Genomic DNA, 57,671 nt, shown 5'->3' on the forward strand with positions numbered 1-57,671 from the left:
CCTGAAGCGGAATGCAGTTGAGGCCCTACCTCAGTTGCCCGCCTCGGGCGACCCCTTTGACATGGACTGGGGGAGCGGCCAAGAGCTGGACGCGGTGACCTACCAGGTCACCTCCGTTCTGCTCCGCTACCCCAGCGAAGAAACCCGGGCGCTGCTACCAGAACTCCTAGAACTGGCAGCAGAGACCGGCAACGAGCAGTTCCTGACCGGCGTCCGCGCTGTACAAGATTGGTACGCTACCTCATCCCTAGAAGAGATGCAGGCGCACTACGTGCAGGAGTACGACCTTTCCCGCCGCCATTCTTTCCATCTGTCCTACTGGACTGAGGGCGATACCCGCCGTCGCGGTGAAGCCCTGACCCGTTTCAAGCAGATGTACCGTGACTCAGGTATGGTTACCAATCTGCAGGGGGAGCTGCCCGACTACCTGCCCATGGTGCTGGAATTCACCGCACTGGTGGATGCCCGAGCTGGCCGAGCAGCCCTGCAAGCCTACCGCCCATCCCTAGAGCTACTGCGTCTGGCGCTACGCGATGATGAGCTGCCCTACTATGGGCTAGTTGAGGCAGTATGCCAGAGCTTGCCCGGGGTTTCACCCGAAACCCAGGCTGAGGTTCAAAATATGGTCAACGTTGGACCTCCCAAAGAGGATGTCGGGCTAGCTCAGCTTCCTGCTAGCGACCCGCGCCTCCTACCCCTTCTTCTGCCACATGAGCAGAGACCCGGTGCCCGGGTGGGCGCCGATAAAACAGCCCCCTTCGCCGCACAGCGATCACAGAACGGAGCCCACCAGTGAACCTAACACCCCTTGATTACTTCCTCTGGGGTATCTTCCCCTACATCACCCTAGCAATCGTCATTGGTGGCACCATCTGGCGCTACAAGACAGACCAGTTTGGTTGGACCACCCGTTCATCGCAGATGTACGAATCCAAGTTGCTGCGTATCGCCTCGCCCATGTTCCACTACGGCATCCTGGTCGTCCTGGTAGGGCACATCGTTGGTCTAGTGATTCCTAAATCCTGGACCGACGCTGTGGGTATCTCCGAGTACTTCTACCACCTGAACGCACTGTGGCTTGGCTCTGTCGCAGCGGTAGCTACCCTCGTTGGCCTCTTCGCCATGATTTACCGCCGCCGCACCTCAGCTACCGTTTTCCGGGCTACCACCTGGAACGATAAGTTGATGTACGTGGCACTGGCGAGCGCCATTGTGCTGGGTTCAGTAGCAACCCTCTTCAACGCTCTGGAGATCGAGGGTGAGCATAACTACCGTGAGACCGTGTCGGTCTGGTTCCGTTCCATCTTCTACTTCAACCCCAATGTTGAGGCGATGGCTAACGCGACCACCTCCTTCCACATTCACGTGATTGTTGCCCTACTACTCTTCTGCCTCTGGCCCTTTACCCGCCTGGTGCATGCCTTCACAGCGCCGCTCCACTACATCTTCCGCCCCTACATCGTTTACCGTTCCCGCGGCAAGCGCAACCACCAGCGCGGCTGGTCACCGGTAGGCACCGCGGATTCGGTGAACAAAGACGCCAAGCGTGTTGAGCGTCAGCATCACCACTCCTAAAAAATTTCATACACACCATTTGTTCCTAAGGATCTATACACTATGAGCACTCCCGCAGTCGCAGAACGCGACCCGCAGCTCAAAGGTCAGCTGAAGTACGTCATCATGGCAGCCTGTGCTTCTATGATTGGTTTCTGGGGGTGGACCATGATTGGCCCCCTGGCTAAGTACTACACCGAAACCTACGGCCTGACCGAAGGGCAGCGTTCCCTACTCATCGCTATGCCCGTTATCGTAGGCTCTATCGCCCGTATCCCGGTAGGTGCCCTGACTGACCGCTACGGCGGACGCATCATGTTCACCATCATGCTGATCTTCACAGGCTCCATGGTGCTGGTGACCGGTCTGGTAGGTCAGATGGGTAACTTTAACCTGCTGCTAATTGCTGCTTTCTTTCTTGGTATCGGCGGCTCAATCTTCGCTGTGGGTATTCCCTTCTCTGCCGCATGGTTTGAGCCCCATCGCAAGGGCCTTGCAACCGGTATCTTCGGTATGGGTATGGTGGGTACTGCTTGTGCTGCATTCTTCAACCCCCGCATGCTCAACGCTTTTGGCTACTTCCCAACCCACCTCATCATGGCTTGTGTCGCTCTGACCTACGCCGTCATCGTCTGGATTTTTATCCGCGACTCACCGGTCATGAAAGCTCGCACCCCTGAGCCCGTAGTGCCCAAGATTATCAACGTTTCTCAGAAGCTCATCACCTGGCAGCTTTGCTTTATCTACGCCGTCGGCTTCGGTGCTTTCGTTGCTTTCTCTAACTTCCTCTCCACCTACACCCAGAAAATCTACGATTTTGACCCGGTAGCTGGTGGCACCTTTGCGGCTATGTTCGCTGTCTGCGCTGTGATTGCGCGCCCCTTCGGCGGTGTGGCAGCAGATAAGTTTGGCGGCAAGAACACCACCATCCTGGTCTTCATCGCTATGGCTGTCCTTGGTTTCTTCGTGGCTCAGGCTCCCGCTTCGACCACCGTGAACACCGTGCTTTTCATTGCGCTGGCACTCTGCGTAGGCTTCTCTACCGGTACCCTGTACGGCTGGTTGGGTAAGGCCTGCCGCCCGCAGGACACCGGTACCATCTCCGGTTTGGTCTCGGCCGCTGGTGGCCTGGGTGGTTACTTCCCGCCGCTCATCATGGGCGCAGTCTTTACTGATTACGGCGACTACTTCTGGGGCATTATGTTCTTCGTTGGAGCCTGTGTAGTTTCTGTACTGGTATCCCTCTGGATGGAAAACGATCGCCAGAAGGCAGCACTTGCCGCCTAATCTGATGCTTCCCGGCTCGTTCTGAAAAGGACGGCGGGGTGTCACCTCCCTTTTACAGTAGGGGAGCGGCACCCCGTTGTCTTTTCTGTTTTCCTTTTTGTTGCGGTTTTGAGGTGGCTTAGCCAAAAGGGGATAAGCCTGCCTGGAGCAAAATCCTTGGAAGGCGCCCCGTATGGTGCGGGCCTGTAACATGTGGCACAATAAGGAGGGAAACAAATAGAGCCGTTATGCTAATGCGGGAGAGACCGGAAGAGTCGTGGTTGAGGGACTGCGCCCCGGCGCCGAAGGAGCAAACCCTCCCCGGGAAACTCTCAGGCAAATGTACCGCTTAGATATGGCAACTCTGGAGACGGCGCTAGTTTGGCGCCAACCGAAGGGGCAAAATCTGCTTGCACACCCGCGCGTGATGGGTGGTGCGCAGACTAAAACTCTCAGGTTTTAACAGAGCGGGGAGGACACCCACCTACCCAAGCAGGGTAGGCAGGCTTACCGAGAACGCTTTGGAGTGTCCCATGTCATTCATCGACCGTCACCTTGGCCCCCGTGGGCGCGAGACCGAAACCATGCTCAGCACCCTGGGCTACGATTCATTGGCTCACCTCATTGACGAGGTGATTCCCTCCAACATTCGCTTGGACGGCGACCTAGATTTACCAGCTCCTCTGAGCGAGCTGGAAGCTCAGAAGAAAATTGCTAGCTATGCCGCTCAGAACCAGGTGAAGCACCAGATGATTGGTGCCGGCTACTATGACACCATCACCCCTGCGGTCATTCGCCGCAACATTCTGGAGAACCCCGGTTGGTATACCTCCTACACTCCCTACCAGCCAGAAATTTCTCAGGGTCGCTTGGAGGCTCTGCTGAACTTCCAGAACACCGTCATGGAACTGACCGGTCTGCCAGTAGCCAATGCCTCTTTGCTCGATGAAGCTACTGCCACTGCTGAGGCTGCTGTGCTCATGCACCGGGCTAACCGCAAGGTCAAGAACGGTTTCTTCGCCATTGACTCCCGCGCTCTGCCCCAGACACTCTCAGTAGTTCGAGGCCGTGCTGAAGCTCTTGATATTCCTTTTGAAGTCACTGACTTCAGCCAGGGGCTTCCCGAAGGCGACCTCTACGGCGTCATCCTCGCAGCCCCCGGTCACGATGGTGAAGTGCGAGATATTGAACCTCTGATTAAGGAAGCCAAGGAGCGCGGCGCACTGGTTACTGTTGCCGCTGATTTGCTTTCTCTCACCCTGCTGACCAGCCCCGGTTCCCTGGGTGCCGATATTGCTGTGGGCTCCACCCAGCGTTTCGGCCTGCCTTTCTGGTACGGCGGCCCCCACGCTGCTTACATGGCGGTCACCAAGGGCATGGAACGCAACCTGCCTGGCCGTCTGGTCGGCGTCTCTAAGGACTCTGCAGGTAAGCCCGCCTACCGTCTGGCGCTGCAGACCCGCGAACAGCACATCCGCCGTGAGAAGGCGACCTCCAACATCTGTACCGCCCAGGCACTGCTAGCCATCGCAGCGGGCGCCTACGCGGTCTACCACGGCCCCGAAGGTCTGCGCGCTATCGCTAACCGCCTGCACGATAATGCAGCCCGCGTGGCGACTGCCCTGGTCGCCACTGGTCTCACCCTGGTCCACGAGAACTTCTTTGACACCGTTGCATTCGAGGCTCCCGGCCGCGCTGACGAACTGGTCGCCAAAGCACTAGAAGCTGGCGTGAACATCCGCAAGCTTTCCGCCGACCGCATCTGCCTATCCATCGGTGAATCCCACTCCGAAGAGGTTCTGGATGCCCTGGTCAATGCCCTGGGTGGAACCCTGGACGAGGCTGAAGGCTACGAGCTGCCCAGCGAACTGTTGCGCACCGATGACTACATGAGTCACCCGGTCTTCCACCTCTACCGTTCAGAGACCTCCATGATGCGCTACCTGCGTGCACTCTCTGACAAAGACCTAGCGCTGGACCGCACCATGATTCCGCTAGGTTCCTGCACCATGAAACTCAACGCCGCAGCTGAGATGGAACCCATTTCCTGGCCCGAACTCGCCGGTATCCACCCCAACGTACCCGCTGATCAGGCTCAGGGCTGGAAGGCACTCATTGATGAGCTGTCTAACTGGCTGGTTGAAATCACCGGCTACGATGCTATCTCCCTGCAGCCTAACTCAGGTGCCTCTGGCGAATACGCCGGTCTGCGCGCTATTCGCGCCTACCACGAGGCCAATGGGGACACCCAACGCACCGTCGTATTGATTCCCAACTCGGCTCACGGCACCAATGCTGCCTCCGCTGCACTAGCAGGACTGGGAGTTGCCGGCGTTGCTACTGCCCCCGACGGTTCCATTGACGTTGAGGATCTTAAGGCAAAGATCGAAAAGTACGGCGACACCATCGCCGGCATCATGATCACCTACCCCTCCACTCACGGTGTTTTCGAAGAGCAGGTCGTAGAGGTTTGCCAGCTGGTTCACGACGCCGGTGGACAGGTCTACGTTGACGGCGCTAACCTCAACGCCCAGATGGGTCTGGCGCAGCCCGGTAAGTTCGGTGGCGACGTATCCCATCTGAACCTGCACAAGACCTTCGCTATTCCCCACGGTGGCGGCGGCCCCGGCGTCGGCCCCGTAGCTGTCGGTGCCCATCTGGAGAAGTACCTGCCCGGTAACGGCTTCGAAGCCGATGCAGAGGGCAACCTGGCAGCACCCCTGCCCATCTCCCAGGCAATGTTCGGCTCAGCCGGTGTACTTCCCATCTCCTGGATGTACATCGCTATGACCGGTGCAGAAGGTCTGCGCGAATCATCCGAAATCGCCATCCTCTCTGCCAACTACATCGCCAAGAAACTAAGAGGCCTCTACCCCGTACTCTACGCAGGTGAAACCGGCCTGGTAGCCCACGAATGCATCCTTGACCTGCGCCAGCTTACCGCGGACTCAGGCATCACCGCAGAGGACGTCTGCAAGCGCCTCATGGACTACGGCTTCCACGCCCCCACCCTATCCTTCCCCGTACCCGGCACCCTCATGGTCGAGCCCACCGAGTCAGAATCCCTGGCAGAGCTAGACCGCTTCATTGAAGCAATGGAACACATCCACGCGGAAATCCAGGAAGTCATCGATGGGACTGTTACCGCTGAAGAATCAGTTCTTCGCCAGGCGCCCCACACCGCCGAGGTTGTCACCGCAGACGAATGGGACCGCCCCTACCCCCGCTCCCAGGCAGCCTACCCCGTGCCCGCCCTACGCCTGAACAAGTACTTCACCAGCGTAGGCCGCATCGACGGCGCCGGCGGCGACCGCAACTTCGTCTGCGAATGCCCGCCCATGGAAGCCTTCGACCTCGAAGCTAACTAGGTATCCAACACTTGGATATGGCTTTTCACAGGTACTAATACTTCGCTGAAAGAGAGAGCGGCGGCAAGCCAGGCCCTCTCGCCCGGTTCGCTAACGCTCATGAGGCGATTGGCGCCAGACCCGACCAGCTTGCCGCCGCCCTCTCTGTCAGCTCCCACACCTGTGAACCGTCTCAATTATTCTTCAGTCCCGAAAGGTTCAATCATGACTCCCAAAAAAACAGCTCTCTACACCGTCCACGAACAGCTTGGTGCTTCCTTCACCGACTTCGGCGGCTGGGATATGCCCCTGAAATACACCAACGACGTTGAAGAGCACAAAACCGTACGCAACGCAGCCGGTCTTTTCGACCTTTCCCACATGGGTGAATTCCGCGTCAAAGGTGCCGACGCCGGCGCCTACCTGGACTACGTCCTACTCTCCAACATGTCCATCCTCAAAGTTGGCAAGGCGAAGTACTCCCTGCTGCTCAACGAAGATGGCGGGGTCATCGATGACCTCATCACCTACCGCCTGGCAGACGACGAATTCCTCGTCGTCCCCAATGCCGCCAACGTCGATGTAGACTTTGAGGCTTTCCAAGAACGTCTGGGCGATTTTGATGTCACTCTCACCAACGAAACAGCTGATACCTCTCTGGTCGCAGTACAGGGTCCGGCAGCAGAAGCCATCCTGCTGGACATGGCACCGGACTCTCCCGAAACCATCACCTCCATGGGCTACTACGCGGCAGCCCCCGTACTCTTCGGGAACATTCAGACCCTGGTCGCCCGCACCGGCTACACCGGCGAAGACGGCTTCGAAATCTACGTACCCAACCAGGATGCCGAGGCCCTCTGGAACCTGGCAGCCACTCGCGGCGAAGCCCACGGCGCCCTTCCCGCCGGCCTGGCAGCCCGCGACTCCCTGCGCCTTGAAGCCGGCATGCCCCTGTACGGCCACGAACTTGGCCTAGACATCGCACCCGCAGAAGCAGGCATGGGCAAACTGGTAGAAATCGCCCTCACCAAGAAAACCGCCGACTTCGTAGGTAAAGAAGCAGTAGCAGCACAGGCAGAGAATGCCCCCGCCCGCACCCTCATTGGTCTCAAAGCCCAGGGTAAGCGCCCCGCCCGTGCCGGTTCGAAGATTGTTGACGAAGCAGGCAACTCCATCGGAGAAATTACCTCTGGCATTCCCTCACCCACCCTGGGCTACCCCATCGCGCTCGCTCTGATGAACACCGAGCACGCGCACCAGGGCACCACGGTAAATGTTGACATTCGTGGCAAGGCAGCCCCCTTCGATATCGTGCCGACCCCCTTCTACCAGCGCGAAAAATAAGCCCTAGACCCCCATCCAAAGCGCGCCTATCAGCCCACCGATAGGCGCACTTTTGGCTACCCTTTCCCGTATCACACCAAAGGTTTCACCGTGGACATCGACTTCGTACCGGACTTCTCACCGACCGCCCGCCAGGAGGCTGACAACGCCCAAAGCCAGGCTGAAGCACTGAACTATGACATCAGCGTCTTTGACCTCTTCTCAGTCGGTATCGGCCCCTCCAGCTCCCATACCGTGGGCCCTATGCGAGCCACCAACCGCTTCATCGCCGAACTCATCGACACCGGCTCCCTGAACCAAGTCACCGGCATGCACATCGACCTTTACGGTTCCCTGGCCGCCACCGGCGCCGGGCACGGCACCATGAGCGCTGCCATCAAAGGGCTAGCTGGTTTCGTGCCAGAAACCATCAACATCGCTGATTCCGAGCTGTTCCTCGACCGCAACTCGGTCGACGGCACCCTGCCCCTGGCAGGCTACCCCTCTGAAGCTTTTGCTAACGGCGCCCCCGCCACCGACCTTCCTCAGACCACCGGGCCCAACATCAGCTACCGTGAAGCTGACATCACCCTACGTCCACTCACCGTGCTACCCCGGCACACCAACGGCATCAAGGTCACTGCCTACGCGGGGGAGCGCACCCTGCTAGAGCGCACCTATTTCTCCATCGGCGGCGGCTTTATCATCGAAGAACACGAGGACGCCGCCGGGGCAAACGGCCTCACCAGTGCCCCCTACCCCTTTGGATCTGGCGCCGAACTGCTGGATATGGCAAACACTGCTGGGCTTTCCATTGCAGCCCTCAAGATGGAAAACGAGAAAACCGAACGCACCGAAGACGAAGTGCGCCAGGGCATCCTCGCCATCCGTCAGGTCATGAAAGAGTGCATCGGCTCATCCTTAGAGCGCGTGGGTTACCTGCCGGGGCCCCTCAAAGTTCGTTGCCGCGCCGGAGCCTGGCACCGCGACCTCTTAGCAGAAGATCCCCGCAAGTCACCAGAATTCGCCATCGATTGGGTCAACCTCATAGCCCTAGCCGTCAACGAAGAAAACGCTTTCGGCGGGCGCATCGTCACCGCACCGACCAACGGCGCATCCGGCATTATCCCCGCCGTGTTGCACTACGCTCTCAACTACCTCCCCACCATCCGCCACCGCGGTCAACACGTCATCGACGATGCCGTTGTGGACTTCTTCCTCGCCGCTTCCTCCATCGGAGCCCTCTACAAAAAACGCGCTTCGATCTCAGGCGCTGAAGTCGGTTGCCAAGGCGAAGTAGGCACCGCCTCATCTATGGCCGCTGCTGGTCTTGCCCAGGTCATGGGTGGTACCAATGAACAGATTGAAAACGCTGCAGAGATTGCCATGGAACATAACCTCGGTCTCACGTGCGACCCTGTCGGCGGTCTGGTGCAGATTCCTTGCATCGAACGCAACGCTATGGCAGCCTCCAACGCCGTTACCGCCGCCAAAATGGCGCTACGCGGCGACGGACACCACCGCGTCTCCTTGGACCAGGTCATTGAGACGATGCGGCAAACCGGGGAGGACATGTCCCACCGCTACAAGGAAACCTCCATGGGTGGACTAGCGGTCAACGTCGTTGAATGTTAATATTCCTGCTTTGCTACTTGGGCCAACGAGAACGCAGGCGGACGCACGCACCCCAGCTCCTGAAGCAACGACTTGGGTCGAAGTTTGCAAAAAGCGGCTTTATTAGATATAGACAAACGTGCACACATTGCTGTAATGTAAATATTTGCGCTTCCCTAATCTTCTGTGCCTTCATATAGCGGTGGGCTGGTTGTAACAGGATAAAACGTACGTTTCTAACCTCTTTCAGCAATCTAGTCTCACCGGCACAGCACAGGTGTCCGAGAAGGGCTTTTTTGTATTTAAGGGAAGAAGGGCGTGCACCCTGGTGGGGGAGCGGGTACGAACAGACATGTCTGTGGAAGGATCCAATATCTTGGTCGCCTCGAGCACCTCACATACCGAAGCCGCTAACGGCGCAGATTCGCAGCGCCGAATCTCATTCGCAAAAATCGCGGAACCCCTGCAGGTCCCAAACCTGCTCGCTCTGCAGCTGGACAGCTTTGACCGCCTTGTAGGCAACGAACGCTGGCAAGAGAAGGTAGCAGTCGCCGAAGAAACGGGTGACGCCTCCGTCCCCCGCGTTTCCGGTCTGGCTGAAATCTTTGAAGAAATCTCACCGATTGAGGATTTCCAGGGCACCATGTCCCTGTCATTCTCAGAACCTGAATTCGCTGACCCCAAGTACACCATGGAAGAGTGTAAGGATCGCGATGCGACCTACTCAGCTCCGCTGTACGTCAAGGCCGAATTCATGAACAACAACACCGGCGAAATCAAACAGCAGACCGTGTTCATGGGCGATTTCCCGCTCATGACCGAGTCCGGCACCTTTGTCGTTAACGGCTCAGAGCGCGTTGTTGTTTCCCAGCTGGTGCGTTCACCCGGTGCTTACTTTGAAAAGACTCAGGACCGCACCTCCGATAAGGACATCTACTCGGCCCGTATCATCCCCTCACGTGGTGCATGGTTCGAGCTCGAAATTGATAAGCGTGACCAGGTTGGTGTGCGTCTAGACCGCCGCCGCAAGCAGTCCGTCACCACCCTGCTAAAGGCTATGGGCTGGAGCGAAGCTAAGATTCTCGCCGAGTTCGGCGAATTCGACTCCATCCGCGCCACCCTCGAGAAGGACACCGTTCAAACCCGTGAAGAGGCCCTACTTGATATCTACCGCAAGCTGCGCCCGGGCGAACCGCCCACGGTTGATGCTGCCCAGTCACTGCTGAACAACATGTACTTCACCCCCCGCCGCTACGACTTGGCAAAGGTCGGTCGTTACAAGATCAACCGCAAGCTGGGTATCGACACCCCCGTGAACGATCCATCAGCAGCAGTGCTGTCTCAGGACGACATCGCTGCGATGATTCGCTACCTGGTCACCTTGCACGCTGGTGGCAGCACCATCAAGGGTATTCGCGACGGTGAAGAAGTTGAGCTGCGCGTTGACGTGGATGACATCGACCACTTCGGTAACCGCCGTATCCGCGCGGTAGGCGAACTCATCGAGAACCAAATCCGCACCGGCCTGTCCCGTATGGAACGCGTTGTGCGTGAGCGTATGACTACCCAGGACGTTGAGGCAATTACCCCTCAGACCCTGATCAACATCCGCCCGGTTGTTGCCTCCATGAAGGAGTTCTTCGGCACTTCTCAGCTCTCGCAGTTCATGGACCAGAACAACCCGCTTGCTGGTCTGACTCACAAGCGTCGTCTGAATGCTCTGGGCCCCGGCGGTCTGTCCCGTGATCGTGCGGGCATGGAAGTCCGAGACGTCCACCCCTCCCACTACGGCCGCATGTGCCCCATCGAAACCCCTGAAGGCCCCAACATTGGTCTGATTGGCTCGCTGGCTACCTACGGTCGCATTAACACCTTCGGTTTCATCGAGACCCCCTACCGCATTGTGCGCCAGGGTAAGGTCACCGATGAGGTTAAGTACCTCACCGCTGATGATGAGAAGGGCAATACCATTGCTCAGGCGAATGCTCCCCTGAACCCCGATATGACCTTCGCTGAAGAGCAGGTTCTCTGCCGTGCCGGCGACGGCTCAGGCGAAGCGGTTCTGGTCGATGTAGCCCACATCGAATACATGGACGTTTCACCGCGTCAGATGGTTTCTGTGGCAACCGCACTGATTCCTTACCTGGAACACGATGACGCTAACCGTGCGCTCATGGGCGCCAACATGCAGCGTCAGGCTGTGCCCCTGCTGGAGTCTGAAGCTCCCGTCGTTGGTACCGGTATGGAACGCTACGCAGCTATTGACTCCGGTGACTCCGTCCTGGCTAAGAAGCCCGGTGTTGTCTCTGAGGTTTCCGCTGACCTGGTTGTTGTTCGTAACGATGACGGCACTACCAGCTCTTACCCCATCCTGAAGTTCCAGCGTTCAAACCCCGGTAACTGCTACAACCACCGCGTGGTTGTTAAGGTAGGCGACCGTGTTGAGACCCGCGGCCTCATCGCTGACGGCCCCTCAACTGATAAGGGTGAACTGGCGCTCGGTAAGAACCTGCTCGTGGCGTACATGTCATGGGAAGGTTTCAACTTTGAGGACGGTATCATCCTGTCCCAGCGCATGATCTCTGATGACGTGCTCACCTCAATTCACATTGAAGAGCACGAAATCGATGCCCGCGACACCAAGCTGGGCGCTGAAGAGATTACCCGCGACATCCCCAACGTCTCTGAGGAAGTACTGTCAGCTCTTGATGAGCGCGGCATTATCCACATTGGTGCTGAGGTCGAAGCCGGTGACATCCTGGTTGGCAAGGTCACCCCCAAGGGCGAGACCGAGCTGACTCCCGAAGAGCGCCTGCTGCGCGCTATCTTCGGCGAGAAGTCACGCGAAGTCCGCGATACCTCCCTGAAGGTTCCCCACGGTGAGTCAGGTACTGTTATCGGCGTGCGCATCTTTGACCGCGACACCGACGAAGATGATTTGCCTAGCGGTGTTAACCAGCTGGTACGCGTCTACGTTGCTCAGAAGCGCAAGATTACTGTTGGCGATAAGCTGGCAGGCCGCCACGGTAACAAGGGTGTTATTACCAAGATCCTTCCCGTTGAAGATATGCCCTTCATGGAAGACGGTACCCCCGTTGACATCATCCTTAACCCCCTCGGCGTCCCCGGTCGTATGAACATCGGTCAGGTACTCGAAGTTCACACCGGCTGGCTCGCTAAGCAGGGTTGGAAGATTGACGGCAACCCCGCCTGGCTCGACAAGCTGCATAACTTCCCCAAGGAAACCGGTCCCACCACCGTGGCAACCCCGGTCTTCGACGGCGCGGGCGAAGATGAACTCTTCGAACTGCTCGATCACGCTAACCCCAACCGTGACGGCGATCGTCTGATCAACCGTTCCGGTAAGGCACGCTTGCTCGATGGCCGTTCCGGTGAGCCCTTCCCCGAGCCCGTTTCCGTGGGTTACCAGTACATCTTGAAGCTGCACCACCTGGTGGACGACAAGATTCACGCACGCTCCACCGGCCCCTACTCCATGATTACCCAGCAGCCCCTGGGCGGTAAGGCTCAGTTCGGCGGTCAGCGCTTTGGTGAGATGGAAGTGTGGGCGCTTGAAGCCTATGGTGCTGCTTACACCCTGCAGGAAATCCTGACCGTGAAGTCCGATGACGTTCACGGTCGTGTGAAGGTCTACGAGGCGATCGTTAAGGGCGAGAACATCCCCGAACCCGGCGTCCCAGAGTCCTTCAAGGTTCTGATCAAGGAAATGCAGTCACTTTGCCTGAACGTTGAGGTTCTCTCAACTGACGGTAAGACCATCGAAATGCGCGATGTAGAAGATGAAGGCTTCCGGGCAGCAGGTGAGCTGGGTATTGACCTGTCTCACGCGGAACCCAACTCCGTAGAAGAGGTCTAAACCTTTGCAGGTTTACCCTCATCGTTGCCCAGAACTAAGACTTCATAACACTAGGAAAGAGATAAGGACCACATGTCCAACGAATCTTCACTTGGTTTGATGCGAATTGGCCTTGCGACCTCAGCAGATATTCTGAGCTGGTCGTACGGCGAGGTTAAGAAGCCCGAAACCATCAACTACCGAACCCTCAAGCCGGAGAAAGAAGGCCTCTTTGATGAGCGTATCTTCGGCCCCACCCGCGACTGGGAATGCTACTGCGGTAAGTACAAGCGTGTACGCTTCAAGGGCATTATCTGTGAACGCTGTGGTGTTGAGGTAACCCGCGCCAAGGTGCGCCGCGAGCGCATGGGTCACATTGAGCTTGCTGCTCCCGTGACTCACATCTGGTACTTCAAGGGCGTGCCCTCACGCCTGGGCTACCTGCTGGATCTGGCTCCGAAGGATCTTGAGAAGATCATTTACTTCGCCGCCTACATGATTACCGCTGTGGACGAGGACGCTCGCCACGAGGACCTGCCCAATCTTCAGGCCGCGCACGACCGCGACAAGAAGGTTCTGCAGGATCAGCTGGATGCCGACATCAACCTCATTGCCCGCGAAACCGAAGAGGAACTCGCTCGCGTTGAGGCTGAAGGCGGCAAGGCTGCCGAGAAGCGTAAGCTCCGTGATAGTGCTGAGCGTCAGATGGCGTCCGTTCGCAAGAACGCAGAACGCGAAATTGAGCAACTAGAGCGCGTCTGGGATCGCTTCAAGAACCTCAAGGTCGCTGACCTTGAAGGTGATGAGGCGCTCTACCGTGGCATGGTCGATAAGTACGGTATGTACTTTGAAGGCTCCATGGGTGCTGAGGCGATTAAGAAGCGTCTTGAGACCTTCGATATGGAGGCCGAAGCTGAGTCTCTGAAGGACACCATTCAGACCGGTAAGGGCCAGCGTAAGACCCGCGCCCTGAAGCGTCTGAAGGTTGTTAACGCCTTCCTGACCACTGATAACTCACCGCTGGGCATGGTCCTGGATCACGTCCCTGTGATTCCGCCAGAACTGCGCCCCATGGTGCAGCTGGACGGTGGCCGCTTTGCGACTTCCGACCTCAATGACCTTTACCGTCGTGTGATCAACCGTAACAACCGTCTGAAGCGTCTGCTGGAACTCGGTGCCCCCGAGATCATCGTGAACAACGAAAAGCGCATGTTGCAGGAAGCTGTTGACTCCCTGTTTGACAACGGCCGTCGCGGTCGCCCTGTCACTGGCCCCGGTAACCGTCCTCTTAAGTCCCTTTCAGACATGCTGAAGGGTAAGCAGGGTCGTTTCCGCCAGAACCTTCTGGGTAAGCGCGTTGACTACTCGGGTCGATCCGTTATTGTTGGTGGCCCCACCCTGGAAATGCACCAGTGTGGTCTACCCAAACAGATGGCGCTTGAGCTCTTCAAGCCCTTTGTGATGAAGCGTCTGGTTGATCTCAACCACGCTCAGAACATCAAGAGCGCTAAGCGCATGGTAGAGCGTTTCCGCCCCCAGGTGTGGGACGTTCTCGAAGAGGTCATCACCGAGCACCCCGTGCTTTTGAACCGCGCACCTACCCTGCACCGTCTGGGTATCCAGGCCTTCGAACCCCAGCTGGTTGAAGGTAAGGCTATCCAGCTGCACCCGCTCGTATGTTCAGCATTCAACGCTGACTTCGACGGCGACCAGATGGCAGTTCATCTGCCGCTGTCACCCGAAGCGCAGGCTGAAGCTCGCATTCTGATGCTGTCCTCTAACAACATCCTGAAGCCCTCAGACGGCCGCCCCGTTGCGGTACCTGACCAGGATATGATCATCGGTCTTTTCCACCTCACCACTGCACGTGAAGGTGAAAAGAACGAAGGTCGCCTGTTCTCGTCTTACGCTGAAGCGATTATGGCGATGGACCGTCACGAGATTGAGCTCTACACCAAGGTCAAGATTATTCTTGATGACTTCGTACCATACGAGGGCTTTGAGGCTCCTGAAGGTTACGAGGCAGGTCAGCCCGTTCTCGTTGAAACCACCGTCGGCCAGGTTATCTTCAACCAGGCTCTGCCCGCCGATTACCCCTGGTACACCGGTATTGCAGACAAGAAGTCGCTGGGTGCACTGATCAACGATCTTGCTGAGAAGTACCCCATGTACGTAGTAGCCCGTTCACTGGATAACCTGAAGAACACCGGCTTCTACTACGCCTCACGCTCAGGGGTGACCGTTGCTGTTTCTGACATCGCAGCGCCCCCCACCAAGCCCGCCATTATGGAAGGCTACGAGAAGCAGGCAGCTGACATCGAATCCCAGTTCGAGATGGGTCTGATTGACGACGTTGAGCGTCGTACCGAGCTTATCGACATCTGGACCAAGGCAACCGATGAGGTTGCTGAGGCTATGAAGGAAAACCTGGCTGAGAAGAACACCACCATCAACCGCATGGTCACCTCGGGTGCACGTGGTAACTGGATGCAGGTTCGTCAGATTGCCGGTATCCGTGGTCTGGTGTCTAACCCCAAGGGTGAAATCATGCCCCGCCCGATTAAGTCTTCTTACCGCGAAGGCCTATCGGTTCTGGAGTACTTCATCGCAACCCACGGTGCACGTAAGGGTCTGGCCGATACCGCGTTGCGTACCGCTAACTCGGGTTACCTAACCCGCCGTCTGGTGGACGTTTCTCAGGATGTCATCGTGCGCGAAGACAACTGTGGCACCCGCCGCGGTCTGACTCTACCTCTTACCCAGGTGGACGAGCACACCGGCGCCGTTTCCTTGCACGAGAACGTTGAGTCTTCAATCCACGGCCGCGCTTTGGCTGTTGACGTGAAGGCTGAAGACGGCACCGTCTTGGCGGCTGCCGGCGCTGACGTGTCAGATATCGTCATTGATGATCTCTACAAGGCTGGCATTCAGGAAGTTAAGGTCCGCTCGGTCCTGACCTGTGAATCAGCTGTTGGTGTCTGTGCACTCTGCTACGGCCGTTCTATGGCATCAGGTAACCTGGTCGATATTGGTGAGGCTGTCGGTATTATCGCTGCTCAGTCCATCGGCGAACCCGGTACCCAGCTAACCATGCGTACCTTCCACACCGGTGGTGTCGCATCAGCGGACGATATTACCCAGGGTCTGCCCCGTATTCAGGAACTCTTCGAAGCACGTACCCCCAAGGGCGTAGCTCCGATTTCAGAGGTCACCGGTCGCGTGTCGATTGAGGACACCGAGAAGTCACTGAAGGTCGTCATCACTCCGGATAACGGAGATGAGCCCATCGCCTACCCCGTCCTACGTCGTGCCCGCCTCAACGTTACTGAAGGCGATCACATCGAGGTCGGCGAGCAGCTCGTTGCCGGTGCTGTTGACCCCAAGGAGGTGCTGCGTATTCGTGGTCCTCGTGAGGCTCAGAAGCACCTGGTGGATGAGGTTCAGGGCGTCTACCGTTCACAGGGTGTAGGCATTCACGATAAGCACGTTGAGGTTATCGTCCGCCAGATGCTGCGCCGTATTACCGTGATTGATTCCGGTGATACCGCACTGCTACCCGGTGAATTGGTTGAGAACATTGCCTTCCAGCGCGCTAACCGCGCTGCTCTGGCTGAGGGTAAGCGTCCTGCTGCAGGCCGCCCCGAGATGATGGGTATCACCAAGGCGTCACTGGCAACCGAGTCCTGGCTGTCAGCTGCTTCCTTCCAGGAAACCACCCGAGTTCTGACTCAGGCGGCTATGGAAGGTAAGTCTGACCCGCTGGTTGGCCTTAAGGAAAACGTCATCATTGGTAAGCTGATCCCCGCCGGTACCGGCCTCGCTCGTTACAACGATATCGAGGTTGAACCCACCGACGAGGCTCGCGAAGCGATGTTTGCGCAGACCGCGACCCCCTATAACGATTTCAGCTACGCCGAGACCAACGAGGGTGCTATTAGCCCCGAGTTCCAGGCGATTCCGCTGGATGACTACGAGTTCGGTAAGTAAACCGTTCTTGAGCCGTTAGGCTAAGCCAAAGGGCGCTTTCTCACTCTTCGTGGGAAAGCGCCCTTTGCTGTCCTCAAAAACTATGAGGGAGCTCATTGCCGGTTTCTTGTAGGAAGAAACGGTGGAGTTCTGGAACATCGGGGCGTTGGCCGGTAATGAGCGTGAAGGCATCTACGGCTTGGCCTACCGCCATGAGGCCGCCGGGTAGGGTGCGCGCCCCGAGTGCGCGGGCTGCGGTGATCAGAGGAGTGTCCTGGGGCAGGTAGATAACGTCGGCAACCCACAGGTCAGCGCGTAGGAGCGAGAGGTCTATGGGAGCGCCGGGGTGGTGGTGCATACCGATGGGGGTAGCATTCACCAGACCACGGGAAGACGCCAGCGCGGAAGCTAGCTGCTTTGGCTCTAACGCCACGACTTTTTGGGAGGGGAAGAGGTCTTGTAGCGTGCTGGCCCGCGCTTGGGCTTGTTGAACTGAAATATCGAAGAGGAAGAGCGTTTTGACTCCGCGACTCAGCAGGGCGTAAGCAGTGGCAGAGCCAGCGCCACCGGCACCCAACTGGAGCACCGTATCTAGGTCCTCAGGTGCTAGTGCTAGCCCGCTGTCTACAGCGAAAGAAAAGCCTGAGTAATCGGTGTTGTAGCCTACCGTTGCGCCGTCTTCGATCACTACCGTATTGACCGCGCCGAGTTGTAGAGCATGTTCAGATACCTGATCGAGGTGTTGCATAATGAGCTGCTTGCAGGGGTAAGTAATGTTGAAAGCGTTATAACCCAGGGCCAGCCCGTAGCTCAAGAGAGTGCCGCAGTCATCGGCAGTGAAGGCTCGTTGATGAGGGCCCAGGGCATCAATGTCCAGGGGGCGATAAAGGTAACGGATTCCTAATTGGTCAGCAGCCATCTCGTGCATCGGGGGAGTGAGAGAGGCATTGATGCCGCTGCCCAGGAGGCCCACTAAAAACGATTCATCAATCCTGCTCACAGCATCCTTCTTTCCGGCCCAATAACTGCCCTGACTCCCAGGCTAGACAGAGAGGTACCGGGGCACAAACCGGCGTCCTAATCAGCGGACGACTCCCGGGTCATCTTGGTGCAGGGCTACGAGCATGGACGCTGGGGCACGGTCACTGCTGATAATGACCCTGGTACCTGCTTCAAGTGGAAGCGTCACCTGGCGCCTCAAGCCATCACCTACTGCGACGCAGGGTCTACCTACGTGCCTGACATCACCTGTTTTGAGGGATTAAAGGCTTAAATAGTCGGTTATCGGGGTGGATTAAAACCATGGTAACCGGCTATAGTTCTATGTGGAGTACTTAGCTAGCTCTTCCCAGCTGGCATCGTACGGAATACCAATGGCAGAACGGACACCGTCCTTTGGCCTTGTTCGCCCCAACTTTTGTTGGTCAGCGATCTTGAGGCCTAAATGCCATTTTTCGTCATGTCTGGGTAAAAACAGCTAAGTCAATGTGATTCTTTTGCGCGTTATATAAAAGCTCGCCCAATACAGCACGTGTTGTGCAGGTGAAACCGCAGGAGCAACACCTTTTCCACCTGGAGGAGATGTTGTTCAAACAGCATCACCTGCAAATACTTGAGGGGCTAGAGTCTAGCCGCAAGATACAGTAACCGGTCGCACCTAGCGGAGCGACCGAAACCAAACGGAGAACAAGTGCCTACAATTCAGCAGTTGGTCCGTAAGGGCCGTGCACCCAAGGTCGTAAAGACCAAGGCGCCCGCACTTAAGGGCAACCCCATGAAGCGTGGCGTATGCACCCGTGTATACACCACCACCCCCAAGAAGCCGAACTCAGCACTGCGTAAGGTCGCACGTGTTAAGCTCAACGGCGGCGTAGAAGTAACGGCTTACATCCCCGGTGAAGGTCACAACCTTCAGGAACACTCCATCGTGCTCGTGCGCGGTGGCCGTGTGAAGGACCTCCCCGGTGTTCGTTACAAGATCGTTCGTGGCGCACTGGATACCCAGGGCGTTAAGGGCCGCGGTCAGGCTCGTTCACGCTACGGCGCAAAGAAGGAGAAGAAGTAATGCCTCGTAAGGGTCCCGCTCCTAAGCGTCCCCTCGTAAACGATCCCGTTTACGGTTCACCGCTGGTTACCCAGCTCATCAACAAGGTTCTGCTGGACGGCAAGAAGTCAACCGCTGAGCGCATCGTTTACGGTGCACTTGAGGGTGTTGCTGCCAAGTCCGGTGAAGACCCCGTTGCAACTCTCAAGAAGGCTATGGACAACATCAAGCCTGCTCTTGAGGTTCGCTCACGCCGCGTCGGTGGCGCAACCTACCAGGTTCCCGTAGAAGTTCGCCCGGGCCGTTCAACTGCCCTAGCACTCCGCTGGCTCGTAGGTTTCTCAAAGCTTCGCCGCGAGAAGACCATGACCGAGCGTCTCATGAACGAGATCCTGGATGCATCTAACGGTCTCGGTGCCGCTGTGAAGCGTCGCGAAGACACTCACAAGATGGCCGAGTCCAACAAGGCCTTCGCACACTACCGCTGGTAATTTCTTCGCAGCCTGCCGACCTTTTGCACTCCGTGTAAGGTGGCAGGCTTTCGAAGTTTCTCACAAGGGAGAACAAAGTGGCACTAGACGTGCTTACCGACCTGAACAAGGTCCGCAACATCGGTATTATGGCGCACATTGACGCCGGTAAAACCACCACCACCGAACGCATCCTCTTCTACACCGGTATTAATCACAAAATCGGTGAAACCCACGACGGTGCGTCAACCATGGACTGGATGGCTCAGGAACAGGAACGCGGTATCACCATTACCTCCGCGGCTACCACCTGCTTCTGGAAAGACAACCAGATCAACATCATCGACACCCCCGGCCACGTTGACTTCACCGTTGAGGTTGAGCGTTCACTGCGCGTCCTCGATGGCGCTGTTGCAGTCTTCGACGGCAAGGAAGGCGTTGAGCCCCAGTCTGAGACCGTTTGGCGTCAGGCTGACAAGTACGAAGTTCCCCGCATCTGCTTCGTCAACAAGATGGACAAGCTGGGCGCTGACTTCTACTTCACCGTAGATACCATCATCAAGCGTCTTGGTGCCACCCCCCTCGTGATGCAGCTGCCCATCGGCGCTGAAAACGACTTCATCGGTGTCGTAGACCTGCTCACCATGCAGGCTTACGTATGGCCCGGCGATGCCAAGGGTGACGTAACCATGGGCGCTTCCTACGAGATCCAGGAAATCCCTGCTGACCTCAAGGAAAAGGCTGAAGAGTACCGTTCGCAGCTCGTTGAGTCTGTTGCAGAGACTTCAGACGAGCTGATGAACAAATACCTCGAAGGTGAAGAAATCACCATTGAGGAAATCAAGGCTGGCGTACGCAAGCTGACCGTGAACAACGAGGCTTACCCCGTTTTCTGTGGTTCAGCATTCAAGAACCGCGGTGTGCAGCCTATGCTTGACGCTGTTCTGGATTACCTGCCCACCCCCCTTGACGTTCCCGCAATGGTTGGTCACAAGCCCAACGATGAAGAAGTTGAACTGACCCGCACCCCCTCAGCTGATGAGCCTTTCGCAGCTCTGGCGTTCAAGGTTGCAGCTCACCCCTTCTACGGCCAGCTAACCTACATCCGCGTTTACTCGGGTAAGGCTTCATCAGGCCAGCAGGTTCTCAACTCAACTAAGGGCAAGAAAGAGCGCATCGGTAAGCTCTTCCAGATGCACTCCAACAAGGAGAACCCGGTTGATGAGATTCAGGCAGGTCACATCTACGCAGCGATTGGTCTGAAGGACACCACCACCGGTGACACCCTCTGTGATATCGCTAACCCCATCGTCCTTGAGTCGATGACTTTCCCCGCTCCCGTGATCTTCGTGGCAATTGAACCCAAGACCAAGGGTGACCAGGAAAAGATGTCAACCGCGATCCAGAAGCTTTCTGCAGAGGATCCCACCTTCACCGTTTCACTCAACGAAGAAACCGGCCAGACCGAAATCGGTGGCATGGGCGAGCTTCACCTCGACATCATCGTTGACCGTATGAAGCGTGAATTCAAGGTTGAGGCTAACGTTGGTAAGCCTCAGGTTGCTTACCGCGAGACCATCCGCAAGGCTGTTGATAAGGTGGATTACACCCACAAGAAGCAGACCGGTGGTTCAGGTCAGTTCGCTAAGGTTCAGGTTTCCTTCGAGCCCATCCCCCTCGATTCAGAAGAACTCTACGAGTTCAGCAACGCCGTCACCGGTGGTCGTGTTCCCCGTGAATACATCCCCTCTGTTGACGCCGGTATCCAGGACGCAATGCAGCTCGGTATCCTCGCTGGCTACCCCGTTGTTGGTGTGAAGGCAACCCTGATCGATGGTGCTTACCACGATGTTGACTCGTCAGAAATGGCGTTCAAAATCGCAGGCTCAATGGTCTTCAAGGAAGGCGCACGCCGCGCTAACCCGGTTCTGCTTGAACCGCTGATGGCTGTTGAAGTTCGTACCCCGGAAGAGTACATGGGCGACGTTATCGGCGACCTCAACTCACGCCGCGGTCAGATCCAGTCAATGGAAGACGCAGCAGGTGTCAAGATCGTTCACGCTCTTGTTCCGCTGTCAGAAATGTTCGGTTACATCGGTGACCTCCGTTCAAAGACCCAGGGTCGCGCTGTGTTCTCCATGGAGTTCGACAGCTACTCAGAGGTTCCCAAGAACGTTGCTGATGAAATCATCCAGAAGAGCCGCGGCGAGTAATTTCGTCCCCGCGTAACTCACCGCAAGTGAGTCGCACCTCTTTTTGAAAAAACCATATCCGTGAAACCGTTCTAGGGTTTCAACTCACCGGCGTTATCCGCTATTGTGGTAGCTAGACCGCTTTTTGGCGGATTGCGCCGGTGTGAAACCCGAGTGCACGTTTTCATAACTTCTCTATAGGAGGAATACTCTTGGCTAAGGCTAAGTTCGAGCGCTCCAAGCCTCACGTAAACGTTGGTACCATTGGTCACGTTGACCACGGTAAGACCACCCTGACCGCTGCAATCTCAAAGGTTCTTGCTGACAAGTACCCCGATCTGAACGAGCAGCGCGACTTCGGTGCTATCGACTCCGCTCCCGAAGAGCGCCAGCGCGGTATTACCATCAACATTGCTCACATCGAGTACCAGACCGAGAAGCGTCACTACGCACACGTTGACGCTCCCGGCCACGCTGACTATGTCAAGAACATGATCACCGGTGCTGCTCAGATGGACGGCGCAATCCTCGTTGTTGCTGCTACCGACGGCCCCATGGCTCAGACCCGCGAGCACGTTCTGCTGGCTCGCCAGGTTGGCGTTCCCACCCTGCTTGTTGCACTCAACAAGTCAGACATGGTTGACGACGAAGAACTCCTCGACCTCGTTGAAATGGAAGTTCGTGAACTTCTTTCATCACAGGAATTCGACGGCGACGAAGCTCCCGTAGTTCGCGTTTCAGCTCTCAAGGCTCTTGAAGGCGACGCTGAGTGGGTTGCTAAGGTTGAGGAACTCATGGACGCAGTCGATGAGTACATCCCGGACCCCGTCCGCGATAAGGACAAGCCCTTCCTCATGCCCATCGAGGACGTCTTCACCATCACCGGTCGCGGTACCGTTGTTACCGGCCGTGCAGAGCGCGGTACCCTCAAGATCAACTCTGAAGTTGAAATCGTTGGTATCCGTCCCATCCAGAAGACCACCGTTACCGGTATCGAGATGTTCCACAAGCAGCTCGACGAAGCATGGGCAGGCGAAAACTGTGGCCTTCTGCTCCGCGGTCTGAAGCGCGATGACGTAGAGCGTGGCCAGGTTGTTGTAGCTCCCGGCTCCATCACCCCCCACACCCAGTTCGAGGCTAACGTTTACATCCTTTCCAAGGATGAAGGCGGCCGCCACAACCCCTTCTACTCGAACTACCGTCCTCAGTTCTACTTCCGTACCACTGACGTAACCGGCGTTATCACCCTCCCCGAGGGCACCGAAATGGTTATGCCTGGCGACAACACCGAGATGACCGTTGAGCTCATCCAGGAAATCGCTATGGAAGAGGGCCTCGGCTTCGCAATCCGCGAAGGCGGCCGCACCGTTGGTTCAGGTCGCGTTACCAAGATCATCAAGTAAGTACTGCTTACCTGATGTTCTAACCAGGCTTTGACCTCGGTAACGAACCCATGCAGAGGGCCCCCGGCATTGCCGGGGGCCCTCTGCTATACCCAAAAGAAACCGTCCAGCCTGAAAGCTAACTAGCCCGATAGAGAGCCGGTCCTAGAGCGTCGGGTAGCCAAGGAGACTTATTGCCTTTTAGGGTGTATGGTCTGGTTTCTGCCAGGCTGGGATTGATGTTTGTTGGGTTCCGCTAGGGTTGCTTCCTGTAGCCGGTGGCGCAGTTGGCTGGGAGTCACAAGGCCGGCGGGGCAGGTGGGGTTGTGTTTGTATAGTTTCATCGCGGGCTAGTAGACGCCAGATAACTAAGCCAATGAGGGCGAAGCCCAGGATGAAGAGCGAGAAGATGTTGAGTCCACCGACGATGTAGAGAATCTGGTAGGACAGCATAGCCACTACAAGAATCACCAGGATCTTACGTTTCAGGAGTACTGTAGCGACGAGTAGCACCAGGGTGACTAGCACGATGATGAGCCGGTCGCTCCAGGGAAGAGACCAGCCAGCCACCGTCAAATAGAGGGTACCAAAGGCTTGTATCCCAAGAGCAATACTGTAGAGAATCAGGGAGGGTTTCTGTCTCCTAATGATGCTGAAGACGAGGAGCAGGCTGAAGCTGAAAACTAGGGCCTGTGAGAAATAGAGGAAAGCTTCCCGCATCTCGTTCTCTACGAGAATACGGAACATGAGGAGGTTGATACCCACTAGAGGTGGGTAGAGGCGCTTCTGCGGAGCTACCTGGACCCACCAACCTGCAGTAAGAATCAGGATGGCAAGGCAGGAGAGGGCTAGAGGTTCTGCCCATACCGGGTGTAAGAGATAGACGTGGGTAAGGGCAAGACCTGTTCGGGCAGTGGTGACGTTATAGGCGTATCCCCAACGACCCAAATAGTCCTCCTGGTTGGGGTTACTGACATGTGCCGGTTGAGTCGAGGCACTGAGAGCAGCCCAGGTTTTACTCCCGGCAAGACTCAGCATTCCCAGGAGCAAGAGACTCAGCGCGTCCGAAAGCCTCAAGCTGCCGGCAAGAAGAGGATAGCCCAGAAGAGTGAGGGCACCGGCGGCAAGCGCTACCTGTAACGCAGATACCGCCGGACGACGTGACGCAATCTGCCAGAGAAGGGCTAAACCGGTAAGAAGCAGAGCACCGAGGAGGGCTGCGACCCTGATGTCTGTTCGGATAAGGGGGAGCGCAGCTAGAAGAGCTATCCAGCCAAATACAAGACCGGTGATGAGTTCTGTGCCGGCTGATCTACTGAGCTGGTGGAATCGGATGAGCAGAAGAGAACAAGCAGAGAGCAGGGCCGTCAAGAAGGTGATGATGAGGGCGGTATGGAGAGAGAACAGTGAGCTAGTAATCGTTAGCTGGACAGCAGCCCACAGTAGGTAAAGGCGAATCAAGATACCTAGGTGGCTGAAAGTTCTGGGGCTGGCCTTCCAGAAGATTGCTAGCGTACCCAGCAACAGCGCTGCATACACCAAATAGTCCCGGTGGCTCATTAGAACCGCTGGCGCGGTGATAAGGATGAGACTAACTGAAACGTAGAGAGCCGTAAGGAGCAGGTAGGGGGTTTGCAGGGGCGAATGAGTATATATCTGGCCTGAAACTGGGGCTTTCTGATGAATCGGTCTGGCATCAAGAGCCCGATAGGTGCGGTCAAGTGTCAAAAGTGCCCCGGCAATACTTAGTCCAAGATAAGAAGCAATGCCGACGGATAAAGCGCTGTACTCGATACTTCCAGAGATGACCCGGTACCTGTAGGCAGCATCAACACCTATAGATAGGAGTACTGGGGTAATAACACCCGATGCTAGCAGAATGATAGCTGAGAACAACCGTGCGTTGGAGGGAGTTTCTGCCGTCCTGGGGGTTGCCAGCTCACTATAGAGATAGCAAAATGCACCGGATAGACCTAAAAATAATAGAGCCCAATAACTGTGGGAGTCTGCGATCTGCACGAGCAGTAGAAGTAGAGCGGGGAGAGCTAAACCGCCTGCAACACCAGGCAACTGTGCCCCGTGACTGAGGGGCTTAGGCATGACGTGCAGTGCTGCTAGGCCAAGAAGTAGAACTACTAATGGAATCGTGGGTAGAGCAAGAAAACCTAGGATTCCCACGATGAAGGCTAAAGCTGGGGTATGAGTTTTTAGACGGCTTCTGACTGCGACCCCTAAGGCTGCCACATTAAGGGTGACCAGCAGAGAAAGAACCAGAGTGGCTCCCACACCGCCGGAAGAGCTGCCGAATAAGGCGGGTTCCGCGTGAGCATCCACCATTATCGCTGCAACAGAGAAAATCACGGGAGGCTGGGCTAGACACCAGGTCGCCATAAGATCTTTAGAAGGCGCCCAAGGTAGAGCCGGCAAATTGACCAAGCCTAAGATAAAACAAGATATCAGCGACAGAATCGCAGTTGGGAGCAGAACATATACATAGTTATTCAAGTACTCACAAAGCCAGAGCGTGAAGTAAAGAGTAGCCAGCAGCGAATAGACGCGGGCCTGCACATAGAAGTAAAAACTTCGATCCAGAGCAACAAAAGTAACCGTGTAGAGGGTACCGAGCACAAAGATGAGTGCCGTTTCCCAAAAATGCAACCGTGTTCCTATCATCATCGAAGCAAACATGGTGACCGGGACAAAGACGCGGGCAGAATCGTTGATTCCGCGAGTAAGCTGCACAGGTAACTGTGCTGATGCGAATCGTTGTATAAGGGCCAGAGCTGTTGCGAGCAGCAAAAGAGACACAAAGTACCAGATCAGCCCCACCTGCATTGTCTTAGAGACAGCAAGTACATCGGAGACTATGAAGGCAACTGCCAGGTAAATCATGACCCGTGCTTTCATGAGAGCCAGGGCTCCCAAGACGGCTGCGGTGCCTATCAGTGATACCAGTAGCCAGAGTAAAGCCCCGGAAAGGGGCCACATCAGGTGATAAACGGCAAGACCGCACAGGGGAATGAGTGCCAACCCCGTCGCCGTAAAAGAGTAGGACGCCAGGCGTAGTTTTGGAATCCACCGGTAGCTGACCAAACCCGCGACGTAGACGAGTAAGGTGAGTGCGCATAGAAGAACACCCTGCATAGGAGCCGTTGCTACTGAGCTCACTAAAAGGGAGGAAGCGCTGATAATGAGAAGGCTACCCAGGTAAAGGCCGAGATTTAGGAAGATATTTTCCAAGGCTCGCCGGTCCTGTCGCGGCGGGTGAAGCGATACCGGCGGATTTACTCTGGTAGCCAGCACTGAAGCAGGCGGATCCCACGGGTTTGATGGGTATTGAGGTGGGGGAGATGGCAGGCTCATATTTTTCATGCTAGACCAGTCAGACTAAGATCCTTTGACGCCTTCCCGTATGTTAAGAGCGGGGGTACTGTTCAGAGCTCACCGAGGGGCTCATGTGAGAGCTAGCACTAATCAATTCTGGGGGTTGCAAGTGATACCTGAGCCTGTAGAATAGAAGACGTTGTTCAAGCGCTTACCGCTTTAAGCAGGCTATGAATCGTTCAAGATTCTGGATTCTAGAGTAAGCCCAAATATGACCCAATCGATCAGTTCAAGGGCTGTGAAGCGCAAATTCATCACAAAGTACGCGACACGCCCGAGTTCGGGGGTCGGTGCCTCAGCAGGGTGAGGAACCCGGTTTTACCGGATTCAGTCTGTTCGAGGTGATGCAAGAGAAGCTATGAGTTTCTTAACCTAAAGCATCACATAAAGGAGCAACCGCTCCGTTACAGGGAAGTAGACAGAAAGAGAGTCCGACAGATGGCGGGACAGAAAATCCGCATCCGTCTGAAGTCATATGACCACGAGGTCATTGATTCATCAGCACGGAAAATCGTTGAGACAGTAACTCGTGCAGGTGCGACGGTAGTTGGCCCGGTGCCGCTGCCCACCGAAAAGAACGTATACGTTGTTATCCGTTCACCTCACAAGTACAAGGACAGCCGCGAGCACTTTGAAATGCGCACGCACAAGCGTCTGATCGACGTTGTTGATCCGACCCCTAAGGCTGTTGATGCCCTCATGCGTCTAGACCTTCCGGCAGACGTAAACATCGAAATCAAGCTGTAGAGGATCGCATCTAAATGACTAACAAGATCGAGCGCCAGGTTAAGGGCCTGCTAGGCACCAAGCTTGGTATGACCCAGATTTGGGATGAAAACGGCAAGTTCGTGCCCGTTACTGTCGTCAAGGCCGATTCGAACGTTGTTACCCAGCTCCGCAACGCTGAAACCGATGGCTACGAAGCTATCCAGATCGGTTTCGGTTCCATCGAAGCTCGCAAGGTAACCAAGCCTCTGGCAGGCCACTTCGAGAAGGCAGGCGTAACTCCTCGCCGTCACCTCGTTGAACTCCGCACCTCAGACGCAGCTGAATACTCACTCGGTCAGGAACTGACCGTTGAGCTCTTCGAAGCTGGCCAGAAGGTTGACGTAGTTGGCAAGACCAAGGGTAAAGGCTTTGCCGGTGTAATGAAGCGTCACGGCTTCTCAGGTGTCGGTGCATCACACGGTGCCCACAAGAACCACCGTAAGCCCGGTTCAATCGGTGGCGCATCCTACCCCGCACGCGTGTTCAAGGGTATGCGCATGGCAGGCCGTATGGGCGCTGCACGCCACACCACCATGAACCTGACCATTCAGGGTGTCGACGCAGAAAACAACGTTCTTCTGATCAAGGGTGCTATCCCCGGTCCTAAGGGCGGCGTTGTTCTGGTTCGCACCGCTGTGAAGGGAGCCTAATACATCATGGCTGTCAAGACCGTAAAGGTAGACCTGCCCGCAGATATTTTTGACGCGCAGGCATCAGTACCCCTCCTTCACCAGGTTGTCGTAGCTCAGCTCGCTGCAGCACGTCAGGGTACCCACAAGACCAAAAACCGCGGCGAAGTTTCCGGTGCAGGTCGTAAGCCCTTCAAGCAGAAGGGCACTGGCCGCGCACGTCAGGGCTCAATCCGCGCACCGCACATGACCGGTGGCGGCGTTGTACACGGCCCGACCCCGCGTAACTACGCACAGCGTACCCCCAAGAAGATGATTGCAGCTGCACTGCGCGGCGCTCTCTCGGATCGCGCTCGTCACGACCGCATCCACGTTGTCGAAACCCTAGTTGATGGCACCAAGCCCTCCACCAAGGCAGCACTGGCAGCAATTGCAGAGATCACCAGCCGCAAGAACGCTCTGATTGTTATCGACCGCAAGGACGACGTTTCAGCGCTGTCAGCACGCAACCTTGAGAACGTTCACGTCCTCTACGCAGATCAGCTGAACACCTACGATGTTCTGATCTCAGATGACGTAATCTTCACCAAGGACGCATTCGACGTATTCGTCGCTGTTGCATCTAAGGCAAAGAAAGAGGCTGCTAACTAATGACTGTCTCCAACTTCAAAGACCCCCGCGACGTGATCATTGCTCCCGTCGTTTCGGAAAAGAGCTACGGTCAGCTCGATGAAGGTAAGTACACCTTCCTCGTAGACCCCCGCTCAAACAAGCTGGAAATCAAGCAGGCCATCGAAAGCATTTTCGATGTCAAGGTTGCTTCCATCAACACCGCTAACCGTCAGGGCAAGCGTACGCGCACCCGTTTCGGTTGGGGTGCTCGTAAAGACACCAAGCGTGCGATTGTAACCCTCAAGGAAGGTTCAATCGACCTCTTCGGCGGTCCGGCAGCATAAGCAGCCGGAGACCACTTTAGCGAAGGAAAGAAATATCTAAATGGGTATTCGTAAGCACAAGCCGACGACCCCGGGTCGCCGCGGTTCGAGCGTATCAGATTTCGCAGAAATCACTCGCTCAACCCCGGAAAAGTCCCTGGTTCGTCCGCTCCCCAAAAAGGGTGGCCGTAACAACACCGGTCGCATCACCACCCGCCACAAGGGTGGTGGCCACAAGCGCCAGTACCGTCTGATTGACTTCCGTCGTCACGACAAGGACGGCGTCAACGCACGCGTTGCACACATCGAGTACGATCCCAACCGTACTGCCCGTATTGCTCTTCTGCACTACTTCGATGGCACCAAGCGTTACATCATCGCCCCCAACAAGTTGGCACAGGGCGACGTCGTAGAGTCAGGTCCCTCGGCTGATATCAAGCCCGGTAACAACCTGCCCCTGCGCAACATCCCCGTTGGTACCGTGATTCACGCTGTAGAGCTCCGCCCCGGTGGCGGCGCTAAGATGGGCCGCTCAGCTGGCGCATCCATCCAGCTGGTCGCTAAGGAAGGCAAGTACGCCCAGCTGCGTCTGCCCTCCGGTGAAATCCGCAACGTTGATGTTCGCTGCCGCGCAACCGTTGGTTCGGTTGGCAACGCCGAGCAGTCAAACATCAACTGGGGTAAGGCTGGCCGCAACCGCTGGAAGGGCATCCGCCCGACCGTTCGTGGTGTTGTCATGAACCCCGTTGACCACCCCCACGGTGGTGGTGAAGGCAAGACCTCCGGTGGCCGTCACCCGGTTAACCCCAATGGTAAGCCTGAGGGACGCACTCGTCGCCCCAACAAGGAAAGCGACAAGCTCATTGTTCGTCGCCGTCGTACTGGCAAGAAGCGCTAAGGAGCCTGAACCATGCCTCGTAGTTTGAAGAAGGGTCCTTTCGTCGATCAGCACCTTTTTGTAAAGGTTGCAGCTCAGAACGAAAAGGGCACCAAGAACGTAATCAAGACTTGGTCCCGTCGCTCGATGATTATCCCCGACATGCTCGGACACACCATCGCAGTGCACGACGGACGCAAGCACGTACCCGTGTTCATCACTGAGTCCATGGTTGGGCACAAACTCGGCGAGTTTGCACCCACCCGTACATTCCGTGGCCACGTTAAGGACGACCGTAAGGGCAAGCGTCGCTAGAAACGGTTCACACCGTTTTTAGAAACGTTTTCCTTTCGGCAATAGACGAAAGAGAGATAGGCAATGGAAGCCAAGGCAACTGCGTCTTACGTACGCGTTACGCCTATGAAGGCACGCCGCGTCATCAACCTTATCCGTGGTAAGCAGGCGGAAGAGGCTCTGGCGATTTTGAAGTTCGCCCCCCAGGGTGCTTCAGAACCGGTATACAAGATCGTTGCATCAGCTGTTGCAAACGCTCGCCAGAAGGCAGCCCAGCAGGGTCTGCCCTTCAAGGAAGAAGAGCTGTTCATCAGCGAAGCATACGCGAACGAAGGCCCCACCATGAAGCGTTTTCAGCCTCGTGCACAGGGTCGCGCGTTCCGCATCAACAAGCGCACCAGCCACATCACTGTGGTCGTTGCAACCCCGTCAGAGGAGGAGGGCCGCTAAATGGGTCAGAAAATCAACCCCAACGGTTTCCGACTTGGCATCACCACCAACCACGTCTCCAAGTGGTTCGCTGACTCCACCAAGGAGGGCGAGCGCTACGCAGACTTCGTTCGTGAAGATGTAAAGATTCGTGAACTCCTGTCTAAGGGTATGGAACGCGCAGGCATCGCTAAGGTCGAAATCGAGCGTACCCGTGATCGTGTTCGTGTGGACATCCACACCGCACGTCCCGGTATCGTTATCGGCCGCCGCGGCGCTGAAGCTGACCGTATCCGTGGCGAGCTTGAGAAGCTCACCAACAAGCAGATCCAGCTGAACATCCTCGAGGTTGCAAACCCCGATCTGTCAGCTCAGCTTGTTGCTCAGGGCGTCGCAGAGCAGCTCGCTTCACGCGTAGCTTTCCGCCGCGCAATGAAGAAGGCAATCCAGTCCGCACAGCGTGCAGGTGCTAAGGGTATCCGTATCCAGTGCTCCGGCCGTCTGGGTGGCGCTGAAATGTCACGTAGCGAGTTCTACCGCGAAGGCCGTGTGCCCCTGCACACCCTGCGCGCAAACATCGACTACGGCTTCTTCGAGGCTAAGACTACCTTCGGCCGCATCGGCGTCAAGGTTTGGATCTACAAGGGTGACCTCACCGACAACGAGCTTGCTGCACAGCAGGCTGCAGGTAACCGTCGCGGCAACGCCCGCGGTGGCGACCGTCGTCGTCCTACCGGTAACCGTGGTCCTCGCCGCGAACGTCGTTCCGACAATGCTTCAGCTCCTGCTGAAGCAAAGACTGCAGAAAACGGTGAGGCATAAATGCTAATTCCCCGTCGAGTAAAGTACCGCAAGCAGCATCACCCCAAGCGTTCAGGTATGGCAAAGGGTGGCACCGAGGTAACCTTCGGTGAGTGGGGCATCCAGGCTCTCACTCCCGCATACGTTACCAACCGTCAGATTGAAGCTGCACGTATCGCGATGACCCGCCACATTAAGCGTGGCGGTAAGGTTTGGATCAACATTTATCCCGACCGCCCCCTGACCAAGAAGCCTGCCGAAACCCGTATGGGTTCCGGTAAGGGTTCACCCGAATGGTGGGTCGCAAACGTCAAGCCCGGTCGAGTCATGTTTGAACTCTCCGGCGTATCCGAAGAAGTGGCTCGCGAAGCTATGCGCCTCGCAATCCACAAGCTCCCGATGAAGGCACGTGTTGTGCGTCGCGAAGGTGGTGAATAAGAAATGGCAGTTGGATCAAAGGATCTGAGCATCGACAACCTCGCAGAGCTCTCCGACGAGAATCTGGTAGAGAAGCTGCGTGAGTCGAAGGAGGAACTGTTCAACCTCCGTTTCCAGGCAGCCACCGGTCAGCTTGAAAACCCCGGTCGAATCCGTTCGGTCAAGCGTGACATCGCACGTATCTACACTGTGCTTCGCGAACGCGAGCTCGGTATTCGTCCCGCAACCGAAGGTTAAATCACATGAGTGAAGTAAAGACTGAAGAGCGCGGCTACCGCAAGACTCGCCGCGGCTACGTTGTGTCCGACAAAATGGACAAGACTGTAGTCGTTGAGGTTGAGGATCGCGTGAAGCACGCACTGTACGGCAAGGTTATGCGCCGTAGCTCGAAGATCAAGGCACACGACGAGCAGAACACTGCTGGTATCGGTGACCTCGTTCTTCTGGCAGAGACTCGCCCGCTATCTGCTTCAAAGCACTGGCGCGTTGTAGAGATCATCGAGAAGGCTAAGTAAATCTTAGGCGTACGAGTTCTCACTCTGTAAGAGTTGAGATGGCCCCCACCTACAAAAGTAGGTGGGGGCCATCTGCGTGTGCTGCTGAGTTATGTGATGTGCAATGTGATGGGGGAGTACAGCGTAAATCACGCTCTTCTTTGCTCTCTGACCCCCTGTTCAGCCTAAAAATGCTGTGCTAAAGTTGAAGTTCTGTGTGGGTACACAAGCACCTGCACGACCACGGATTTTTTCGTGCCACAACATAATGCCGCTTTTCAGCGGGGTTCGCCCGCTCATAAGGCGGGTCCAAATGTTCGGGGCATGACCAGATCCCAGGCGTGTCCGCCAACTCTTCCCCTGAATTTTAGGTTAAGAGACCGGCGCGTCAACATCCCGTACAAATGTTCCGCAAGGCTGGCTCACAAGATACGTGTGTCGGAACCGGCGAGACGACAGGAGAAATATGATTCAGCAGGAGTCACGACTCAAGGTTGCTGACAACACCGGTGCGAAGGAAATCCTGACCATCCGTGTTCTCGGCGGCTCAAAGCGTCGTTACGCAGGCATTGGCGACATCATCGTCGCAACCGTTAAGGATGCTATCCCCGGCGGTACCGTAAAGAAGGGCGACGTCGTAAAGGCAGTTGTCGTTCGCACCAAGAAGGAAGTTCGTCGTGCAGACGGCTCCTACATCAAGTTCGATGAGAATTCAGCAGTAATTCTCAAGAACACCGATGGTGACCCCCGTGGCACCCGTATCTTCGGACCTGTTGGCCGCGAACTGCGCGACAAGAAGTTCATGAAGATCATTTCACTTGCTCCGGAGGTGCTCTAACTCATGGCTAAGATCAAGTCTGGCGACCTAGTACAGGTCATTTCAGGTGCAGATAAGGGTAAGCAGGGCAAGGTTCTTAAGGTATTCCCTAAGACCGAGCGTGTGCTGGTTGAAGGCGTAAAGATCGTCACCAAACACAACAAGGCTAACCCCATGACCGGCGAAGCCGGCGGCATTGAAAAGGTTGAAGCTTCAATCCACGTATCGAACGTTGCGATTGTTGATGCCGAGACCAAGAAGCCGACCCGCGTTGGTTACCGCCTCGAGACCGTAGAGCGCAATGGCAAGACCCGCACCAACCGCGTGCGCGTCGCCAAGAGCTCGGGTAAGGACATCTAATGACCGAAGCAAAGATTACCCCTCGTTTTAAGACTAAGTTCAACGACGTAGTCACCCCGGCACTGCAGGAGGAGTTCAACTACTCCAACACCATGCAGGCCCCGAAGATCGTTAAGGTCGTCGTGAACATGGGTGTCGGTGAAGCTGCCAAGGACGCGAAGCTCATGGATGGTGCTATTCGCGACCTCACCGCAATCACCGGTCAGAAGCCGCTGGTTACCCGCGCGAAGAAGTCCATCGCACAGTTCAAGCTGCGCGAAGGTATGCCCATCGGTGCACACGTCACCCTCCGTGGCGATCGCATGTGGGAATTCCTCGACCGCCTGGTCACCCTGGCACTTCCTCGTATCCGCGACTTCCGCGGCCTCTCGGATCGCCAGTTCGACGGCAACGGTAACTACACCTTTGGTCTCACCGAACAGTCAATGTTCCACGAAATCGACCAGGATTCCATCGACCGTGTTCGCGGTATGGACATCACCGTGGTTACCACCGCAAAGACCGACGAAGAAGGCCGTGCGCTGCTAAAGGCACTCGGTTTCCCCTTCAAGACTAAGTAACGACTACGTTGTAGGTCCGCACCCTATACAGGGTGAGGAAACCATAACGAGGAAGGGCTCAGCCCACCATGACTATGACAGATCCTGTCGCAGATATGCTGACCCGTTTGCGTAACGCAAACTCAGCTCATCACGACACCGTGTCAATGCCTTACTCAAAGCTCAAGGCTCGCATCGCCGAGATCCTCAAGGCTGAAGGCTACATCGCTGATTTCAAGGAAGAGGAAGCAAAGGTCGGTAAGACCCTCATCCTCGAACTGAAGTTCGGCCCCTCACGCGAACGCTCCATCGTAGGTGTTCGTCGTATTTCCAAGCCGGGTCTGCGTGTATACGCAAAGTCCACCAACCTGCCTCAGGTACACGGTGGCCTCGGTATCGCAATTCTGTCCACCTCTTCAGGTCTGCTCACTGACAAGCAGGCTTCGAAGAAGGGTGTGGGCGGCGAAGTCGTCGCTTACATCTGGTAGTCGGTAAGAAGAGAAAGGAAGAAGAATGTCACGTATTGGACGTCTCCCCATCTCGGTTCCTGCCGGCGTTGAGGTAAAGATTGATGGCAACCTTGTTGCTGTTAAGGGTGCAAAGGGCGAGCTGACCCACGAGGTTGCTGCTCCCATCACCGTTGCACTTGAAGACGGTGTTCTCACCGTTTCCCGCCCGAACGATGAGCGTGCTTCACGCTCACTGCACGGCCTGACCCGAACCCTGATCCAGAACATGATCGTAGGTGTTACCGAAGGTTACTCGAAGAAACTCGAAATCGTCGGTACCGGTTACCGTGTAATGGCGAAGGGCTCAGATCTCGAGTTCGCACTCGGCTACTCACACCCCATCAACGTCAAGGCACCCGAGGGTATCACCTTCGCTGTTGAGGGCAACAACAAGCTGACCGTTACCGGTATCAGCAAGCAGCAGGTTGGCCAGGTTGCAGCTAACATTCGCGGTCTGCGCAAGCCCGATCCCTACAAGGGTAAGGGTGTTCGCTACGAAGGCGAGCAGATCCGTCGCAAGGTCGGAAAGGCTGGTAAGTAACAATGGCTGTAAAGACTAAGTCAGCACAGCGCGCACGCCGTCACGCACGCGTTCGCAAGTACGTTTCAGGCACCGCTACACGCCCCCGCCTGTCCGTAACCCGTTCAGCTCGTCACATGTTCGTCCAGGTGATTGACGATGTTCAGGGTCACACCCTGGCATACGCCTCCACCATGGAAGCAGAACTCCGTGGCTCAGACATGGACAAGACCGCTAAAGCTAAGCGCGTTGGTGAGCTCGTAGCAGAGCGTGCCAAGGCTGCTGGCGTAGAAGCAGTTGTCTTCGACCGCGGTGGTAATAAGTACCACGGCCGTGTCGCAGCAGTTGCAGAAGGCGCACGCGAAGGGGGTCTTGCACTCTAATGAGCGAGCAGACTGTAAACGAAAAGGAAACTCAGGTGACTGAAGCTACCGCAGAAGCTACCGCTGAAACTTCCGAGAAGCGCGAAGAGCGCCGCAACGACCGTGGCGATCGCCGCGGCAACCGCGGCGAGCGCGGTGACCGTCGTGGTAACCGTGGTCGCGAAGAAGAGAAGGATAAGTTCATCGAGCGCGTTGTCACCATCAACCGCGTCTCCAAGGTCGTCAAGGGTGGTCGTCGCTTCAGCTTCACCGCACTTGTCGTTGTTGGTGACGGTAACGGTATGGTTGGCGTTGGCTACGGCAAGGCGAAGGAAGTTCCCGCAGCTATCTCTAAGGGTGTTGAAGAAGCAAAGAAAAACTTCTTCCGCGTTCCCCGTATTGAAGGCCGCACCATTCCTCACCGTGTTCAGGGTGAAGCAGCAGCAGGCGTAGTTATGCTCCGCCCCGCTACCGCTGGTACCGGTATTATCGCCGGTGGTCCCGTCCGCGCCGTACTTGAGGCAGCAGGCATCCACGATGTTCTGTCCAAGTCACTGGGTTCATCAAACCAGATCAACATTGTTCACGCAGCAATTGAAGCACTTCGCCAGCTCGAAGAGCCCGCAGCTGTTGCAGCACGCCGTGGTCTGCCCCAGGATGAGGTTATCCCCGGCTACCTGCTGAACACCAAGTCTGAAAAGGCAGGTGCGTAATGACCGGTAAGCGTATTAAGCCCAGCGACGCACAGCTGGAAATCACTCAGATCAAGTCATACGTTGGTGAGAAGCAGAACATGCGCGACACCCTCCGTTCCTTGGGCCTCAAGCGCCCCGGCAACAAGGTTGTTCGCACTGCTGACGCTGTAACCTGCGGCATGATCAACACCGTTGCTCACCTGATTCAGGTTGAGGAGGTCAAGTAAAGATGGCAGTAGAAAATAACGACGCTATCAAAATTCACGATCTGCGCCCCGCACCGGGTGCCCACAAGGCAAAGACCCGCGTTGGCCGCGGTGAAGGCTCAAAGGGTAAGACCGCAGGTCGCGGTACTAAAGGTACCAAGGCTCGTTACCAGGTTCGCGCCGGCTTCGAAGGTGGTCAGCTTCCGCTGCACATGCGCCTTCCCAAGCTCCGCGGCTTCAAGAACCCTTTCCGCACCGAGTACCAGGTTGTTAACCTGGAACGCATCGCGGAACTGTTCCCCGAGGGCGGCGACATCACCGTTGACGCTCTTGTAGCAGCAGGCGCAGTTCGCAAGAACGAACTCGTCAAGGTTCTTGGCACCGGTGAAATCTCAGCAGCTTACACCGTAACTGTTGACAAGGTTTCAGAGTCAGCTAAGGCTAAGATTGAGGCAGCTGGCGGTTCAGTAACCGTCAAGTAGTCTTGATGACCGATTGACTTCGGTAGGGGTGCCCCGCGTTTCAGCGCGGGGCACCCCTTTCTCATTCGCGATGCCTACAAACGGTGGCTCAACCTTACTTAAACGGTAAATGTGTTCTATGCACCGAGCGTAACTGCCCCGTTTCCGGCTAATTAAGAGATATAAGCGTTACACTTGAGAAGATTGTGTAACTGCAGGTGCTCTCAAGACCATCTTTGGAGCGCACATTGGCAGACTAAAACTTTTTTCAGGAGGACATGTGCTTAGCGGTTTCGGGCGGGCTTTTACGATCCCCGACCTGCGCAACAAGCTGCTGTTTACCCTGGGCATTATCATCATTTACCGGTTAGGTGTTTTCATCCCTGCCCCCGGTATTTCCTACGGGAACGTGCAACAGTGTCTATCGAATATCACCGCTACCAGCGGTGTCTACGGTATGATCAACCTCTTCAGCGGCGGCGCTCTGTTGCAACTTTCGATTTTTGCCCTGGGCGTGATGCCGTACATTACCGCGAGCATCATTGTTCAGCTTCTACGCGTTGTAATTCCCAGGTTCCAGCAATTGCATGAGGAGGGCGCCCAGGGGCAAACTAAGCTGACCCAGTACACCCGCTACCTCACTATCGCCCTGGCTGTTCTCAACGCAACGACCATCGTTACGCTGGCTCAGAACGGTACTTTGCTACAGGGGTGTACCCTGCCCATTATTCCGGATGACGGTATTTTGAACATCCTACTCATTATTACGACTCTGACCGCAGGTACCGGCGTCGTGATGTGGCTGGGCGAGCAAATCACCGAAAAGGGTGTTGGCAACGGTATGTCCTTGCTCATTTTCACCTCCATCGCAGCGTCCTTCCCCACCGCTTTCGGTTCTATTCTGCAGACCCAGGGCTGGGGGATCTTCGCCGCCGTGATGGGCATTGGGCTTCTGGTGATTGTGGCTGTTGTCTTCGTTGAGCAGTCCCAGCGCCGTATCCCCGTACAATACGCTAAGCGTATGGTGGGCCGCCGGACTATCGGCGGAACCTCAACCTACATTCCGCTCAAGGTCAACATGGCTGGCGTTATCCCACTGATTTTCGCTTCATCTATGCTGATGCTGCCAGGTCTGATTGCCCAGTTCAATACACCGTCTGACGGGCGTCAGCCACCGGAATGGGTCAACTGGATTAACACCTACCTGATAACAGGGGATCACCCTCTCTACATGATTATGTACTTCTTGATGATCCTTGGGTTCGCATACTTCTACGTTTCCATCACCTTCAATACAGAAGAAGTGGCCGGTAATATGAAGAAGTATGGTGGTTTCATTCCGGGTGTGCGCGCAGGTCGGCCCACCCAGGAATACCTCACCTATGTGCTAAACCGCATTACCCTGCCCGGTGCAACCTACCTAGCGGTTCTCGCTCTGATTCCGCTCATTGCACTGGTGCTCTTTGATGCTAACCAGAATTTTCCGCTCGGCGGTGCTTCACTGCTGATCGTTATCGGCGTCGGTCTTGATACTATCAAGCAGATTGACGCTCAACTTCAACAACGCAACTACGAAGGATTGCTCCGATGAATCGTTTGCTCATCATTGGCCCTCCCGGTGCAGGTAAAGGCACCCAGGCTGTAAAAATCGCTGAAAAGCTGAACATCCCTGCCATCTCAACCGGTGACATCTTCCGCAAGAACATTAAGGAAGAAACTGAGCTGGGTAAGGAAGCTAAGGGCTACATCGACGAGGGAAACCTAGTACCGGACTCGGTGACCAACCGCATGGTTCGTGCGCGTCTGGCAGAAGAAGACTGCACCGATGGCTTCCTGCTGGATGGATACCCCCGCAACGTAGCTCAGGTTTCTGAACTTGATGACATCCTGACCGATATGGGCCAGGAAATCGGCCAGGTGCTCTTGCTGGTTGCCGATAATGAAGAGCTGGTTCAGCGTCTTCTGGGCCGCGCCGCAGAACAGGGCCGCTCGGATGACAACGAAGAGGTCATCCGCCACCGTCTCAAGGTGTACGAGGAAGAAACTGCGCCGCTCGTAGCTATTTATAGCGAGCGCGGGCTAGTCACCTCCATTGACGGTCTCGGCGAGATCGATGAGGTTACCACCCGTATCATGGACGCTCTGAAGTAAGGCCTCCTGCTCGTCCCTGTGCCCCCGGTCATTGCGGGGGCACAGGTGTTTAAACCACAATGGAACAGCTTGGCTTTTGACCCGAGTAGAAAGAGAAGTGAGATAACTATGCGCCGTATCGAGTATAAAACCGATGCCCAGCTGGCCCACATGGCACGAGCAGGCATTATTACCTCCCGTGCCCTGGACGCTGCTGTAGCCGCTGCCGCACCCGGCGTCAGCACCGCTGAACTCGACCGTGTGTTCCGGGGGGTGCTTGCAGAACACGGCGCGGGCTCGAACTTCTTGGGTTACTATGACTACCCAGCGACCGTTTGCACCTCGGTCAATGATGAAGTGGTGCACGGTATCCCGGGGGAGCGCACCCTATCTGATGGAGACATGATTTCCATCGACGGTGGAGCGACCGTTCAGGACGCTCAGGGTAAAACCTGGCATGGTGACTCTGCCCGAACCGCTCTTATTGGCAACGTCTCGGCGGCTCGTCGCGAGCTTTCAGAGATTACACGGGCTGCCCTTTGGCACGGTATCGCGGCTGCTGCTACCGCTAAAAAGGTGGGCGAAATCGGGTTCGCCATTGAACACTTCGTCCGCGAGGAAACCGGCGACAAATACGGCATCATCGAGGATTTCGTGGGCCATGGCATCGGTACCTCCATGCACATGGCACCTGATGTACTCAACTATGCTGCCCGCGACCTGGGCCCTCGCCTCAAAAAGGGGATGGCACTGGCTATCGAACCCATGCTCACCACCGGTGGTATTGAAACCATTACCCTGGAGGATGACTGGACCATCAAAACTGTAGACGGCGGGGACGCCTGCCAATGGGAACACTCCATTGCCATTCACTCCGAGGGTATCTGGGTGCTCACCGCAGAGGACGGTGGGGCTTCTGAACTCTCTAAACTTGGTGTCACTGTTAAACCCATTCCCGCCTAAATACTTTCTTCCACCATCACTAACCGGCCTTTAGCCGTTTGCATCTCACAGGACACTTTATGACTGATACTTCCACCAAAACCCCGGTTGAAATCTCAACCGCCCGGCCCGCACCAGGCCAGATCATTCTGCAGGCACCGCGCCGCGGAAAGCCCCCTCGCCATATCGCTGACTTCGACATGGCAGGGCGCCGAGAATTTTTGGCAGAACTTGGCTACAAGCCTTTCCGTGCTGCCCAGCTCTCAAAACACTACTTTGAGCGCCTGGTCACTGATCCTGAGCACATGACCGACCTGCCGGCTGCAGAGCGTGAACAAATGGTAGCTGACGCTATGCCTCAGCTACTCACCACCGTCCGCACCCTTGAAGCTGATGGGGGAGACACCCTCAAAGTAGTCCACCGTCTCTTCGACGGTGCCCTGGTGGAGTCCGTCATCATGCGCTATGAAAACCGCGTGACCATGTGTATCTCATCCCAAGCTGGCTGCGGCATGAACTGCCCCTTCTGCGCCACCGGTCAGCAGGGCCTGACACGTAACCTATCCACCGCTGAAATCGTGGAGCAGGTTGTAGCCGGCGCCCGCTACCTTAAAGAAATGAAGGGTCTAGAACAGGCAACAGACGGAGCTGAAGATACTCGCCCGCTACGCGTCTCCAACATCGTGTTTATGGGCATGGGGGAAGCACTAGCCAACTACAAGCAGACTATGGGCGCTGTGCACCGCCTCATTGATTCCTCACCCGAAGGCCTGGGTATCAGCGCACGCGGGCTCACCATGTCCACCGTGGGGTTGGTTCCCGGCATCCGCAAATTCGAGATGGAAAAACTGCCCATCACCCTTGCCCTCTCACTCCACGCCCCGGATGATGAGCTACGTGATGAGCTCATCCCCATCAACCAGCGCTGGAAGGTTGATGAGACCCTGGATGCTGCCTACGACTACTACCGCACCACCGGCCGTCGCATCTCCATTGAGTACGCTCTGATTCGCGATATTAACGACCAGGGCTGGCGCGCCGATCTTCTGGGCAAAAAACTTGCCTCACGCGGGCGCGGCTGGGTGCACGTTAACCCCATCCCTCTCAACCCAACTCCCGGCTCCAAATGGACTGCCTCCCGCAAGGGCGTCGAGCAAAACTTCGTAGAGCGCCTGCGTGCCCACGGTATCCCCGTGACCGTGCGCGATACCCGTGGCAGTGATATTGACGGAGCCTGCGGCCAGTTGGCAGCTAAGGAAGACTAAGCCACATAAGTGTGAGGTCAAGCAACTTTGCCGCAAAGCGTTAACATTTAATGTTTTTTCGCGTATATTTGTGTGTTGGTCGTCTGTGCCCAAAAGGCTCCTGCCTTAAAGCGCCCGGCACCCGCACTTACGCGGGATAACGGTTGCAACAGAAAAACACTACAAACTGCCCGCAGCGAAAGCTGTGAGCACAAACGTAAAGCGGAGGATATGGCCAAGAAAGACGGCGTCATCGAGATCGAAGGTACCGTGGTCGAAGCACTGCCCAACGCGTCATTCCGCGTTGAGCTAGACAACGGACATAAAGTACTTGCACACATCTCAGGCAAGATGCGTCAGCACTACATTCGAATCCTGCCTGAGGACCGAGTAGTAGTCGAGCTGAGCCCCTACGACCTCTCACGCGGTCGTATCGTCTACCGCTACAAATAAACACCAACCAAACACCACCAGTGCGTGGTGTTTGCGCCGTGTAAAAGGGGTAAACAGTTCTACCACCCGCTTGCGGGACGCAGAACCTCTTACCCCGCCCGTCCAAAGCAATAGCTGAAAATCAACGCAAAGGAATGCGATGAAGGTCAAGCCGAGCGTTAAGCCGATCTGCGATAAGTGCAAAGTGATCCGCCGTCACGGTGTGGTCATGGTGATCTGCGAAAACCCGCGCCACAAGCAGCGCCAGGGCTAAACCCCTAGAACGCTGAACACCGCGCTGAAAGGTGCGGAACTAACTGAAAAATGGCACCGCTCCTAGGAAAACCTAGGATACCCTCGGGCACAGAGGCCGGGGACCGCAAAGAATTGCGGGCAGTGATGTCACAGACCTCTGCGAAAGCAAGGAGAAGCCAACTATGGCACGTCTCGCTGGAGTCGATATTCCCCGCGAAAAGCGCGTGGAGATTGCTCTCACTTACATCTACGGCGTGGGTAAGACCCGTGCAAAAGAAGCTCTCGCTGCAACCGGTGTTGATCCCAACATCCGCGTCAAGGACCTTGACGATTCGCAGCTCGTAGCACTTCGTGACTTCATCGAAGGTAACTACAAGGTTGAAGGTGACCTTCGCCGCGAGGTTGCTGCAGATATCCGCCGCAAGGTTGAAATCGGTAGCTACCAGGGTCTGCGTCACCGCCGTGGTCTTCCCGTACACGGCCAGCGCACCAAGACCAACGCACGTACCCGTAAGGGTCCGAAGCGTACCGTCGCAGGTAAGAAGAAGTAAACAGTGTTGCCTCAGTCTTGCCCGTTCAGTAAGACCAACACTTCAACCAAAACTTTGTAGGAGAATCAAAAATGCCTCCCAAGACTCGCGCAGCGGCCCGCAAGACCGGCCGCCGCAAGGTATCTAAGAACATTGTCGCCGGTCAGGCGCACATCAAATCAACCTTTAACAACACCATCGTATCGATCACCGATCCTTCAGGTGCTGTTATCTCCTGGTCATCAGCAGGTGAAATGGGCTTCAAGGGTTCACGTAAGTCAACCCCCTACGCTGCTCAGATGGCTGCCGAAACCGCTGCAAAGCGCGCTCAGGAGCACGGTGTACGTAAGGTAGACGTATTCGTCAAGGGCCCCGGCCCCGGTCGCGAAACCGCTATCCGCTCACTGCAGGCTACCGGCCTCGAAGTTGGCTCAATTCAGGACGTCACCCCCGTTGCACACAACGGCTGCCGCCCCCCGAAGCGCCGCCACGTCTAAGCCGCTCGTCCACAGGACGCGTCCCGATTTATCGGGAGACCTCACACCACACGGTTTGAGGTCAATGAACAGACTGCTTCGTCTGCTTCCTCACACGTTTTTCCCAACCTGTGAGCTCATATAGCGGATGCTCACCGAAAGGAAACAAAGTGCTCATTGCACAGCGCCCCATCCTGCGTGAAGAATACGTATCGGAAAACCGTTCACGTTTCACCATCGAGCCCCTCGAGCCCGGCTTCGGCTACACCCTGGGCAACTCACTCCGTCGCACCCTTCTATCCTCCATCCCCGGCGCTGCTGTTACCAGCATCCGCATCGATGGTGTGTTGCACGAATTTAGCACCGTAGAAGGCGTCACCGAGGACGTCACCGAGATCATCTTGAACATCAAGAAGCTCTCAGTCTCCTCAGAGAATGACGAGCCCGTCATCGCCTACCTGCGCAAGCAGGGCGAAGGTGAACTCACCGCAGCCGACATCGAGGTGCCTGCAGGCGTAGAGATCCACAACCCGGATCTCCACATCGCAACCCTCAACAACCGCGCTAACTTCAACGCGGAACTGACCATCGAACGCGGCCGCGGCTACGTTTCGGCAGCTCAGAACAAGTCAGGCGATGCCGAGATTGGCCGTATCCCGGTCGACTCCATCTACTCACCCGTTCTGAAGGTCACCTTCCGTGTTAGCGCAACCCGTGTTGAGCAGCGCACCGACTTCGACTCCTTGACTTTGGACGTCGAAACTAAGGAAGCAATCGCTCCCCGCGACGCAGTAGCATCAGCAGGTAACACCCTAGTTGAGCTCTTCGGCCTAGCACGTGAACTGAACACCGCAGCAGAAGGTATCGAAGTTGGCCCGTCACCCGCTGACGAGTCAATGGCAGCAGACCTCGCTCTGCCCATCGAAGACCTGGACATGACCGTCCGCTCCTACAACTGCCTCAAGCGCGAAGGCATCCACACCGTGGGTGAACTCGTGACTCGCAGCGAAGCAGACCTCATGGACATCCGCAACTTTGGTGCCAAGTCCATCGACGAAGTCAAAGCAAAGCTCACCGAGCTTGGCCTCTCCCTCAAGGATTCACCCGCGGGAATGGACCTGGCATCACGCCTGCAGGACGACGACAGCTACGGCAGCGACTACTAAGACACCGGCAGTCAACGCGTAAGCGTTACACCCGTCAAACATCTTTGGTTCCCGCACTACCTGGTACGGGTGCAGGAACGGCAAACAGGAGAATAAATTATGCCTACTCCCACTAAGGGTCCCCGCCTCGGCGGATCACCGACCCATGAGCGCATCATGCTGAACAACCTGTCTCAGCAGCTCTTTGAGCACAAGCGCATCACCACCACCCTGACCAAGGCAAAGCGCATGCGCCCCGTCGCTGAGCGTCTCATCACCTTCGCTAAGAAGGGTGACCTCAACGCACGTCGCCGCGTCCTACGCTCCATCGGCAACAAGACCGTGGTCCACGAGCTGTTCACCGTCATTGCACCCGCAATGGCAGAGCGCCCCGGTGGCTACACCCGAATCACTAAGATCGGTAACCGCAAGGGCGACAACGCTCCCATGGCAGTTATCGAACTCGTGATGGAGCCCATGGGTGCCAAGGCAGCAGTAGCCGAAGCAACCGCAGTGACCGAAGCAGCAGCACCCGCCGCTGAAAAGGCAGCACCCGTTGCAGCAGCAGCACCGGTTGAGACCACTACCGAAGCTACTTCAACCGACCTGCCTGCAGGCGCAGCAGCAGCACTCGAGAACGGCGAAGCTCCTGAAGGCTTCGAGATCAAGGGTAACGCTGGCTCCATGAAGTACCACGTACCTGGCTCACGCTGGTACTCGAACACTCAGGCTGAAATCTGGTTCGACACCAAGGAATCAGCTGAAGCAGCAGGTTACGCACCTGCTGGTGGTGTAGCAGCACAGACCATCTCCGAGTAATCTCCTAGAGACACACTCCGGTCGATTAACTGGTGGCTCTTCCCGAATGGGGGAGGGCCACCATTTTCTGTGTTTAATATGCTGCAGGATCACGGATACCTGCTGACCCTCTCACAACTGATGTAAGTTATCGCGCAAGCTCGGAAAACCTGCACTAGCTGTGATTCACTCAAGTCATGAGCCAGCAGCCGCCCGTTATCCTACAGCACAAAACCGGTAAAGTAAGTGCGAAACCAATACGACTGACCAGGAGCACCGTGAACCACCATCCCTTGGGAGCCGCAGCAACGGAGTCTTTGCCGGCTGAATTCAAGCCGACCATGCGGGTCCGTATCGACTTTGCCTATGACGGCACCCCCTTTGCCGGCTGGGCCAAACAGCCTGGTCTGGTCACTGTTCAAAGTGTTCTTGAAGAGGCTCTGGCTCTCATTTTCCGTCAGCCCATCTACACCACGGTTGCCGGGCGCACGGACGCCGGGGTGCACGCCCTGCACCAGGTGGTGCACTTTGATGTCCCCACTGACCTCTGGAAGAAACTCCCCGGTCGCAGTGAAGACGCACCGGCCCGAGCTTTGCGCCGCAAATTGCGCGGATCCCTCTCTCGGGCATTAGCTGACGCTGAAGCACAGCTGGGTTTACCGTCCCGCCTGCAGGGACTCCTGCAGAAAGCTATTACTATCAGCGCTTGCGTAGAGGTTCCCTCTAGTTTTGACGCCCGCTTCTCTGCCCTAGAGCGCTCCTACCGCTACCTCCTTGAAGATAATCAGGAGGAAAACGGCTCCAATCCTCTCTACCGGGGTTTGACCTGGCAGATTAATAAAGAACTTGATCTGGAACTTATGAACAGTGCGGCCCAAGAGCTGCTGGGGCTCCACGATTTCCTGTCCTTCTGCAAGCCCCGTGAAGGATCTACCACAATCCGTGAGCTACGAGAACTCAGCTTTGAGCGGCAAGAAGACGGGCTGATTGAGGCAACCATTAGAGCGGATGCCTTCTGCCATAATATGGTGCGAACTCTCATCGCCTCCCTGGTGATGGTGGGGGAGAGAAGCAAAGATCTACCCTGGCTTTTGAGCCGGATCCAAAACCCTGTGCGTGACTCCCAGGTGCGGCTAGCTGCACCTCGCGGGCTCGCTCTCAACCAGATCACCTACCCCGTTGCGTCGGCTTACGCTGCTCAGGCAGACCGGGCGCGCAACAAGAGAGAACTCTAAAACTACACCCTTGTCATTATTAAGGGTGAGCTACCTCAAAGAGGGCAGTTTTAAGGCTTCTTCACCTAGATTAAGTGCCGGATTTTCTGTATAGTTTCATACGTTGTGCGTACACCGCCCTCATTTCGTACCCTGTTCTTCGGTCTAGTTGCAGGACATAACGGGGAACAAGAGGTCTGAGGAATGGTGGTGCAGTTGCGTTTGGCCCTCACCCAAACCCTGCCACTAACGCACAGAGAGTCAAATAGGCGCGACACCCAACTAGCGCCCTACCGAAACGAGAAAAGGCGAAATTTTGCGCACTTACACTCCGAAGTCAGGCGATAACAACCGCCAGTGGCACATCATTGATGCCTCCGACGTTGTTCTCGGCCGTCTTGCAAGCCAGACCGCAATCCTGCTGCGCGGCAAGCACAAGCCCACTTTTGCACCCCACGTTGATATGGGCGACTCAGTCATCATCATCAACGCAGAAAAGGTTGCACTGACCGGTGCGAAGCTTGAACAGAAGCGCGCATACCGTCACTCAGGCTACCCCGGTGGTCTGAAGTCAGTAAACTACGCCGAACTGTTGGAAACCAACCCCGTTCGCGCCGTAGAAAAGGCTGTTAAGGGCATGCTGCCCAAGAACAAGCTGGCTGCACAGCAGCTCAAGAACCTCAAGGTTTACACCGGTTCTGAGCACCCCCACTCAGCTCAGCAGCCCAAGACCTACGAATTCAACCAGGTTGCCCAGTAATTCGGGCCTACGAAAGAACTATTAAAGGAGACATCGTGGCTCAGAACGAAGAGTACACCACCGAAGAAGAGCTGACTAGCTACACTTCAGAATCATCAGAAACCGTAGCTGAGAAGGCTCCCCGCCCCGCACTGACCGTTGGCGGTCAGGCTGTAGGTCGCCGCAAGGAAGCTGTTGCTCGCGTTCGCCTGGTACCCGGTACCGGCAAGTGGATCGTAAATGGTCGCGAACTCGATAACTACTTCCCCAACAAGCTGCACCAGCAGGAAGTTAACGATCCTTTCAAGCTCCTCGAGCTCGAAGGTGCTTACGACGTATTTGCACGCATTTCCGGTGGTGGCCCCTCCGGTCAGGCAGGCGCACTGCGTCTGGGCGTTGCTCGTGCACTGAACGAGATCGACCTCGAGAACAACCGCCCCGCCCTCAAGAAGGCTGGCTTCCTTACCCGTGACGCACGCGTCATCGAACGTAAGAAGGCAGGCCTTAAGAAGGCACGCAAGGCGTCACAGTTCTCAAAGCGCTAAAGACTTTCGTTGCTTACGCAACGACAACAGCTTACAGGCAGCGTCCCACCCTCTACGGGTGGGGCGCTGCCTCGTTTTAAGGCTAAATGTTTAACTCTCAGGCGCAGGGGTAAAAATCTAAGTGCGCGTAATAGTGGGAGCAGGGTGATGTAAACCATAGAATGATGGTGCAAGGTACCGATGAGAGAAAGGGTGCCCATGGCATCTTCGAAAACCACCCGCGCTAGGACCCTTAAGAACGCACCGGGCAAAGACGCCCCCGCTGAGACGGAGAGCAAAGACGCTCAGGCAGTCCAGAGACCAGCTGAAGACCCCAAAAAGCAGGCTGTGAAAGCTGCTTTAGCTAAAGAAACCCGCCGTGTTTCTGTGGTTGAAGACTACAGCGCTGAACTTGATGAGATGGAATCGCTGAGGAAAAAAATCAACGGCTCCTCTGAATCCACGTCGGATGCCTGGAAAGCAGGCTACCCCTACGATGAAAAACTGGGGCGCAAGGAATACGAGAAAGAGAAGCGAGCTCTGCAAATCGAGCTTATCAAGCTGCAGCTGTGGGCCAAAGAGACCGGGCAGAAGATTCTTATTATCTTTGAGGGCCGTGATGCTGCTGGTAAGGGCGGTGCCATCAAGCGTTTCATGGAGCATCTCAACCCGCGTGGCGCCCGCGTCGTTGCATTAGAGAAACCAACCGATATTGAGCAGACTCAGTGGTACTTCCAGCGCTACATCCAGCACCTGCCCTCCGGCGGTGAAATCGTGCTTATGGACCGTTCATGGTACAACCGGGCAGGTGTTGAGCGCGTCATGGGCTACTGCACCTCGCAGCAGTACTACGAGTTCATGCAAGAAGTGCCTGAGCTGGAGCGCATGCTGGTGAATTCCGGAGTCAAGCTCATAAAATTCTGGTTTTCCGTGACCCGCGCGGAGCAGCTGGCTCGCTTCAATGCCCGCCGCACAGATCCTGTACGTCAGTGGAAGCTGTCACCTACTGACCTAGCTTCGCTTGATAAATGGGATGACTACACTGCCGCTAAAGAGGCAATGTTCTTCTATACCGATACCGGGGACGCCCCCTGGACGGTGGTAAAGTCCAACGACAAGAAGCGTGCACGCCTGGAGGCTATGCGTCATGTGCTCAACCAGTTCGATTACCCCAACAAGGATACGGCGCTGGTAGGCGCCACTGACTCACTGATTGTGGGCTCGGGTTCGGACGTGTTGGATGATGATGTGCCGGAAAACCCAGAGGGTTTTCCCATACTAAGAGAAGAAAACTAGGTGAAGCGTCGTAGAATAGTCTGTGATGTCACAAAGATTATTCGGAACCGATGGTGTTCGCGGTCTCGCTAACGATTTAATTACCCCAGCTCTAGCAATGGAGTTGGCGCAAGCCGCGTCTATCGTTCTTGGGTTCAATACGGTTGAAAATGGAACTCGCCCCAAGGCAGTCATCGCGCATGACTCCCGTATCTCGGGTGAGTTTATCGGTGCGGCGATGACCGCAGGCTTTGCCTCCTCCGGCGTTGATGTTCTTGACGCCGGATTGGTGCCCACGCCTGCGGCTGCCTACCTTGTTGCTAGCACGGGCGCAGACTTTGGCGTCATGATTTCAGCGTCTCACAATGCAGCTGAAGATAACGGCATTAAGTTTCTTGCTCGAGGAGGCAAGAAGCTCGATGACGCGCTGGAGGATGCTATTGAAGAGCTCTACAGCAGCAAGGACTTCCGTTTCCCAACTCACGGTGCCGTGGGGCGCATCCGGCCCCTGACTGACGGTGAAGACCGTTACGTCACCCACCTGCTCTCAACCATTCCTGATCACCGCCGTCTTAACGGCCTTAAGGTCGTTCTTGACTGCGCCCACGGTGCTGCCTCGGGTGTTTCCCCCGATGCCTTCCATGCCCTCGGCGCTAAGGTTCGTGTGATTGGTGCGGAGCCAGATGGCACTAATATTAACGACGGCGTGGGCTCAACCCACCCCGAGAAGCTACAGGAAGCGGTGGTCGAGTGGGGAGCTGACCTAGGTATCGCCCATGATGGTGATGCTGACCGTTGCTTGGCCGTTGACGAACAGGGCAACCTGGTGGACGGCGATCAGATTATGTCGATTCTGGCACTTGCTATGAAGGACGCCGGAAAACTCAAGGACGATACCCTGGTGGCCACCGTCATGAGCTCACTGGGTCTTGAAATTTTCCTCAAGGAACACGGTATTAAACTGGAACGTGCTTCGGTGGGAGACCGATACGTGCTGGAAGCTATGAACGCTAACGGTTTTAACCTGGGTGGTGAGCAGTCCGGTCACGTCATTATGAGCGACTACGCCACAACCGGTGACGGGGTACTCACCGGTCTGCATATTGCAGCAGAGCTAGTACGCACCGGCCTGCCGCTATCTGAGCTGGCCAACCGCATGCAGGCAACGCCCCAGCGCCTCATCAACGTCAAGGGTGTGAACCGCGCAGGCGTGCAGGGCAATGAGATTCTACAACAGGCTATTCGCGATGCTGAAGCTGAGCTGGGGGATACCGGCCGGGTGCTTCTGCGCCCTTCCGGTACCGAGCCGCTGGTCCGCGTTATGGTAGAAGCCCAGACGCAGGACATCGCAGATGCAACTGCTGAAGCACTAGCTGCCGTCGTTGCCAAAGAACTAGCTATTTAGCCCGTAGATTCATCAATCACAGCGCTCATCCTCTTTACGAGGGTGAGCGCTTTGTGTATGACCTATCTAAACCTGTCTAACAGGTGTGAAAAAATAGCAGAAAAGCTCATGTTTAAAAGGAAGTGCCGGGGAGTAAAATAGGTGTACTCCACTCTAAGTATTGTTTTCTTTGTCTATACAGAGTGTTTAGTAGATTTATTCATCTCACTCGCACCTCGCGAAAATACACACAAGAAGGGCTTAAGTCCGAAAAGAAACCAGCCAGCGTTCGCGTGCGCGTCCAAAAGTTTGGCACCTTTCTCTCCAGCATGATTATGCCCAATATCGGTGCACTCATTGCGTGGGGTCTGATTACCGCGCTCTTCATCCCTGCCGGTCTCGTCCCCAAATATTTCCCTTCACTGACCGGCTTCAGTGAATACGTGGCAACGATGGTTAGCCCCATGGTGACCTACCTTCTGCCCATCCTGATTGCTTACACCGGCGGCAAGCTCATCTACGAACACCGTGGTGGTGTTGTAGGAGCAACCGCAACCATGGGTGTCATCATGGGTACTAGCGCTGAAATCTTCATCGGTGAAGAGGGCGGCTCACCCATGTTCTTGGGCGCTATGATCATGGGCCCCCTGGCCGCATGGTCCATGAAGAAACTTGATGGCATCTGGGACGGCAAGATCAAGCCCGGCTTTGAAATGCTGGTCAATAACTTCTCCGCCGGTATCTTTGCCGGTATTGCAGCTATTGCTTCGATGTTCTTGCTGACTCCCGTCATGAAGGCTATCTAAGCTGGTGCTGGTGCCGCTGTGGAGTGGCTGGTTAACACCGGTCTGTTGCCGCTGACCGCGCAGCTGATTGAGCCCGCAAAGGTTCTCTTCCTGAACAACGCCATTAACCACGGCATCATTACTCCTCTTGGTACCCAGCAGTCACTGGAAATGGGAAAGTCCATCCTCTACCTGCTGGAAGCAAACCCCGGCCCCGGTCTGGGTATTCTGCTGGCCTACATGTTCTTCGGCCGCGGTGCTGCTAAAGCGTCGGCTCCCGGTGCAGCCCTGATTCACTTCTTCGGTGGTATCCACGAAATCTACTTCCCCTACGTTCTGATGAAGCCCCAGCTGATTGCTGCCGCTATTGCTGGCGGTATGGCTGGTACGTTTACGTTCTTGACCTTCGATGTAGGTTTGACCTCAGCTTCGGCTCCCGGCTCAATCATCGCTATCACCGCTGTTTCTGCGCCCGGTGACCTTTTCAAGGTTTACGCCGGTGTACTGGCAGCTACCCTGGTCTCCTTCCTGGTAGCTGCTCTGATTCTTCGCTTCTCCAAGAAGGGTGAAGACGATCTTGAAGCTGCTGCTCAGAAGATGCAGGACATGAAGGGCAAGAAATCCTCAGTTGCTGGTGCCTTCGCTTCTTCAGCTGCTCGTCCCAACAAGGAAATCCGTAGCATCGTTTTTGCTTGCGACGCCGGTATGGGTTCATCCGCTATGGGTGCTTCAGTTCTGCGTAACAAGATTAAGGACGCAGGTTTCGGCGACAAGGTCACCGTCACCAACTCCGCAATCAACGCTCTGCAGGACAAGTACGACCTGCTCGTTTCTCACCAGGATCTGGCTGATCGTGCTGCCACCCCCACCCCCAGCGCACTCCACGTAGCTGTCGATAACTTCATGGGTTCCCCCCGTTACGACGAAATCGTTGAGATGATTCGCAAGCAGCAGGAAAGCACCACCGCAGCTCCGGCTGAAGCCGCCCCTGTAGCTGCCCCCGCTGCGGTAGCCGCTACCGCCACCGAAACACCTGCTGGTGAACAGGTGCTGACCGCCGACACCATCGTCCTGGGCGCCAGCGCCGCTGACCGCGCAGCGGCAATTGAGCAGGCAGGTGACCTTCTGGTCTCTACCGGTAAGGTCGATGCTTCATACGTAGCAGCTATGCATGAGCGTGAAGCTTCTGTCTCTACCTTCATGGGCAACGGTCTGGCTATCCCCCACGGCACCAATGAAGCTAAGGACGCCATCCACTCATCGGCGATGTCTTTCATTCGCTTAGATGAGCCCATCGACTGGAACGGTAAGCCCGTCAACTTCGTGATTGGCATCGCTGGCGCAGGTGGCACCCACTTGGAACTGCTCCAGAAGATCGCTAAGACCTTCTCCAACAAAGCATCTGTTGCCCAGCTTGAAGAAGCAAGGACTGCCCAGGAAATCCTGGACATCTTCGGAAAGGTTAATAGCTAATGAAAAAAGCTGTACATTTCGGCGCCGGTAATATCGGCCGCGGCTTTGTTGGCGTTATCCTCAATGAAGCCGGCTACGAGCTGGTCTTCTCAGACGTTGCCGCTCCTCTCATTGACGCACTCAACACCGAGGAAAGCTACACCGTGCATGAGGTAGGTGCTGACCCCAAGGACATCACTATCACCAACTTCCGCGGTATCAACTCAGCAGAGAACCCCGACGCGCTCGCTGAGGAAATCGCTACTGCTGATGTCGTCACCACTGCCGTTGGCCCCACCGTGCTCAAGTTCGTTGCGGTTAATATCGCCCAGGGGTTGCAGAAGCGTGCTGAACTGGGTACCCCCGGCAAAGTCGCCGTCATGGCGTGTGAAAACGCTATCAACGCAACCGACGGTCTGGCTGAAGAAGTGCGTAAGCACTACGCTGCAGCCGATGAACAGGCAATCTTCGCCAACACCGCCGTTGACCGCATCGTACCTAACCAGGCTCCCGGACAGGGGTTGGATGTCACCGTGGAGAACTACTACGAATGGGCTGTTGAAACCGGCCCGTTCGGCGATGACGTTCCCGCTATCAACGGTGCAACCTGGGTTGCGGATCTTGCTCCTTACATCACCCGCAAACTCTTCACCGTCAACACCGGGCATGCCACCCTCGCCTACTTTGGCGCTCAGGCTGGCATCTCAAAAATCTCTGATGCGCTCGCAAACGATGAGATCCGCGCCAAGGTTGAGGCAACTCTTGCTGAAACCAAGGACCTCATCGTTCGCACATTCGGTTTTGAGCCCGAGGTGCAGCAGGCCTATATTGAAAAAATCCTGAGCCGCTTTGCCAATAAGGATTTGCCTGACACCACTGACCGTGTTGGACGTTCTCCCTTGCGTAAGATTTCACGCAATGAACGCTTCATTGGCCCGGCAGCTGATTTGGCTGAACTAGGACGCCCCACGGATGCCCTTCTGGCCACCGTTGCGGCCCTGCTGGAATTTGATGTAGCTGAGGATCCTGAAGCAGTTAGTCTGCAGCAGACCCTAGCTGAGCTTAAAGCTGGGGAGTCAGATCTGGACACCGTGACCGCCCAGCTCACCGGTCTGGATGCTGAGCACCCGCTCTACGCTGGAGTCCGCACAGTTATTGCGGCTCGTGTAGCCTAAGAGAAACGCATAGGGGCTTAGCTCCCCAAACGCACCAAGAAGAGGTGCTCCGCCCCCCTCACGGGAGGCGGGGCACCTCTTTTATCCCCACCGGTATGAGGCTTTAGCCTACGAGGCTGGGTGTTCATGTTCTGGTGAAAGAAGCGAATCAGAAGAGGTGGGCAGTTTGCCACACACTCCGTCCACCTGCGCTTTTAATGTCTGCTGACCCCCTCCATTGCTTGTAACTCAGAGCTACTGGGCTCTTAATGCAAAGGTGCCCCGTTCCTTTTCGGAACGGGGCACCTGTCAGTTAAATGTACTGAAAGTCTTTACTTGGCAGCGATGGCGTCGCGGATTTCCTTGAGCAGAGCGACCTGGGGGTCTTCCTCTTCCTCTTCGAGTTCGAGCTTTGCAGCGCGTTTTTCGTTGAACTTGTTGATGGGCATGACGATGCAGAAGTAGAGTGCAGCTGCAACGATCAAGAAGTTAACAACAGCGGTCAAAAAAACGCCGATCTTGACATCGCCAAATGCGAGCCATTGGTCGAATGATACGTTGTCACCGGTAATGAAGGCAATAGCGGGCATCATCACTGACTCTACGAGAGCGTTGACAACGGCGGTGAAAGCGGTACCGATGATCAGACCGACTGCGAGGTCGATCACGTTACCGCGGGTAATAAAATCTTTAAATCCAGTAAGCATGATTTCAAGAATAGCGTGGGTCAAACAGGTAAGAAACTAAAAGCAGGTAAAATTCCTGCGGAAACCAGTGGGCTTCCTCACAAGGTGATGTGCACCCCTCGATATAATCACAAACTGTATGTTTTTCCTCGTCAAGTGCGTTTTGGGGCATAGTCACTCACGAGAGGCATGATGCGCGTCGGAGCACTGCCAGCAAAGACCGCTCTTAGGCATTGGGGCGTGATGGTGTCCCCGTGCCCCGTCTGCGTAGAACCGGCCGGAACTCAACCCCGGATTCTGGAAGATGAGAATTCTCCGTTGGATGGCGTGCTTCCATCGATGAGCAACCGCCGCACCCCTGCAAGTTATCAGATACCACTGGAAGTCCACACCGTGAGCTTTCGTCTACGCTAGCAAGGTTGCTTTCATCGCCCCTATCTTTCGCCAATCTCTGATGCTCAGCCAAAAGGTCTCTGCCCTCAGCCCCCACTATCTCAAACCCACTATCTCGAATCATATCCAGGTCATCTAGGGCTGCTTGACCTTCGGACGTGAGATAATCGCCGAGGAAAAGGGAGTTGGCTATCTGCAGCGCCACCGACTGCAGGGACCGCAGGTGCATCTCACGTCCGCCCGCCATACGGATCTCTCGGTCGGGCGCCACCAGGCGCACTGTTGCCAAAATTCGCAGACATTTCAGTGGGGTGAGCTCCCACGTGCCAGCAAGCGGTGTTCCTTCAAAAGGCATCAGAAAATTGACGGGAATGGAGTCTCCATCCAAATCTTTCAGAGCAAAAATTGCATCAATGAGCTGTTCGTCTGTCTGCCCCATCCCCACAATGAGCCCGGAGCAAGCTGATAAGCCCGCCTGCTGAGCTTGGTGGATTGTGCTAATGCGTTCTTGGTAGGTGTGTGTGGAGCAAACGTCGGTGTAGTGGTCTTCGCTGGTGTTGAGATTGTGATTGTAAGCATCAGCGCCAGCTTCTTTAAGGCGTTGGGCCTGCCCATCTTTCAGGATCCCTAGACAAGCACAAACTTCTACCTGCGGGTGCTGGTCCTTGAGCTGCTTTATCATTCCAGACACGCGTTCAACATCCCGATTGCTGGGCCCCTTGCCTGAAGCAACCATGCACACTCGAGAGGCTCCGCCGGCAATGCCGAACTTTGCTTGTGTGAGTGCTTCTTGATGCGAAACCCAGGAGTACTTGAGAACATCAGCCTCAGACCCCAGGCGTTGGGAGCAGTAGGTGCAGTCCTCTGGGCACAGCCCTGATTTGAGGTTGATGAGGTAGTTGACTTTAACCGTGTTGGAGAAATGGTGGCGGCGAAGTAAGGATGCGGCTTCTACCAGGGTAAAGGTCTGGGCGTCTGGGGCTGTCAGCGCGGTCAGCGCCTCTTTGCGGCTGATCGGCTTGCCCTGAAGGATGCGCTCTGCAAGAGCTTTAAAATCTGTCATACATCTATCAATAGACGATTTTTGAACAGTGTTCAAATTTCTGTTGCTAGATTTCATCAACCAATGAAAAAGGCAAGCCACTCCCTGAGCGCAGCGCCTTGTTGTCTTGCTCTAGTACTGCATACAGTGAGTTTACTCAGACGATGAAAGAGCAAAACCCCAAAAATCCTCCAGTGTAGGGGCGCCTGAGCTGTGGAATGCCGCTGCTTCTGCGCGTCCTACGTAGCGAAAATGCCAGGATTCGTACCAGTAGCCCGTAGTTTCGTGCTGCCACCAGGGATAGCGCAGCACAAAGCCATACTCATGGGCATGGGCGGCTGACCAGCGGGCGGCATCGGTATCTTTGAAGCAGACCTGTACGTCGCAGGCGCCTCCGGTGCCGATATCAAGGGCGAGGCCGGTCTGGTGCTCTGAATAACCGGGACGGGCAGAAGCTACATCGGCCTGCTCCTGTCCGTAGGTAGCCACCCATGAGTTATAGGTGCCGACCTGGGTCTCGTAGGACCTGTAACCACTCAAAGCTGTGATACCTACTCCCTCAACTGAGGCGGCAGCAAACATTTCCTCGGCAGCTTGAGCCGCCTTTTGGCGAAGGTATACCCCACCGAAGGGGACGAGATCAACCGGGGCGTAGGTTTTGGGAGAGAGCGGGTGCATCTTGTTCACCAGCACCGTCAGTGAGTCGGGCGAGGTGAAATCTGGTGAACGCGAGGTGCTAGGCGATGACGACGCGGCTTTGCTGGGGGTTGATACGGTCTCTGCAGTAGCAGTTGCCTCTGCGGTGGGCGTTTCTTGTGCAGGGGTGCTAGCGCCAGGAGTATTGGCTGCTGAAGAGGTTGTAGCCGGCGTTGGAGAACTGCCGTGAACAGTACAGCCACAGAGCAAGACTAGCGCGCCCACCAGGGGATAGATGCCTGCTTTTCTGATGGGTAAACCCATTATTTTAGTTCTTCCTGAGCAAGACACGGCGAACCTTGTGGTCGTGAGACTTGCTCAAAATCAGTTTGGCGCGTCCCCGGGTGGGGAGCACGTTCTGGCGGAGGTTCGGTTCGTTAATGGACTTCCAGATGCTGGTGGCCAGTTCTATAGCAGCATCTTCAGAGAGATCAGCATAGCGCCGGAAATATGAATCTGGGTTGGTAAAGGCTGATTGCTGCAGCTTGAGAAAGCGCTCTACATACCACCGCTCTATATCGTCGGTATTGGCGTCCACATAGATAGAGAAATCAAAGAAATCAGCCAGACTCAGCGCTGATGAGCTGTTTTCGCTCAGTTTAGCGGGGGCAAGAACATTGAGGCCCTCGACAATGAGAACATCAGGTGCTGTTACCGCGATGCTCTCCTCCGGGAGGATGTCGTAGTAGAGGTGAGAGTATTTGGGAGTGGTCACCACAGGGGCCCCGGACTTCACGTCTGCGACAAAACGTAGGAGCGCGCGTCGGTTATACGACTCGGGGAAGCCTTTGCGGCCCATGAGCCCCCGTCGTTCTAGCTCAGCGTTGGGGTAGAGAAATCCGTCTGTAGTGATGAGCTGGACGTTAGGGGTAGAAGGCCAACGCCGCAGAAGGTCCTGCAATACTCTGGCTGTGGTGGACTTGCCCACCGCCACGGAACCCGCCACACCGATAATAAAGGGAACCTTACGCTCTGATGTCCCCAAAAAGTCGTTCGTCATATCGTTGACGCCAGCAGCAGCATTCACATAGAGATTCAGCAACCTCGAAATGGGCAGGTAGACCTGAGAAACTTCTTCAAGGTCAATGCGCTCACCCAGACCGCGCAGCTGCGTCAGCTCATCTTCAGTGAGCGGTACTGATATTTCGCTGGCAAGCCGCGACCAGGTATCCCGGTCAAGCTCTGTAAAAGGGGAGTGCTTTGAAGCAAGTGCGGAGGTGCTCATTTAGCCAAGTCTAAAACCCTCTGAACGTCAGCTGAAAACCTCTTCCCTAAGAAACCGATTATGACGCGCAATTTAGGGGACAAATAGTCGTTCGACAGGCCTGTCCACCCCTAGAAATCAATGTGTCGCACTCGTCATTCGCATAATCTGTTCCCAAATGAAACATGCACGGTAGTATGAGCTTTATGTGTGGAATCGTAGGATATGTAAGTCTCGGCCAGGTCGCAGACGGTAAGAAATTTGACCACTCCGCTTATGATGTGGTCCTCGAAGGTTTGCGCCGCCAGGAATACCGCGGCTATGACTCAGCCGGTGTTGCCGTCATCGGTGATGAAGGAATTGAGTTCCGTAAGAAGTCGGGCAAACTGGTCAACCTGGAAGCTGAAGTTGCAGCTAACCCCATGACCGAATCAACTATCGGCATCGGTCATACCCGCTGGGCAACCCACGGCGGCCCCACCGATAACAATGCTCACCCTCACGTTGTAGATAACGACCGCCTAGCAGTTGTGCACAACGGTATTATCGAAAACTTCGCTGAGCTTCGCGCCGAACTGCTGGAAGAGGGCGTCACCTTCCTCTCGCAGACCGATACCGAAATCGCAGCTAACCTGATTG

The 57,671-nt window shown here is 56.0% G+C and carries 56 protein-coding genes, 1 pseudogene and 2 riboswitches (2 of these 59 running past the window's edge); of the genes and pseudogenes, 51 read left to right on the plus strand and 6 right to left on the minus strand.

Annotated features, from left to right (window positions below; genetic code table 11):
• From narJ to ABD982_RS02395, 8 genes are all read left to right on the plus strand, one after another.
• On the plus strand, positions 1–796 hold the 3' portion of the coding sequence (gene narJ, locus ABD982_RS02360; RefSeq protein ID WP_251379251.1) for a nitrate reductase molybdenum cofactor assembly chaperone. 23 nt of this gene lie to the left of the window's left edge; the window shows 796 of its 819 coding nt (coding positions 24–819); the start codon falls outside the window, past its left edge; its stop codon occupies positions 794–796.
• Positions 793–1,575 (plus strand): respiratory nitrate reductase subunit gamma, encoded by a 783-nt coding sequence (narI, locus tag ABD982_RS02365; protein ID WP_251379250.1) that lies wholly within the window; start codon positions 793–795, stop codon positions 1,573–1,575. Before narJ ends, narI begins: the two co-directional genes overlap by 4 nt.
• Before the next feature lie 42 nt (positions 1,576–1,617).
• Complete coding sequence (locus tag ABD982_RS02370; protein ID WP_251379249.1) at positions 1,618–2,841, plus strand: MFS transporter; 1,224 nt, start codon at positions 1,618–1,620, stop codon at positions 2,839–2,841.
• Positions 2,842–3,066: 225 nt separating this feature from the next.
• Positions 3,067–3,178: riboswitch (glycine riboswitch) on the plus strand.
• 1 nt (position 3,179) lies between these two features.
• Positions 3,180–3,296: riboswitch (glycine riboswitch) on the plus strand.
• Positions 3,297–3,353: 57 nt separating this feature from the next.
• Entirely contained in the window at positions 3,354–6,188 is a 2,835-nt protein-coding gene (gene gcvP, locus ABD982_RS02375) for an aminomethyl-transferring glycine dehydrogenase (protein WP_345444269.1), read from the plus strand.
• Positions 6,189–6,392: 204 nt separating this feature from the next.
• Positions 6,393–7,511: a glycine cleavage system aminomethyltransferase GcvT gene (gene gcvT, locus ABD982_RS02380; RefSeq protein ID WP_345444271.1), complete on the plus strand. Its 1,119-nt coding sequence runs from the start codon at positions 6,393–6,395 to the stop codon at positions 7,509–7,511.
• Between the two features lie 168 nt (positions 7,512–7,679).
• Positions 7,680–9,125 carry an L-serine ammonia-lyase gene (locus ABD982_RS02385; RefSeq protein ID WP_345445745.1) on the plus strand — a complete coding sequence of 482 codons (1,446 nt, stop codon included), beginning with the start codon at positions 7,680–7,682 and terminating at the stop codon, positions 9,123–9,125.
• Positions 9,126–9,480: 355 nt separating this feature from the next.
• Positions 9,481–12,981, plus strand: coding sequence for a DNA-directed RNA polymerase subunit beta (gene rpoB / locus ABD982_RS02390; RefSeq protein WP_345445747.1), 3,501 nt, complete (start codon positions 9,481–9,483; stop codon positions 12,979–12,981).
• Positions 12,982–13,053: 72 nt separating this feature from the next.
• Entirely contained in the window at positions 13,054–16,947 is a 3,894-nt protein-coding gene (locus ABD982_RS02395; RefSeq protein ID WP_345444273.1) for a DNA-directed RNA polymerase subunit beta', read from the plus strand.
• A 73-nt stretch (positions 16,948–17,020) separates the two neighbouring features.
• Here the strand turns inward: ABD982_RS02395 and ABD982_RS02400 are convergent, their stop codons facing one another.
• On the minus strand, positions 17,021–17,926 hold the full coding sequence (locus tag ABD982_RS02400) for a shikimate dehydrogenase (RefSeq protein WP_345444275.1): 906 nt from the start codon (positions 17,924–17,926) through the stop codon (positions 17,021–17,023).
• Positions 17,927–18,616: 690 nt separating this feature from the next.
• On the opposite strand from ABD982_RS02400, the gene rpsL reads away from it, so the two are divergent.
• The 4 genes from rpsL to tuf all read left to right on the plus strand — a co-directional run bounded on the left by rpsL (position 18,617) and on the right by tuf (position 23,035).
• The gene (gene rpsL / locus ABD982_RS02405) at positions 18,617–18,991 is read left to right on the plus strand and encodes a 30S ribosomal protein S12 (RefSeq protein WP_083090707.1); all 375 of its coding nucleotides are present in this window, start codon (positions 18,617–18,619) and stop codon (positions 18,989–18,991) included.
• Positions 18,991–19,461, plus strand: coding sequence for a 30S ribosomal protein S7 (gene rpsG / locus ABD982_RS02410; protein ID WP_251379244.1), 471 nt, complete (start codon positions 18,991–18,993; stop codon positions 19,459–19,461). The genes rpsL and rpsG overlap by 1 nt, the downstream gene beginning before the upstream one ends.
• Positions 19,462–19,538: 77 nt before the next feature.
• On the plus strand, positions 19,539–21,653 hold the full coding sequence (gene fusA / locus ABD982_RS02415) for an elongation factor G (protein WP_251379243.1): 2,115 nt from the start codon (positions 19,539–19,541) through the stop codon (positions 21,651–21,653).
• A 191-nt stretch (positions 21,654–21,844) separates the two neighbouring features.
• Positions 21,845–23,035: an elongation factor Tu gene (gene tuf / locus ABD982_RS02420; protein WP_208887317.1), complete on the plus strand. Its 1,191-nt coding sequence runs from the start codon at positions 21,845–21,847 to the stop codon at positions 23,033–23,035.
• 180 nt (positions 23,036–23,215) lie between these two features.
• On the opposite strand, the gene ABD982_RS02425 is transcribed toward tuf, so the two are convergent.
• Positions 23,216–26,254, minus strand: coding sequence for a hypothetical protein (locus ABD982_RS02425; RefSeq protein ID WP_345444284.1), 3,039 nt, complete (start codon positions 26,252–26,254; stop codon positions 23,216–23,218).
• Positions 26,255–26,836: 582 nt separating this feature from the next.
• Here ABD982_RS02425 and rpsJ point away from each other — a divergent pair.
• The 37 genes and pseudogenes from rpsJ to ABD982_RS02610 all read left to right on the plus strand — a co-directional run bounded on the left by rpsJ (position 26,837) and on the right by ABD982_RS02610 (position 53,032).
• On the plus strand, positions 26,837–27,145 hold the full coding sequence (gene rpsJ / locus ABD982_RS02430; protein WP_168614567.1) for a 30S ribosomal protein S10: 309 nt from the start codon (positions 26,837–26,839) through the stop codon (positions 27,143–27,145).
• A 14-nt stretch (positions 27,146–27,159) separates the two neighbouring features.
• Entirely contained in the window at positions 27,160–27,816 is a 657-nt protein-coding gene (gene rplC, locus ABD982_RS02435) for a 50S ribosomal protein L3 (RefSeq protein WP_237202277.1), read from the plus strand.
• A 6-nt stretch (positions 27,817–27,822) separates the two neighbouring features.
• Positions 27,823–28,446: a 50S ribosomal protein L4 gene (rplD, locus tag ABD982_RS02440; protein WP_251379241.1), complete on the plus strand. Its 624-nt coding sequence runs from the start codon at positions 27,823–27,825 to the stop codon at positions 28,444–28,446.
• Entirely contained in the window at positions 28,446–28,751 is a 306-nt protein-coding gene (rplW, locus tag ABD982_RS02445; RefSeq protein ID WP_237202275.1) for a 50S ribosomal protein L23, read from the plus strand. Before rplD ends, rplW begins: the two co-directional genes overlap by 1 nt.
• 40 nt (positions 28,752–28,791) lie before the next feature.
• The gene (gene rplB, locus ABD982_RS02450; RefSeq protein WP_237202274.1) at positions 28,792–29,628 is read left to right on the plus strand and encodes a 50S ribosomal protein L2; all 837 of its coding nucleotides are present in this window, start codon (positions 28,792–28,794) and stop codon (positions 29,626–29,628) included.
• 12 nt (positions 29,629–29,640) lie between these two features.
• The gene (gene rpsS, locus ABD982_RS02455; protein WP_083090719.1) at positions 29,641–29,922 is read left to right on the plus strand and encodes a 30S ribosomal protein S19; all 282 of its coding nucleotides are present in this window, start codon (positions 29,641–29,643) and stop codon (positions 29,920–29,922) included.
• A 63-nt stretch (positions 29,923–29,985) separates the two neighbouring features.
• Positions 29,986–30,351 carry a 50S ribosomal protein L22 gene (rplV, locus tag ABD982_RS02460; protein WP_237202273.1) on the plus strand — a complete coding sequence of 122 codons (366 nt, stop codon included), beginning with the start codon at positions 29,986–29,988 and terminating at the stop codon, positions 30,349–30,351.
• On the plus strand, positions 30,352–31,152 hold the full coding sequence (gene rpsC, locus ABD982_RS02465) for a 30S ribosomal protein S3 (protein WP_251379240.1): 801 nt from the start codon (positions 30,352–30,354) through the stop codon (positions 31,150–31,152).
• Positions 31,153–31,569 (plus strand): 50S ribosomal protein L16, encoded by a 417-nt coding sequence (gene rplP / locus ABD982_RS02470; RefSeq protein WP_083090722.1) that lies wholly within the window; start codon positions 31,153–31,155, stop codon positions 31,567–31,569.
• A 3-nt stretch (positions 31,570–31,572) separates the two neighbouring features.
• Positions 31,573–31,806, plus strand: a complete 234-nt coding sequence (gene rpmC / locus ABD982_RS02475; protein ID WP_272879252.1) for a 50S ribosomal protein L29 — start codon at positions 31,573–31,575, stop codon at positions 31,804–31,806.
• 5 nt (positions 31,807–31,811) lie between these two features.
• Positions 31,812–32,084: a 30S ribosomal protein S17 gene (gene rpsQ, locus ABD982_RS02480; RefSeq protein WP_237202271.1), complete on the plus strand. Its 273-nt coding sequence runs from the start codon at positions 31,812–31,814 to the stop codon at positions 32,082–32,084.
• Between the two features lie 445 nt (positions 32,085–32,529).
• Positions 32,530–32,901, plus strand: a complete 372-nt coding sequence (rplN, locus tag ABD982_RS02485; RefSeq protein WP_237202270.1) for a 50S ribosomal protein L14 — start codon at positions 32,530–32,532, stop codon at positions 32,899–32,901.
• 3 nt (positions 32,902–32,904) lie between these two features.
• Positions 32,905–33,240: a 50S ribosomal protein L24 gene (gene rplX / locus ABD982_RS02490; RefSeq protein ID WP_251379239.1), complete on the plus strand. Its 336-nt coding sequence runs from the start codon at positions 32,905–32,907 to the stop codon at positions 33,238–33,240.
• On the plus strand, positions 33,240–33,800 hold the full coding sequence (gene rplE / locus ABD982_RS02495) for a 50S ribosomal protein L5 (RefSeq protein ID WP_237202268.1): 561 nt from the start codon (positions 33,240–33,242) through the stop codon (positions 33,798–33,800). The genes rplX and rplE overlap by 1 nt, the downstream gene beginning before the upstream one ends.
• A 68-nt stretch (positions 33,801–33,868) precedes the next feature.
• The gene (gene rpsH, locus ABD982_RS02500) at positions 33,869–34,267 is read left to right on the plus strand and encodes a 30S ribosomal protein S8 (RefSeq protein ID WP_251379238.1); all 399 of its coding nucleotides are present in this window, start codon (positions 33,869–33,871) and stop codon (positions 34,265–34,267) included.
• A gap of 25 nt (positions 34,268–34,292) precedes the next feature.
• Positions 34,293–34,829: a 50S ribosomal protein L6 gene (rplF, locus tag ABD982_RS02505; RefSeq protein ID WP_345444304.1), complete on the plus strand. Its 537-nt coding sequence runs from the start codon at positions 34,293–34,295 to the stop codon at positions 34,827–34,829.
• A 2-nt stretch (positions 34,830–34,831) separates the two neighbouring features.
• Positions 34,832–35,191 carry a 50S ribosomal protein L18 gene (rplR, locus tag ABD982_RS02510; RefSeq protein WP_237202265.1) on the plus strand — a complete coding sequence of 120 codons (360 nt, stop codon included), beginning with the start codon at positions 34,832–34,834 and terminating at the stop codon, positions 35,189–35,191.
• Positions 35,191–35,883: a 30S ribosomal protein S5 gene (rpsE, locus tag ABD982_RS02515; RefSeq protein ID WP_285835632.1), complete on the plus strand. Its 693-nt coding sequence runs from the start codon at positions 35,191–35,193 to the stop codon at positions 35,881–35,883. Before rplR ends, rpsE begins: the two co-directional genes overlap by 1 nt.
• The gene (rpmD, locus tag ABD982_RS02520) at positions 35,883–36,092 is read left to right on the plus strand and encodes a 50S ribosomal protein L30 (RefSeq protein WP_251379236.1); all 210 of its coding nucleotides are present in this window, start codon (positions 35,883–35,885) and stop codon (positions 36,090–36,092) included. Before rpsE ends, rpmD begins: the two co-directional genes overlap by 1 nt.
• 2 nt (positions 36,093–36,094) lie before the next feature.
• Complete coding sequence (gene rplO, locus ABD982_RS02525; RefSeq protein WP_251379235.1) at positions 36,095–36,553, plus strand: 50S ribosomal protein L15; 459 nt, start codon at positions 36,095–36,097, stop codon at positions 36,551–36,553.
• A gap of 259 nt (positions 36,554–36,812) precedes the next feature.
• Positions 36,813–38,123, plus strand: coding sequence for a preprotein translocase subunit SecY (secY, locus tag ABD982_RS02530; RefSeq protein ID WP_251379234.1), 1,311 nt, complete (start codon positions 36,813–36,815; stop codon positions 38,121–38,123).
• Positions 38,120–38,683, plus strand: a complete 564-nt coding sequence (locus tag ABD982_RS02535; protein ID WP_251379233.1) for an adenylate kinase — start codon at positions 38,120–38,122, stop codon at positions 38,681–38,683. The genes secY and ABD982_RS02535 overlap by 4 nt, the downstream gene beginning before the upstream one ends.
• A gap of 108 nt (positions 38,684–38,791) precedes the next feature.
• Entirely contained in the window at positions 38,792–39,625 is an 834-nt protein-coding gene (map, locus tag ABD982_RS02540) for a type I methionyl aminopeptidase (RefSeq protein WP_345444313.1), read from the plus strand.
• 59 nt (positions 39,626–39,684) lie between these two features.
• On the plus strand, positions 39,685–40,869 hold the full coding sequence (rlmN, locus tag ABD982_RS02545; protein WP_345444316.1) for a dual-specificity RNA methyltransferase RlmN: 1,185 nt from the start codon (positions 39,685–39,687) through the stop codon (positions 40,867–40,869).
• 210 nt (positions 40,870–41,079) lie between these two features.
• Positions 41,080–41,301: a translation initiation factor IF-1 gene (gene infA, locus ABD982_RS02550; RefSeq protein ID WP_083090737.1), complete on the plus strand. Its 222-nt coding sequence runs from the start codon at positions 41,080–41,082 to the stop codon at positions 41,299–41,301.
• Positions 41,302–41,440: 139 nt separating this feature from the next.
• On the plus strand, positions 41,441–41,554 hold the full coding sequence (rpmJ, locus tag ABD982_RS02555; protein WP_004005257.1) for a 50S ribosomal protein L36: 114 nt from the start codon (positions 41,441–41,443) through the stop codon (positions 41,552–41,554).
• Between the two features lie 163 nt (positions 41,555–41,717).
• Positions 41,718–42,086 (plus strand): 30S ribosomal protein S13, encoded by a 369-nt coding sequence (rpsM, locus tag ABD982_RS02560; protein ID WP_251379230.1) that lies wholly within the window; start codon positions 41,718–41,720, stop codon positions 42,084–42,086.
• A 71-nt stretch (positions 42,087–42,157) separates the two neighbouring features.
• Positions 42,158–42,562, plus strand: a complete 405-nt coding sequence (gene rpsK / locus ABD982_RS02565) for a 30S ribosomal protein S11 (RefSeq protein ID WP_237202257.1) — start codon at positions 42,158–42,160, stop codon at positions 42,560–42,562.
• A gap of 149 nt (positions 42,563–42,711) precedes the next feature.
• Positions 42,712–43,707, plus strand: coding sequence for a DNA-directed RNA polymerase subunit alpha (locus tag ABD982_RS02570; RefSeq protein WP_251379229.1), 996 nt, complete (start codon positions 42,712–42,714; stop codon positions 43,705–43,707).
• Between the two features lie 99 nt (positions 43,708–43,806).
• Entirely contained in the window at positions 43,807–44,505 is a 699-nt protein-coding gene (rplQ, locus tag ABD982_RS02575; RefSeq protein ID WP_251379228.1) for a 50S ribosomal protein L17, sunset domain variant, read from the plus strand.
• A gap of 257 nt (positions 44,506–44,762) precedes the next feature.
• On the plus strand, positions 44,763–45,719 hold the full coding sequence (gene truA / locus ABD982_RS02580; protein ID WP_345444353.1) for a tRNA pseudouridine(38-40) synthase TruA: 957 nt from the start codon (positions 44,763–44,765) through the stop codon (positions 45,717–45,719).
• A gap of 295 nt (positions 45,720–46,014) precedes the next feature.
• Positions 46,015–46,458 (plus strand): 50S ribosomal protein L13, encoded by a 444-nt coding sequence (gene rplM, locus ABD982_RS02585; protein ID WP_237202253.1) that lies wholly within the window; start codon positions 46,015–46,017, stop codon positions 46,456–46,458.
• Between the two features lie 35 nt (positions 46,459–46,493).
• Complete coding sequence (gene rpsI / locus ABD982_RS02590; RefSeq protein ID WP_251379226.1) at positions 46,494–46,982, plus strand: 30S ribosomal protein S9; 489 nt, start codon at positions 46,494–46,496, stop codon at positions 46,980–46,982.
• 198 nt (positions 46,983–47,180) lie between these two features.
• The gene (gene ppk2, locus ABD982_RS02595; RefSeq protein ID WP_345444357.1) at positions 47,181–48,257 is read left to right on the plus strand and encodes a polyphosphate kinase 2; all 1,077 of its coding nucleotides are present in this window, start codon (positions 47,181–47,183) and stop codon (positions 48,255–48,257) included.
• Between the two features lie 25 nt (positions 48,258–48,282).
• Positions 48,283–49,641 (plus strand): phosphoglucosamine mutase, encoded by a 1,359-nt coding sequence (gene glmM / locus ABD982_RS02600; protein WP_345444360.1) that lies wholly within the window; start codon positions 48,283–48,285, stop codon positions 49,639–49,641.
• Positions 49,642–49,949: 308 nt separating this feature from the next.
• A pseudogene (locus ABD982_RS02605) lies at positions 49,950–51,878 on the plus strand (PTS mannitol transporter subunit IICBA).
• Positions 51,878–53,032: a mannitol-1-phosphate 5-dehydrogenase gene (locus tag ABD982_RS02610; RefSeq protein WP_345444362.1), complete on the plus strand. Its 1,155-nt coding sequence runs from the start codon at positions 51,878–51,880 to the stop codon at positions 53,030–53,032. The pseudogene ABD982_RS02605 and the gene ABD982_RS02610 overlap by 1 nt, the downstream one beginning before the upstream one ends.
• A 311-nt stretch (positions 53,033–53,343) precedes the next feature.
• Here the strand turns inward: ABD982_RS02610 and mscL are convergent, their stop codons facing one another.
• From mscL to ABD982_RS02625, 3 genes are all read right to left on the minus strand, one after another.
• Positions 53,344–53,718 carry a large conductance mechanosensitive channel protein MscL gene (mscL, locus tag ABD982_RS02615; protein WP_345444365.1) on the minus strand — a complete coding sequence of 125 codons (375 nt, stop codon included), beginning with the start codon at positions 53,716–53,718 and terminating at the stop codon, positions 53,344–53,346.
• A gap of 205 nt (positions 53,719–53,923) precedes the next feature.
• Complete coding sequence (gene bioB, locus ABD982_RS02620) at positions 53,924–55,153, minus strand: biotin synthase BioB (RefSeq protein ID WP_345444368.1); 1,230 nt, start codon at positions 55,151–55,153, stop codon at positions 53,924–53,926.
• 132 nt (positions 55,154–55,285) lie between these two features.
• Positions 55,286–55,810 carry a M15 family metallopeptidase gene (locus ABD982_RS02625; protein ID WP_345445749.1) on the minus strand — a complete coding sequence of 175 codons (525 nt, stop codon included), beginning with the start codon at positions 55,808–55,810 and terminating at the stop codon, positions 55,286–55,288.
• 1 nt (position 55,811) lies between these two features.
• Between ABD982_RS02625 and ABD982_RS02630 the strand changes: the two genes are divergently transcribed.
• Positions 55,812–56,018 (plus strand): hypothetical protein, encoded by a 207-nt coding sequence (locus tag ABD982_RS02630; RefSeq protein ID WP_345444371.1) that lies wholly within the window; start codon positions 55,812–55,814, stop codon positions 56,016–56,018.
• 78 nt (positions 56,019–56,096) lie between these two features.
• Here the strand turns inward: ABD982_RS02630 and coaA are convergent, their stop codons facing one another.
• On the minus strand, positions 56,097–57,053 hold the full coding sequence (gene coaA, locus ABD982_RS02635) for a type I pantothenate kinase (RefSeq protein ID WP_345444374.1): 957 nt from the start codon (positions 57,051–57,053) through the stop codon (positions 56,097–56,099).
• Positions 57,054–57,238: 185 nt separating this feature from the next.
• Here coaA and glmS point away from each other — a divergent pair, with 185 nt between their 5' ends.
• Positions 57,239–57,671, plus strand: the beginning of a protein-coding gene (gene glmS, locus ABD982_RS02640) for a glutamine--fructose-6-phosphate transaminase (isomerizing) (protein ID WP_345445751.1). 1,451 nt of this gene lie beyond the right edge of the window; 433 of the gene's 1,884 nt are visible here — the first part of the coding sequence; the start codon lies at positions 57,239–57,241; the stop codon falls past the right edge of the window.

The organism is Rothia endophytica (genome assembly GCF_039543885.1).
In the GTDB taxonomy this organism is placed as follows: Bacteria; Actinomycetota; Actinomycetes; order Actinomycetales; family Micrococcaceae; genus Rothia; species Rothia endophytica.

Coding starts and splice junctions, on each gene's coding strand:
- rplW (WP_237202275.1), top strand. CDS start 28,446: ATGACTGTCTCCAACTTCAAAGACCCCCGCGACGTGATCATTGCTCCC.
- ABD982_RS02625 (WP_345445749.1), bottom strand. CDS start 55,810: ATGCACCCGCTCTCTCCCAAAACCTACGCCCCGGTTGATCTCGTCCCC.
- glmM (WP_345444360.1), top strand. CDS start 48,283: ATGTCACAAAGATTATTCGGAACCGATGGTGTTCGCGGTCTCGCTAAC.
- ABD982_RS02395 (WP_345444273.1), top strand. CDS start 13,054: ATGTCCAACGAATCTTCACTTGGTTTGATGCGAATTGGCCTTGCGACC.
- rpsH (WP_251379238.1), top strand. CDS start 33,869: ATGACTATGACAGATCCTGTCGCAGATATGCTGACCCGTTTGCGTAAC.
- rlmN (WP_345444316.1), top strand. CDS start 39,685: ATGACTGATACTTCCACCAAAACCCCGGTTGAAATCTCAACCGCCCGG.
- ppk2 (WP_345444357.1), top strand. CDS start 47,181: ATGGCATCTTCGAAAACCACCCGCGCTAGGACCCTTAAGAACGCACCG.
- rplO (WP_251379235.1), top strand. CDS start 36,095: ATGGCAGTAGAAAATAACGACGCTATCAAAATTCACGATCTGCGCCCC.
- map (WP_345444313.1), top strand. CDS start 38,792: ATGCGCCGTATCGAGTATAAAACCGATGCCCAGCTGGCCCACATGGCA.
- rplN (WP_237202270.1), top strand. CDS start 32,530: ATGATTCAGCAGGAGTCACGACTCAAGGTTGCTGACAACACCGGTGCG.
- rpmD (WP_251379236.1), top strand. CDS start 35,883: ATGACCGGTAAGCGTATTAAGCCCAGCGACGCACAGCTGGAAATCACT.
- coaA (WP_345444374.1), bottom strand. CDS start 57,053: ATGAGCACCTCCGCACTTGCTTCAAAGCACTCCCCTTTTACAGAGCTT.
- rplX (WP_251379239.1), top strand. CDS start 32,905: ATGGCTAAGATCAAGTCTGGCGACCTAGTACAGGTCATTTCAGGTGCA.
- infA (WP_083090737.1), top strand. CDS start 41,080: ATGGCCAAGAAAGACGGCGTCATCGAGATCGAAGGTACCGTGGTCGAA.
- rpsE (WP_285835632.1), top strand. CDS start 35,191: ATGAGCGAGCAGACTGTAAACGAAAAGGAAACTCAGGTGACTGAAGCT.
- rpmJ (WP_004005257.1), top strand. CDS start 41,441: ATGAAGGTCAAGCCGAGCGTTAAGCCGATCTGCGATAAGTGCAAAGTG.
- rplC (WP_237202277.1), top strand. CDS start 27,160: ATGACTAACAAGATCGAGCGCCAGGTTAAGGGCCTGCTAGGCACCAAG.
- rpsJ (WP_168614567.1), top strand. CDS start 26,837: ATGGCGGGACAGAAAATCCGCATCCGTCTGAAGTCATATGACCACGAG.
- ABD982_RS02610 (WP_345444362.1), top strand. CDS start 51,878: ATGAAAAAAGCTGTACATTTCGGCGCCGGTAATATCGGCCGCGGCTTT.
- rpsG (WP_251379244.1), top strand. CDS start 18,991: ATGCCTCGTAAGGGTCCCGCTCCTAAGCGTCCCCTCGTAAACGATCCC.
- ABD982_RS02535 (WP_251379233.1), top strand. CDS start 38,120: ATGAATCGTTTGCTCATCATTGGCCCTCCCGGTGCAGGTAAAGGCACC.
- rplV (WP_237202273.1), top strand. CDS start 29,986: ATGGAAGCCAAGGCAACTGCGTCTTACGTACGCGTTACGCCTATGAAG.
- rplR (WP_237202265.1), top strand. CDS start 34,832: ATGGCTGTAAAGACTAAGTCAGCACAGCGCGCACGCCGTCACGCACGC.
- rpsC (WP_251379240.1), top strand. CDS start 30,352: ATGGGTCAGAAAATCAACCCCAACGGTTTCCGACTTGGCATCACCACC.
- rplD (WP_251379241.1), top strand. CDS start 27,823: ATGGCTGTCAAGACCGTAAAGGTAGACCTGCCCGCAGATATTTTTGAC.
- rplF (WP_345444304.1), top strand. CDS start 34,293: ATGTCACGTATTGGACGTCTCCCCATCTCGGTTCCTGCCGGCGTTGAG.
- rpsS (WP_083090719.1), top strand. CDS start 29,641: ATGCCTCGTAGTTTGAAGAAGGGTCCTTTCGTCGATCAGCACCTTTTT.
- rpmC (WP_272879252.1), top strand. CDS start 31,573: ATGGCAGTTGGATCAAAGGATCTGAGCATCGACAACCTCGCAGAGCTC.
- rpsQ (WP_237202271.1), top strand. CDS start 31,812: ATGAGTGAAGTAAAGACTGAAGAGCGCGGCTACCGCAAGACTCGCCGC.
- mscL (WP_345444365.1), bottom strand. CDS start 53,718: ATGCTTACTGGATTTAAAGATTTTATTACCCGCGGTAACGTGATCGAC.
- gcvT (WP_345444271.1), top strand. CDS start 6,393: ATGACTCCCAAAAAAACAGCTCTCTACACCGTCCACGAACAGCTTGGT.
- rplB (WP_237202274.1), top strand. CDS start 28,792: ATGGGTATTCGTAAGCACAAGCCGACGACCCCGGGTCGCCGCGGTTCG.
- bioB (WP_345444368.1), bottom strand. CDS start 55,153: ATGACAGATTTTAAAGCTCTTGCAGAGCGCATCCTTCAGGGCAAGCCG.
- rpsK (WP_237202257.1), top strand. CDS start 42,158: ATGCCTCCCAAGACTCGCGCAGCGGCCCGCAAGACCGGCCGCCGCAAG.
- rplP (WP_083090722.1), top strand. CDS start 31,153: ATGCTAATTCCCCGTCGAGTAAAGTACCGCAAGCAGCATCACCCCAAG.
- rplE (WP_237202268.1), top strand. CDS start 33,240: ATGACCGAAGCAAAGATTACCCCTCGTTTTAAGACTAAGTTCAACGAC.
- ABD982_RS02370 (WP_251379249.1), top strand. CDS start 1,618: ATGAGCACTCCCGCAGTCGCAGAACGCGACCCGCAGCTCAAAGGTCAG.
- rplQ (WP_251379228.1), top strand. CDS start 43,807: ATGCCTACTCCCACTAAGGGTCCCCGCCTCGGCGGATCACCGACCCAT.
- gcvP (WP_345444269.1), top strand. CDS start 3,354: ATGTCATTCATCGACCGTCACCTTGGCCCCCGTGGGCGCGAGACCGAA.
- rpsM (WP_251379230.1), top strand. CDS start 41,718: ATGGCACGTCTCGCTGGAGTCGATATTCCCCGCGAAAAGCGCGTGGAG.